Source organism: Acidovorax sp. LjRoot74 (assembly GCF_964254355.1).
Taxonomy (GTDB): Bacteria; Pseudomonadota; Gammaproteobacteria; order Burkholderiales; family Burkholderiaceae_C; genus Acidovorax.
Genome location: NZ_CAXUTI020000001.1, coordinates 3,407,189 through 3,457,801 on the forward strand (window position 1 = coordinate 3,407,189; position 50,613 = coordinate 3,457,801).

The window sequence follows — 50,613 nt, forward strand, 5'->3', positions numbered from 1 at the left end:
ATTCCTGCAGGCTGACATCGCCGCCGCCAATGGTGCCCGTCAGGCCCCGGCCCACGCCAATCACGGGGTAGAGGTAGCTGGAGCAGATGGCATAGGCGGGCGTCCACGCCTCGTTGTGCGCCTGGAGCGCCAGGCCCGCCATGCTGCTGACCATGCTCCCGCTGATCTGGTTCGTACCCCACACCGACAGCGGCGCCAGGGCGAGCGTCGCCCCCTGCGGCTGGGCCAGCTCCAGCGGTCGCAGCACCAATTGCGCGAGCCCGGAAAAACTTTGCACCTCGCCAATGGGGTGGATCATGGTGTTCATGTACGCCCCGGTGTAGGGCTCGAACGCCGGAGACAGCACGCCGTCGCCCGCAGCAAACAGCGAGGCGTCCATCCACACCTGCCCATCGCTGGGAACCTGGCTGCGGTACAGCACTGCGCCGTTGCGGTAGTACACAACGTCAGTGCCCATGCGGATGATCTCGTACACGTCGCCCACAGCATTTGTGCCCAGGTCCGTGGCCACCACGGCGCCCAGCTCCCGCACGCTGATCGCGCCCCGGTCGAACGCCAGCGAATGGCTCATGTTCGAGAAGCCATCGCCCTCGGGCACGGCGGCCAGGCCGACCACCACGCCGATGGAGCCCGCGCGCACGTTAAACCGCGCCACCAGGTTGCCAGTCAGGCTGGCCACGCTGAATGCGCTGGAGTTCCAGCCCAGGTTAAATTCGGCCTCGGTGTAGTCCTCGGGCCGCTTGAGGGGCGGAATCACCCCCTGCCCCGGGCGCGGCGGGACGTATACCGGCCACGGCGGGATATAAACCGTGCCCCAGTCAGTTGTGCTCATGGTGTGTCCTAGTCGCTGTGCAAGCTCGTGCCCGGCCAGTTGAAAGCAGGCGGCTTGCCCGGTGGGTTCACCACGAAGCCCCCGCCCCCACTGCCATCACCGGGCGCCACCCATCCGCCCGGCTCGTAGGGCTCTGCGGGGAGGGTGATGCCACCACTGCCCGTGCCGCCGCCGATGCCCAGGCCCTCGGTCTTGCGCAACTTGATCAGGTCGTTGCTCACGTCGGTATCTCCCTCGATTCGTCGTACACCCAGGGCAGCCCCGGGCACATCGCGGCCTCTCGCCCGCTGTCGTCCTCCATCACCACGGGCCCGTGCAGCTCGTGCGTGACATTGATGGAGGTGTTCGCGCGCAGGTCGCTGATGGTCGCGTTCAGCGTCTGGCGCAGCGCCGCATGAAAAGTCCCGTCCAGCTGCGCATACCGTGGCAACGCGAATTCCCCGCTGGGGTGGCGCTTCCAGGTCAGGCCCCGGTCCTTGCTGATCCAGAGCACACCCTTCATCTTCGAGCGGGCCCCGGGGTAGTTCACCCCACCTGCAGTGGTGAAACTGTTGAAGCGCGGCGCGCCCAGCACCACCACGGCTGCCAAGGTCTTCTCGTCCATGGCGAACAGGCGCACCACCGCGCGGGCGTCCACCGCAGGCAGGGCCCGGAACGACCAGGACCAGGATGCGCCGTTGAACTCGGCCACGGCCAGCACGGTGCGCGGATCGTTCACCGTGACCGCCGACCCGGAACTGAACCAGCCCATGGTGAGCCGGAAGGCCGCCCAGTGGCGGAAGGGCACCACCTCCACCATGCTGGAGCGCGGCGAAGCGGTACGCAGGGCGCCCGGGTACAGGTGCTGGTACAGGTCTTCATCCGTGACCTCGAACACCTGTTCCAGCGCCCCCGGGGTTGCGCGCAGAACCCGGTGCGTGTTGCACTGCCCATAGATGGGCGACGTGGTGGGGCTGAAACTCACCGTGCGCTGCAGCACCGCCGTCATCCAGACACCGCCCTCCCCGTCCGGCGCCACCACGTCCGTGGCTGTGAAATCCCCCAGGGCGGCGCGCACTGCGGCCATGGGCGTCTGCGCCCAGCCTGCGCCGTTGGTGACCGACCAGATCAGGCGCAGGTCATTGGCGGGCGAGCGGTACTGCAGATCGCTCGGGATCTTGACGACAGGGGTGCCACCCACAGCCACCAGCTCCCACGCCTGCCCGGGGCGCAGCTGGCGAAGGGTGCGCAGCAGCAGAAACAGGCGGGTGGGCCCGGCGCGGTGCAGGTATATCTGGGCGGCGGCAGCATAGAACTCAGGCCCCCAGCCCTCGGGGTCGGTCCAGGTGACGGCCGACAGCGCGGGGTCGCCGCTGGTGGTCCGCATGCACACCAGGCTGGCCACGCCGGAGCCATCAGGGTAGAGGGCGTCCGATGGGGTGGCGTACACCGCTGCGATGGCCAGCAGCGCGGCGCCGCCCTCCTGCACCATGGCGGGGGGCGACACGTCGTAATGCGCAGGCCGCTGGCGGTCCACCCACGACACCCCAGACCAGGGCCCAATCCGCATGAGGTTGGGGTAGTAGATTTGCGCCGGGTCGCCGTCGCGGTGCCACAGCAGCGGCCGAATGATGTACTCGTGCGTGATGGGGTCAATGGCGGGCTCCACGGGTTGGGCTTCGCGCAGGTCGTCCGCCTTGGCCGTCAGGCTGGAGAGCGCCAGGCCCAGGCCGCAGAACGGGCTGAACTCCAGCAGCGCGCGGCTTGCCATCGTCGTCGGGTCTACGCTGAGCACGCGCACCGTGTTGAGCGCGGGTGCCCACACGCGCTCCATCAGGCGCATGTTGGTGGGGAACACGATGGTGTAGCTGGTCAGCCGGTAGCCGACCAGCTTGCGCCCAGCGCTCCACTCGCCCTCTGCCACCAGCTGCAGCCGCCCCCGGGGCAGCTTGTGCAGCATCGCGCGCTTGGGGCGCAGCAGACCCAGCCAGCCGTTGAAGTCGAACACCGGGGCCCGCGCGCGCAGCTTCTTGGCTGCCGACACGTCCCACACCTGACCATCGCACGCCATGGCGTGGGTGCGCGGCAGTGGGCCGGATACGGCCGCCAGGTCATTGCCAAGCGAAAGGTCATCGCCCACCACGCCCTCCCACAGATCCTCGCCACCGGAGCCCAGCACGCGCTTGCGGTCGCCTTGCGGCTCCCAGAGCGCGAACAGCTGCAGGCCCTGGGGGCTGCGGCGCTCCAGCTCGCGGAACTCGCCCGAGATTTGCACGCGGCTGGTGCCGTCGTCGTAGGTCATGAAGTCCGAACCGACGTTCTCCATGGCGGACATGGCCTGCCGCTCGAGGCCCGAATCGGCGGGCACCTGGTCGTGGATGCGGCGGATGGTCACAGCCGCTCCTCGCAGCCCACCAGCTTCTGCCAGAACGCCGTGGGCACCACGCCCCCGCCGTCATAGTCGTAGGTGAAGGACACCATGGCCGAATCGCCCGAGTAGGCATCCTCCTGGAACGCGGCCAGGCTCAGCGCGTCATGGGTGATGGGCTGCGCACTGGGGGCGCCGGTCTTCGCCGTCACAGCGTAGGGGTAGAGCTTGCTCCAGTCGTAGTCCACCGGGGTCACGCCGTCCGCATACAGCAGGCCGGTGAAAAGTGCGGCGATGGTGGCGGCCGAAACCGTGGCCAGGTTCGCCCCGCCCTCGTCCTTGAGAAACAGGCCCGCAGCCTCGAAGCTCAGCGAGAGCGTGCCGGACAGCGTGCCCATCACCAGAGCGCCAGCGGCTGGGTTCACGAAACCATCGAAGTGCTGGATGGTCCGGTCGAAGGCGCCGATCATGATGACGGGCAACAGGGATGGCTCCGAGTAGCCGAAGGCGGCGATCAGGCATGGCGAGAACGGGCTGGGTCCCGTGCACATGGCCACCATCGCGTGCTGCGCGCCCGCCGTGAACTGCAGCCGCCAGCCAGGCGCACCGGCCACCGTGGGCGCAGGGTCGGGGCGTGCGCCATCCCCCAGCATGCCAATCGCCCAGGGTTCGTCCACGGCATTGTTGGTGCACAAGATGCCGCTGGTGGACATTTCGCGCGGCGGCGAACCGCCCGGCACCAGCGCGCCGCCCGAATAGATCAGCACCTCGGCCATGGGCTCGGCCTCAGAACGTGGGCAGGCTGGCGTTGTAGAAGTTGATCAGCTGGTCGGCCCCGGCGGTCAGGATGATGCTGGACAGGTTCAGGTCAGCGCCCGACGTGCCCACGGTGCCCTGCAGGCGCCGCTGTGTCGTGCTGGCCGTGCCGTCGTCGCCTGGGGCCACATGCCGGAAGAAGGTCGCCGTGCCGCTGTTGGCGTTCACGCCCTTCCAGGTTTCCGACGCCTTCTTGGCAATGGCACCATCCACAGCATTGACCTCGAACTCGATGCCGCCGCCCGTGGCGTTGTCGGAGATCGTGCACAGCAGGGTGGCGGCGCCCAGGGCGGCATCAGCCGTGGCCGGGATGGTTCCCGAGTAGATCTTGATGAGGCCGTCTGCGAGCGCGGCCTTGAGGCTGCCTGCGTCGAGCATGTAGTTGCGCAGGCCGGTGGAAGACTTGAGGGGCATGGTGGCTCCTTAGATGGACAGAAACTGGAAACCGGCGTGCACGCGCAGCGCCAGGTCGGCGTCCACGTTCTTGACGGTGGGGAACTTCACGGCACTGAACAGCGTTCCGGTCGTGCCGCCCTTGGTGGAGTTGGTGGACATGAAGGCGCCGTACACCTGGTCCGGGGCCGCAAACGAGAACTCGGCTTTGTTGGCCGTGTTCAGGATGGCGCCGGCCACCACGGCATCGGGCACGAACAGCACGCGCGAGGCCTGCTCGTAGTCGGTGATCTCGCCTGCCAGCCCGGGCAGCGTCGCCGCCGTCACCGTGGGCAGCGGGGTGTAGTCGGCGCCGTAGAGCCCGATATACAGATTCGCCGGTGCCGCAGCGCCAGCGAACAGGATGTTCGCCATCGCGTTCAGGCCCTCGGTGGGCACCAGGTTCTGGGCCACCTCGCGGTGCAGCACTTCACCCGTGCGCTTGTCGAAAAGCTCGACCACGTAGGTCGCGCCCATGCTGACTTGGTTCATAGGAGGGTTTCCTTTCTCACGATCTCGGCTTCCATGAATGAGCCAATCCCCGCCTTCGTCTCGCTGGGGTCGGAGAGCGTGGAAATCAGCTGTCGCAGGCCATTGCTGCGGCGGTAGACAGAGGCGCCACGGTCGGCGGTGCCCACCACCACGCGGCTCTCTTGAACATTGGCGATCTCGCCGGACTGGCTCAGCGTGATGAGTCCCATAGGGCTCATCCAGGCCGCGCCGCCGCCTGTGCCGGGCTGGTAGGTCAGCGTGCCCTCCACGGCGCCGTAGTTGAGGGCTGCCACCATCGAGACCGATGGCACGCCGCCGGGCAGCAAGTAGGTTTGATCCGCGCAGACGGCAATGCCGCCCTCCACGCAGGCCACAACCGTGATGCGGCCCGGGAACTGCATGAAGTTCTGCGCCGGGTCGTACAGGTGGGGAACAAAGGGCTCGCTGTAGAACAGCGTGTTGTGCACAGCCACCAGCGCGCGGTTGCGGTGGAAGGCCACGATGTGGCCAGCAGGCAGCGCATCAAGGCGCCGCCCCTGGATCTCCACGCCGAATTGGGGCACCCAGGCGGGCGTGGGCCCGGCAATCGGGTGGTACGAACCCACGCGCAGTCCATCCGAGAAATACACGGCCTCGTGCACCTCGGAAAAGCTCACGGCGCTGGTCATGCCGTAGCCCTGGGCGATCTGCACACGCTGCAACGCCCCGGCCACCGGCCGCAGGCAGAACACGTCGCCCGCATCGGCATACAGCCCGAAGGCGCCAGAGCGCGGGGCCCAGAGCGAATGGCAATCCAGCCCAGACTGCGAGGGCTTGTAGCCCGCACGGCGCCGGGCGCGGCCCTGGTTCGTCAGGTCCACATTGACCGCATTGCGCAGCAAGTCGCCCACGTCACGGCCGCCGCGCAGGTCATAGTCTGGGCGGCGGTTGTCCATCCCGCCTGGGAATGGGCCGATCTCTTGGGGTTTCGAAGCCATGCCCCAAGTTTTCCAAGGCGCGGCAACTTGGGCGAACCCTTTGGGGGGAGTATCGTTTTGTGGATTTCAGGGCACGGCGCTACAATCTTCCCTGTCGGCGTAATGGACGCTGAAAGTGCTCGATAGACTGTGCTGTGTCAATGGCGGTTGCAAGACCGTGAAAGTACGAGAGGTGGAGTTCGGTCCCACCCCGGTCTATTTGGCCCACAAAGCCCCCCTGGTTCACTCTTTGGGGGCTTTGTTGTTTCTGTTCGCAACTCCTCTCGGGTACACCGTCCGAGGTTCATAGGCTTGGCCGTCCGAGCGAAGCGGCATGCGTGCTTCATATCGAGCGCCAGATGCCCGATCTACCAGCCCTTGTCCCATCAATGCCGGGGACTGCCCGCTCTTGGCAACATCCAGATCGACCTGGGAACGCTTCGCCATTGCCTGCTCCGCGAAGCGGGTAACATCCTCCGGCGAAAAGCCCTGGGCCAACACCCGATTGTTGTGCACATGCTGGAAGGCGCGATCAGTCATCATCACGTCTGTGCTTGCTGTCGGTGGCATTCCAAGACGGGTCAACGCCTTCCTTTGCCCCTCTGTCACATCCCCAAGCCGGTAGGTTCCACTCCCCTTCCCGGCCTGCAGGTCCGCCAGCAGTCGGGCCTTCCCCTCCGGCGAGATCGCTCCAAGCTGATCCACCGCCGAAACGCCCGCGCCAAACCGCCCCGCCGAAGGCGCAACCGCAGGGCCCAGCTCTGCCAGGCGCGAGAGCCCGCGCGCAGCGCCGACCATGGCACCCGGCGCGGCCAGCGTGGCCATGGCCTCAGCAGCTGGGAGCCGCTCTGGCGTGACGACGCCAGCGGACTGCATGCCCTGCCCGATCCATTCAGAGCCGCCTACCGGCGCTGGGTGCTGGTAGCCCAGCGGGCGCAGCGCCAAGGCGGCCAGATCAACAGGGCCGCCGAGGATGTTGGCTGCAGTTCGGCCAGCGACATCGGACAGTCCACGGGCGACAGAGGCGCGGACCTCTGGGTTTGCTACGGCATTGCCAATAGATTGCAGGCGCTCCATAGCTGACAGCGGCGCAGGCTCTGCCTGGGGTGCTCGCGGGTAGCCGGTGGTCGGAATCTGGTCGATGAGCGCCAGGCGGGAGGAGGCTTGCTTTCTAACGTCTGCGGGCATTGAACTGGCCTGATGAGTTCAGACCATTCTCTCGGTGCACCGTAGGCTTCGCAAACGCTACAAAGGCAAGATGCTCACTGGCAGAAAGCCATGCTCCCGGTCACTGAACAACCGCGCCCATCGCTTCGCGTGAAGACTCCCCCAGAACCGGTGTAGGAGGCCCCGTACTCATCAGAGCAAATGCCGCCCGAGCATGTGAGCGTGAATTCCTTCTGTGCTGCCTGGCGCCTAAGCGATTCCTCGCGCCGTTGCGCTGCCCGCTCTGCTTCGGCCTTGGCGTCCCAGCGGCTGCCGTTATTGGCAATGCTCCCAGCCGAGGTGGCCGCGTTCTCACGATTCTTTCGAGACTGCCAGTCCTCAGCAGGCTGTTGCACTTGTGGCATCGCCTGAACCTGCCTGCTCCTGCGTTCTCGCTCTGCAAACTCACGCTCCTGCTCGGCCATTCGGCGGGCCTGCTTTCGGTTTTCCGCGTCAAAAGCCTGCTCGCGTTCCTGGAGTATTTCGGCCTGCGTGCGCTTGCGTTGAATCTGCCCGCCAGATTGGCCCACGTCGCAAGGGCGGTCCGAGAACATGAGTTTGCCGGATGCATCTTTGCAGCGATGGACCTGGGCACCCGCTGAGGCAGCACCCAACGCAATGACCAAAATGGCGGCTGTTGATTTCCACGCAGAAGTGACCCACTAACCCCCGGGATTTCCATCCAAACCTGACCCACGTACTAACCCTAACCTGCTGCTTTGTTGAGCAGCAGGAGACCAGGAGTGATAGACGTGGCAACACTGAGTGTCATCAGGCGCTGGGCCCTGCGAGAGCAGCTGTCCATCAGGGAGATCGCCCGCCGCACGGGCCTCTCGCGCAACACCATCCGCAAGTACCTGCGCGCCGGCGAGGCCGAGCCGCACTATGCCAAGCGGGTCAGTCCATCCAAGCTCGATCCCTTCGCCTTGAAGCTCGCCGGCTGGCTCAAGACGGAAGCGGGCCGGTCCCGCAAGCAGCGGCGCACCGTCAAGCAGATGTACGCCGATCTGCGGGGCCTGGGCTATACCGGCTCCTACAACCGCGTAGCGGCCTTTGCCCGCCTCTGGCACGAGCAGCGCCTTGTGGCCCAGCAGACCACCGGCCGCGGCACCTTCGTTCCCCTGGCCTTCGGTCCGGGTGAGGCTTTCCAGTTCGACTGGAGCGAGGACTGGGCTGTTCTCGCCGGCGTGCGCACCAAGCTGCAGGTGGCTCACTTCAAACTCAGTCACAGCCGGGCGTTCTACCTGCGTGCCTATCTTCTGCAGACGCACGAGATGCTGTTCGATGCCCACAACCATGCGTTCGTCGTGCTGGGCGGTGTGCCCCGCCGAGGCATCTACGACAACATGCGCACCGCCGTAGACCGCGTGCGCCGGGGCAAGGAGAGAGATGTCAACGCACGCTTTGCTGCCATGGTCAGTCACTTCCTGTTCGAGGCAGAGTTCTGCAACCCGGCTTCGGGCTGGGAGAAGGGCCAGGTAGAGAAGAACGTGCGCGACGCCCGCCATCGCCTGTGGCAGGTGGTGCCGCCATTCCCGAGCCTGCCCGATCTCAATGCCTGGCTTGAGGAGCGCTGCGTGGCGCTGTGGCACGAGATCGAGCACGGCAAGCTGCCGGGCACCGTCGCGGATGTCTGGGCCGAGGAGCGGGCAGCCTTGATGCCTGTGCCAAGGCTCTTCGATGGCTTTGTGGAGCACACCAAGCGCGTCTCGCCCACCTGCCTGGTCCACTTCGAGCGCAATCGCTACAGCGTGCCGGCACCGTATGCCAATCGGCCGGTGAGCCTGCGGGTCTACGCGGATCGCCTGGTGGTCGCCGCCGAAGGCCAGATCGTGTGCGAGCACCAGCGTCTGATCGAGCGTAACCACCATGGTGCGGGACAGACCGTGTACGACTGGCGCCACTACTTGGCGGTGCTGCAGCGCAAACCAGGAGCTTTGCGCAACGGCGCTCCGTTCCTAGAACTGCCAGCGGCCTTCAAGCGACTGCACGCCACCTTGCTCAAGCAACCCGGCGGCGACCGGGAGATGGTGGAGGTTCTGGCTCTGGTGCTGCACCACGATGAACAAGCTGTGCTCGCTGCAGTGGAGTTGGCACTGGAGTCAGGGGCTGCCAGCAAGACCCACATCCTGAACGTGCTCCACCGCCTGCTGGACGGTAAGCCCGCCCCAGCACCGGTCACCTCGCCCCAGGCCCTCAAGCTGTCTGTGGAACCCCAGGCCAACGTGCTGCGCTATGACCAATTGAGGGAGGTGCGCTATGCGTCATGACCCTGCCATCGCTTCCATCGTGATCATGCTGCGCGAGCTCAAGATGCACGGCATGGCCCAGGCGGTTGCGGAACTGGCTGAGCAAGGTGCGCCGGCCTTCGAGGCAGCACAGCCCATCCTGTCCCAACTGCTCAAGGCTGAGACCGCCGAGCGGGAGGTGCGCTCGGTTGCTTACCAATTGAAGGTGGCCAGGTTCCCCGCGTACCGGGACCTGGCAGGCTTCGACTTCGGCCACAGTGAGGTGAACGAGGCACTGGTGCACCAGTTGCACCGGTGTGAGTTCCTGGAGGATGCCAACAACGTGGTGCTGGTGGGCGGGCCGGGCACAGGCAAGACCCACATTGCCACAGCCCTCGGAGTGCAAGCCATTGAACACCATCACCGAAGGGTGCGGTTCTTCTCCACGGTAGAGTTGGTCAATGCGCTGGAAGAAGAGAAGGCCCAAGGCAAGACAGGGCAGATGGCCCACCGGCTTGCATATGTGGATCTGGTGATTCTGGACGAGTTGGGCTACCTGCCGTTCAGTGCATCAGGAGGCGCCTTGCTGTTCCACCTGCTGTCCAAACTCTACGAGCGCACCAGCGTCGTGATCACCACCAACCTGAGCTTCAGCGAATGGGCCAGTGTGTTCGGGGATGCCAAGATGACCACGGCATTGCTGGACCGGCTCACGCATCACTGCCATATTCTTGAGACCGGCAATGACAGCTACCGGTTCAAGAATAGCTCCGCACAGCAACCACCACAGACCACCAAGAAGGAGAAGGCGACCAAGAACTTATCCACAACGTGAGCGCAAAGCTCACGAACCAGGGTGGGTCAAGATTCGATGGAAATGGTGGGTCAGCTTTGCGTGGAAATCAACAGGCGGCTATCTTTCCAAGTCGCATAGATTTCCCTCCGCCGTGCACTGTATCAGCGGAGGCGGATGCGCCCGACCGTTGAGCCTCTGTTTTGGCCCATTCCGGTGGTTGGCGTAATATCTGAGGCATGGCCTACAAACCACCACGCACCCTTGCCGAGTCGGAAGAGCTGCTGAAGGGCGCCGCTGATCAGGACAGCGCGAAAGACACATGGAAGACCATGGGCTGGATCGCGCTGCTCTTGGTTGCGGTCGGCGTGGTCGTGGCGGCACTCTTTCTGGGGCTGTTCGGAGGCGGTTCAGTTGGCCCAGTCGTTCTGGTGCTGTTCCTGTTGTTCCTGCCGTTCATCCTGAACAAGAAAAAGTAGGCGCTACTGCGGCCTGGCCGCATTGCGCAAACGCGCCTCGCGCAACCGCTCCCGGTTCCTCGCTTTTTCATCTTCCGACGATTGCCGTGCGGCCGCCGCGAGCGGCGCTGGCGCCGCAGACTGGTCCAGCGCCGTTTTCCCTGCAGCGAACCGAACAGTGCTCGGGCTGGTGAGGATCTTCGCACCGATTGCTGATGCAGTAGGGATCCCAAGGGCCAGAGTGATCCCGTGCGGGCTTCCGGTCGCCAGGGCAGCCGCCAAACCACTGCCCCACGCAGTCAAATTGGTCTGCCGCGCCGTCCCCGACGGATTCGAGAACACCTGCGCCCCCTCGCGCCGGTTTGCTGCCATGCGGCCCATGGTCATCACCTTCTCTTCCAGCCCCGGGAATCCAGAGTTGGAGAACAGCGCGCGCCGCGCTGGTAGGGACATGGCGGCCAGGTTGGTCAGGAAGGTCTCGCTGCTGAAGGCGTCGCCCATCTCGTTCTGCACCGAGTTTTTGGCACGGCCCAGGCGCTGCAGCACGGCGGCGGCCACCTCCCGGCGGTTTTCATCCGGCATGGATTTCATCAACCGGGTGATCTGCGTTCCGCCGTCTGCCAGCCCGCTGGTGGCGGCCTTGAAAACCCGCTCCGGGGCCTCACGATTCACGATGCTCTCCAGCTGGTCCAGGCGCTGCATGCTGGCCTTGGTGTACTGGTTGGCACGGCTCCATGCCTGCTGCGCCTGCGGGCCCGCCTGCTCGGCTGCCGTGCCCAGGTCATCGCTCAGGGCCGCATAGAGCGCGCGCCACTTGCTGCGGGGCACGTCGGAGGTCAGCGAGTTCTCGGAAATCTCCTGGCCCACCAGCGTGCGCAGCTTCTGGATTGCCTGGTAGGGCAGCTGGCCCGCCGTCGGCGCTACACCCGTGGACGACATGCCTGGGGCAATGTTCGCCAGCGTGGCGCCCTCCACGTCTTTCAGCATGGCGCGCTCGATGCTGCCGATCTTGGCATTGCGGAAGAACTGGGACAGGTTTGGCGCGCCATCGATGCCTTCGTTCAGCGCCTTCAGGGCTTCCTGGGTGCGGCTCACGCTGACGGGCGTGTTCGACGGAATGAACTCGTCCAGCTTGCCGTAGAGCTGCTTTTGCGTCGTCTTCACGCTGTCCTTGAAGGCGCTCACGCCCTTCGTGATTGCCTCGCCCGCGCCCCAGCCGGTGGCGTCGGGGGCAAGCTCCTGCGACAAGCGCTGCACGGAATCTTCCAGGGCCTTCGCCTGAGCCTCACCCCGGCGCGCCATGATCCCAGACCCACCGATGACGTTGGAAAGGCCGGTTTCTGCAGCCTGCAGCGTGCGCGACTGCGTGGCCTGGCCCATGGTGGGCACCGTGCCAGAGGCCGCCTCAAAGGTTTTGATGTTCTCGGCCACACGCTGGCGGCCAGCCTCGCCACCTCGGAGAGCGCCGCGCACTGCAGACTGAGCAGCGAACGGGAGCACCGATGGAGCCAAAGAGCCTGCGACGTTGGCAGCGAGCTGGGCGCCCTCGCCTCCGCCGCCCTCGCGCGTGAGAGCTGCAGCGCCCTGCCCGGCCGCGCCACTGACCACCTGGGTGAGCGGGGCAGCAGCAAGAGATCGACCAACGGCCTCTGTCACAGTGCTTGGCGGTGGCGGAAGAACCCGTCCAGCTGCCTGCGCTGACTGTGCTGCTGCGCCAGCGCCGCGCGCCAGCACCCCTCCCAGACCGATACCTGAAACGGCAGAGCCGCCACCCCGGTTGATGTCCTGAACCACGCGTTCGCTCGCCGTCTCGGCAACAGGTAGCCCGGCCTTGGTCAACAGGTTTCCAGTCGCTTCACCCAGCATCTGCATCCGTGGGCCGTTGTCCTTGCCACGCACCGCGTCAAGCACCGCATTGACGGGCTTGGCCACGAGGTTGTCGGTGACGGTCGCCGGTAGGTCCACAAGACCTTGCACCAGGCCGCGCGTGCCGATCCCGAAGCCCCGCGCCGCGCTCTCTGCTGCCGTGCGCTGAGGGGCTGCAGGTGCTGGTGCGGGCGCTGGGTCCAACTGACCCGTGAATGGCGTCAGGCCGGGCGGCGCCGGAGCAGCGGCTGGAGAGGGAGACGGGGCATCCAGCTCGCCCGTGAATGGCTTCAGTTCCATGCCTCAACCTCCGATGAAACGGTTGCCCTGGCCATCTTCGTAGACCGGCCGCCCACCCGAAGTGCCCACTTGGCGCGTCATGCCGCCGGGCAATGCTTGCGCTCCAGCGGATGGTGCGGCGCCAGTGCGCGCTGCATTCTTCGCCTGGGCCGCGTCGGTCATTGCCGCGCCCTTGTCGCCCGCCCGCAGACGCGCGGTGTCGATCAGGCTCTGCAGGCGGTTTCCCTTGTCGGCCACAGTCTTGTCGTCGTCGCCAGGCTGGGCGAAGTAGGAGCGACTGAGACCCTGCAACTGCTCGCGTGTGTAGGCGGCGCCCGTGTTCAGGGTCAGTGCAGCGTCCAGGGCATCCAGCTGCGCGGACTCCACGCGCTGGCGCGCCTCGGGCCGGAGCTGATTGGCCAGGCCTTCGGGGAGTGCGTTGTTCGCGGCGGTCAGGAGGCCTGGGCGGATCGCACCGGGATTGCTCTTGCCAATCTCATCGATCAGCTTGAGCGCGTTGTCCATGCGCAGGGCGTAGCCTGCGGACTTGGCCTGGTCTTCGGTCAGCGGCTTGCCGTCGGCAGCGGGACCGCCTGGGATCGGTTCCAGCTTGCCGCCAGCCGCCCAGCGGTAGCCCGCCGGAGGCTTGTTGTCCTGCTGGGCCTTCAGGCGTGCGGCTTCCGTGGCGCCGGTAGCGGCGATCTCAGCCCGGGTGTTGTTCCCCCGCTCCGTCACCAGAGTGCGGTCCATGGCGCCCATGCGGTCAGCAGCGGCGTTGGCGCTGGATGCTGCCACCTGCAGGCCAGCACGCTGAGTGTCTCCCCGCTCGCGCATCGTGGCCACATCCACACCTGGCTGGGCCTGTTGGAGCGCTGCGTCGGTGGCCAGCGCCTGAGACAGGGCCATGCGATCCTGCGACTTCTCACCATCACCGCCCCAGCGCCGGTCGTTGGTGATGCTGGATGCGGCGGTGGCGAGGTTTTCCAAGTTCTTGCGGGCGGCCCAGTCATTGGTGGAGTTGCGAATGGTGGGTGCCTGCACTGGCGGTGGAGCGTTTGGCATCAAGGCCATGGCATCTGCAGACTGTCGGCGCTGCAGGCCTTGGGCAGCCGCTTCACTTTGCGGGATCGGGTCTGCGGCGGGCAGCGCGCTCATCGCGGCCACAGCAGGGGCCACGGGGGCCGGTGCTGGGGCCATCGATGCAGCGCGCGACAGTGCGCCAGCGGGAGCGCCAGGGGCTGCGGGAAGTGGCGCCGGGACTGCGGCAACTTGCACGGGTGCTGGAGCAGGCACCAAGGGAGCAGAAGCACCGCCGCCAGCCCAGCCAGCCGGGCCGCCAGAAGGGATCTGCGCCAGCCGCTTGGCCAGGTCGTCCTGCACCATGCCGCCGTCGGCGTAGCGGCGGGGCTGATACCCGGCACCAGGCAGAGTGCCCAGTCGCTGCGCCGCAGGTGGATACCCTGGAGCCTGGGGGGCAGGCGCTGGGGTGAGAGCAGGCGCTGGCGGCGGCGCAAGGGCGGCCTGTGCTGCACGGCGCTCGGGGCTATCCAAAATGGAACTGGCCGTCACCTCATTGCTGCGCTGCGCATTGCGCTCCGCCCAACCCATGGGGGCGGCAGGCGCTGGTGCGGGAGACGCTGCAGGCGCTGCAGGTGCCACTGTATTTGTAGCCACGATGGTTGGCGCTGGAGCAGGCGCCGGGGCCGGTGCTGGCGATGTCCAGGAAGACGTGCTGACCGTGCCACCGGGGGCCTGGCCGTTGATGGACACGCCGCCGCCGACATTGCCGCCGCTGTAGCTGTTTCCCACGCGAGTGATGTTGTTGTCCACCAGGCCGCCGTCGGCAAACATCATGGGCGGCATCTGCGCCATGCGATCGGCGGGCATGGCCTCGGCCATCTCGTGCCCAGCGCCCTCGCCCACCTCAGCATCCGTCTGCCCGCCATCCTCTCCGTTCACAGGCGTGTGGGTCGTGTCCTTGAGCAGCTTGAGCATGGCGGCGCCCAGAGCCATGACCTGCTCAGGTGGAAATTCGAACTCGCCGTTGCTCAGCTTCACCGGAACGGTGCCCAGCTTTTCCAGCGCGCCCGCGCCGATGGCCTTGGTGCTGTCGGCCGGCATGATGAATGTGCCGGGCTCGGCCTCGGTTTCGATGGAATCGCTGGTGCCGGTGCCAGGGCCGCGCACGACACCGCCCCGGGCCAGATGCTGGGGCTGCTGCTTGTAGCCCATGGCCTCAACGCGCGGGATCATTGCCTGCAGCTGTGCATTGCGCTGGTCGGCTGCCGGGGGCGGTGCCGGAGCAGTGGCCGTCTGCTGGTAGCCCATGGCGGCCATCTTGGGAATCAGGTCGCGCAGGCCACTGAGGCCACGGCCGCCGAAGCCAACGGGGCCGCCGTCGGCGAGGTGTTTGGAGGTGTTTGCCTGGTGCGCAAGAACGCGATGCACCAAAGACTGGGAGCCTTGCATGGGGAGCCTTTCGGATCAATGCAAGCAGTCTCCCGTCAAGCAGTCTCTTGGTCGAACCCTACAGGGGGCTGAAATCAGGCGATAGGGCCTGGCATCGGGCTTTGTCCGTTGCGCATCCAGACTTCGTTGCGCCCGCTGGTCTTGCGGCCAAACTCCGCTTCAAACCGTGCCAGCGCAATCGCTGCCTTGGAGTCGTTGTGCAAATCCGAGTCCTCACGGCTGTATGCCCGGTAAAGCATCCAGTCCACAAGAGCGGGGTGAAGCTCTGGGCGGATCTCCGGCTTGTCGGTGTTATCAGCCAGCTTCTTGAGGGGAAGCCTGAACACCTGCAGTTTGATCCGACCAGCCTGAGTAGGCACAGGCCACAGGTGCAGGCGGCCAGAGGACAGGCCGGCCACCAATGTGGAGGGTCGATTCGCGGCCGATGATCCTGCGTCCCAGCCTGGCACTGAGGCGTCCATCTCGTCTGCACCTACCACGCCAACCGGGTGCCCGTCAGCTTGAGCCCGCGCCACTTGAACGATGCGGGGGTCGATGGCCACGGACTCGTCACCAGCGGAATAGCCCACCAAGCACAAAGCAGAGGCCGCATCACGAAGCAACTGCCCACGGCGGCAGGCCTCGTCCTGTCCCTCGTTGGCATAGATGATCAACAGCTCATCCTCGCAAAACGGCGGTTCCGCGATGTCCATGGACTGTGCCCGGTAAAGGGCGATCATCTCCGCGAGGGTCATGGCGTTTCAGCTCAGGATGCGAGTACAGCGCGCAGCCAGGCCCCGCCGCGCGGGTTGTCGTCGCGATTCACTGTGAACGGGTATCGCAAGCTCTTGATCTGCTTCAGCACATTCATGGCCTCGCCAAGACGCTCATCCAGATCCTGGTCGTACCCGGTTTCCTTGGCGCGCGCAAGCCGCTCGACGTACTTGCGCTTGACCACGATGGGCACATCGCGGCGGAACATCTGCGTAACGCCGTTGACTGCCACCTGCACGAAGGGAGCTTCGTTGTCCTTGCCGGAAGACATCACCGTCACCATCACGGGCTCGTTCATGAAGGCCTCTAAGTCGGCATCCTTCATAGTCACCGGATTGAGGATGATCTCCGGCGAGAACTCCTGCACCACACCGAACTCCATTTTGTTCTCGGCGCCCAGGTATTCATTGGTGGAATCCACCTCGGTCTTGCTGCGGCTCATGTTCAGATTCTCCAGAAAGGGATGGGCGCCCCAGCGCATGCCGGGGCGCTTGTCGGCATCAGCCGCGAGCTTCGTAGACGCAGGTCTTGGAAGCCAGAATGGCGGCCAGCGTGGCGTTCTGCAGCACACGGAAGCCGCGATCATCTACGGTGATGCCGCCATTGCCAGCCCCCGTTTCCAGCGTGCGGGTGCCAGCTGCGATGGTCTTCAGACAGCTGTTTGCGTCCATTCCATCGAACCACTCGACTTCCACACGATCCGTCAGATTGACCCAGCGCACATATCGCGGCTTGAAGCCGATTTCAACGCGGGTAGAGTCGGTGGTAGTGATCGCCGTGGCGTCGTAGACCACTTTGCCCTGCGCGGAGCTGGGCGAGTCCTGCTTGTCGGAGTTGGTGCGGGTCTGGCCCGCTGTGTTGTCGGCCATGGTGATTCCTCGGTTGTGTTGGTTTTTGGTGGCGAGAGAAGGGCCGAAGCCCCTCTCTGCGTTGCCTTACAGCGCGGTCACGCCCGCTTCAGCGACAGCCATCCAGCCTTCGTTCAGCATGGTGCAGGCCATGTAGAACTTGGCGCCCACGTAGCCGCGTTGGCCCAGCGGGTCGCTCTTATCCTTCTGGCCGGGCGGGATGTACGTGGGGTCGAGCGAATCGCCGCCACGCAGCGCCAGCTGACCCCAGGCGTTTTCGCCAACCATGATGAACGGGTAAACGTCCACGCTCACACCGCCAGCGCTGGACAGACCAGTGGAACCAACGGCCACACCAGCCGCGAGGTACGGCGCCAGTTCTGGCGAGGTGATGAACCGGAAGTTCTCCACGGAGCCAATTTCGTAAGGGCTGACGGGCTTTCGGGTGCCGTATTCCGACACATGCTTGAACCCGGCCAAATCGCGCACATCAGCCTCGGCATCCGTGTGGACGAACACCAGGTAGGCGGCTTCCACTGGCTGGGTGGCGATGTCAACGGATGGCGCCAGGATGCTGGTGATGCGCTTGGCGTGGTTGGCCTGCAGATTGCGGCTCACCTTGCGCAGCAGCGACAGCGTGATCTTGCTGTTCACACTGGCTCGGGTGGAGCCGCCACCTGCGTAGTACACGTTGGTACAAGCCTTGAGCACGCCATAGCGGATCATCTCGCGCACCAGGGCGATGCGCTCACCGCATTGCTGCTTCATTTCTGCAGGCGCGTCGTCCTCGTAGGTGTCGGCCGTCTGGTCGGTGAGCTGATAGAGGCAGCCGAACTGCTTCAACGTCACCGTGATGTCCTGCGGAACCAGGGTGTCAGCAGTCGGCGTGACGCCTTCGGTCAGTTCATGCGCAGCAGCATCGGCCACCGGGCGGTTGATGGTGTTGAAGTTCGTGGCAGCGGCGCCGTAGGGCAGATACCGGCGGTGCACGATAGTCTTGCCCGAGTTCTTGGGCATGCCACGTTGCTGGCCGGTGATACCCAGGACTTCGCAGGGCACGGCGTGGGCGAGGATGTCGCCCTTCAGCTTGCCGATACGTGCGGCAGGGCTGTTGCTGGAAAATTGAGGCATCAGTCTCTCCTTGTGGCCGCGCTACTCAGCGTCGGCCGATGGTGGCCGCGAAAGCGGCGCGCATTGCTTCTTCTTCGGTTGGCGCGGCCTGGGGGCGCGGAGCGTTCCCAGATGGCGTCAGCGCCCGCTCCAAGCGGTTGCGACCCTGCGTTTGGCGCGTTTCGCGCGCCGCACTCTCTGCGTCAAACTTGCTGACGATGCCGCCCAATTCGTCCGCAGACATCGTGCTTTCGTACGTATTGCGGATGTCATCAGGCTGACGGGCAAGCCACAGCTTGAAGTCGGGCGTCACGACTTTTTCGCGCCAACCCTTGTGCACGCGGTCCATCACCGCCAGTTCAACCACCCAAGCGTCTTGCCCGGCCTGCGCTGAAACCTGCGCACCCGTGGCCTCGGTATGCGACTGTTCAGCCGGTGGAGCGACTTCCTGAGCTTGTTGCGGGGTGATCCCCAGTGCTTTCACGTACGCGACAAACTCAGGGTAGTCCTGCTCGAACTGTTGGAGTTCCGGGGGCAGTTGGCGGCCAGTCGTTGGCGCCGTGGTGACAACTGGCACGGCCTGCTGCAACCGGCGATTCAGATCGCCAATGCTGCCGTGGGCCTTGTCAAGCTGCTTGCGCAGTCCGTCCACATCGGCGGCGTTGCTCAGCAGGCGGCGCAGCTCGCTGCGCTTGAGCCCATCGAGCAACACCGGGTCTTCCTCCGCCGCTGGCGCGCCAGTAGAGCTTTCGCCACTCTGGTCACCAGCAGCATCGGTTGCGCCCTTGTCGGCATCACCAGCCTCTTGCGCAGCAGCATTGGCAGAGGCATCGGCATTGCCTTCTTGCGCCGCCCCGGGTTCGCCGTCTACGCCGGCCGCTGCATCAGCAGATGCAGCAGTGGGCTCCAAGACGGCTGTTCCCGTGGCACTGGCAAAGGCCCGCTCGAAAGCCGCCTGCTCTTCCGCCTGTTCCTGCTCACGTACGTTCATGCGTCATGCACTCCTGTTTGCATGCCGAGGTCAGTAGCCACCAACGTCGGCGGTTGTCGCCGGGGCCGGTTTATCCAGCGCCAGCAGTTCCTTCCAAGCCGCAATCCGCCCGCGTGTTTCAGCGGTGCGGATGGCGTCCATTGACGGGCTGTCGTTCTTCTCTCGCAGCGTGGCGATCTGCGCATTCGCGTGAGCGCTGACAGCTCGCCAGGTGGGGGAGTTGAATTCCAGGGTCATGCGAAGCAGTGTTCCCAGGCGCAGCGAAAGCAACAAACCCCATAGGGGGTCATGACGCGATTGAGCCCACAACACCGTCCGCTTCGGGTGTCTCGATCCCCTCTTGGAATCCAAGCGCCGGACTTGTTGGCGTGAGAGGGTCGGTGCTGTTGGGCACGGCCACCGGTACCGGCTGGTTGATCGCCGCTTCGGCCAACTGAGGCACGATGGTTCCGCCGTTTCTGTCTACAACCCCAACAGATATCGCAAGCTCGTCGGCCAGAGGAGCGACGCCTGGATTCGTTGCCAGCACCTGGCCCGTCTGAACCCCGCTGTAGAGCGTTTCCATGTCCACGTTGGACTTCTCGGACTCGACCTTGCTGGCCTGGGCCTCCAGGAGCTTTGCCTTGGCCACTGCAACCGGATCGGGCTGAACCTGCTGGCGCTGCGCTTTCTGCTCATCCGTGAGCTGGAACCGCTTCGGATCGAGGCGCTGCCCCTTGCACAACTCGGCAGCCAGCTTTGCTGGGTCCAGTTCAAACGCTGGGTCTTTGGCGACCTGCAGAAGCGACATCAGGAATTGCTGCTGGGCGTCACGTTCCACCAGAGCCGAAGACGCGCGCACCTCGATCTCAAAGTCGCCCTTGATGCTCTCGTCGTCGCTGTAGCTCATCATCCAGTCGAAGTACCGCTGGATGTGTGGTCGGGTCATGTAGTCGTCAAAGCGCTTGGCCAGACGGCGCAGCACACTGGTGGCGTTGTTGTTCTGCATCTGCATGCCGCCCAGCGTGTTGGGCGCATCACCACGGATGCCCTGCAGCATGGCTGGCATGCCAGTGGTGTCCTCGGCCATTTTCATGGCGAAGTTGATGATGTTCATCAGCTCGGTCTGGACACTGGGCACGACGAACGAATTGAACGCAGCGCGAACGTCCTGTATATCGGCATTGGCCTCCGCGCGCCAAACCTTCCCGGGTCGCAACACGTAGCTTCCGTCCTGCGGCGTCACGCCGTTGCCGATGATCACCTGGGGCGCGGCCGACAGCCCGCTGTTGTCCATCATGGCCCGCGTCGCGCCATTGAGCATGCGTTGAACAGTGCGGATCTGGCGCGCGATGCCAACACCCCAAGGCATACCGGGGCGCCGCTGCCAGGCCAGCACGTCATAGGGAAACTGACCATCCTCCTGGGGGCTGAGCACCGCTTTCACCAGGCGGTCGTTGATCATCACCGCCATGGTGGGCATGCGGTCTTCATCGCCTTCCTCCAGTTCCACGCCCAGCCTTGCAAGGTACTCGCGGGCCGCGTGGCCGTAGAAGATCCACATCTCGAATTCATCGTCGCTGGCGCGGTACACGGCCTCAGTACCCTCGCGGGTGCGAGCCGGCCCCTCGCGCAGAACAGCCATCAGCTCATGTTGGTCGTAGCTCTCATCTGCCAGCATCTCCTTGAGCTGGCGGCGGCCGATAAACTCACGCTCCCAGGTATAGCTGCCGTTGTGGATGTTCTCCCCGCAAGCAGGGTCTGGGAAAAAGTTCCAGCAGTCGATGCGCTTGGAACCAGGCTTGATGTCATCCATCTTGATGAACTCTGTCAAGCCGGTCACAGGATCTTTGCGGGTCATGCGAGCGGTCCGCTGCACGGGGAACGGACCTTTCAGTACGCCAGAGCCGATGCGGGCCGAGTCTTCGATAACGTGGCGCACCTCGCCGTGCCAGTTGCTCTCAACCAGGGGATCTTCGATAGCGCGTTGCAGTCGCTCAGCGGCTTCTTTCGCCTGCTCCTGCTTGGCCTCGATGGCATCCATCGCCTCGGCAGGATGCTGCATCCCCATGGCCTGGGCGAGCTTGGAAAGCTGAGCAGCGCTCAGCTCTGGGATGGGCGTGGGCTTGATTTCCCAGGCCCGGTCGTCTGTCGGCAAGAGCATGTCGGCCACCCGGGCGCTTGCTGCGTCGGTGTATGGCCGGGTGATGTTGAGGAACACCACAGACCGCGACGGACCGCTGTTGCGGGGCGCAGTGCCAGTCAGTGCAGCCTTGCGGCTGCGAAATAGCTGATTGGCGTTCTGATACGCACGGTTAGCGTCATCAATGCCTTGATAGTGCTCCTCGTCCTCGGTCCATTCCTCTTCGATGCCGGATCCGGCCCGGCCCGAGATGGCCTCGCTACGCTTGGAAAGAAGCGTCAGCACGAACATGTCGCGCAGGTCTGGAGTCTGGTCCTGGGGCTGCACCCCCCCTTGTTCGTAGGTGGCTTGCATGTCAGTACCCTATTTCTCGGTCCAAAGGATTCCAGCCGCCGCCAGCCTGGCGTGGCGGCGCGGGGCGCGTGATGGCCTTGCGCTTCATCATGATCGCGTAGCGGGTGGCGCTCATCAGGTCATCCAGCTTCTTGACCACCTTCCCGTCCTTGCGGTGGTACAGCTTGAACTCCTGGAACCAGTCGCCCAGGTGGGAGAACACCTTGAGGCGGCCGGTCTGCATGCGCTCCAGCATCTCCATCAGCCCGGCCTCGACGCCATTGGAGCCGTCCTCGAAAGTGGCCCGGTCCCTGAGCATCAGCAGCCCAGCGGCCGCATACTGCTTGGCCAGCTGCTCGCCAGATCCCTTGTCGTGTTGCTCGCCGTCGTGCGGCCAGGAGGTTGGCACCCAAGTGCCCCAGGCCTTCATGGTCGTTGCGTGCACCACTGGCAGCGTCTGGCTGCGGCGGTGGGCCTGAGTGACGTAGATACAGTCGTTGTCGCGGTCCCAAGCCAGCTGGACACCAGCCGTTGGGTGATCCCATCCGAAGTCGATCCCGTTGATGCGCGCCCAGTGCGCCGGGATGGGAAACGGCGCCACCTTGATCGCCTCCTCTTCCACAGGGAAGATGCGGCCAGAGCCCAATGTAGGAATGCCCTTCGCTCGGGCCTCGCGCTCATGCGGCGGCGAACTGTCCCACAGCTCTTTCTTGGTCTTTGCATCCAGATGGGGCACATCGTCCCATCCGGCAGTCACCAAGTAGCGCGTTGCGGTAACTGCTGGCATCAGTCCACCTCCGTGGATGCCGAGTCAGGCTCCAGGAACAAAAGCACCGTCCCGGTCGTTCCTTCGAGGGGGGTGAAGGTGATGTAGACAATGCCGTTGGTCGTGGCTGTGCGGATCAGGCATTCGCTGTAGACCTCCATGGGAGGCTCTTCATCCAGCCAGATGCCGTGGCGCTCAGTGCCCTCAAAGCTGCCGCGCCCCTGCTGGTAGGACTTCAGACCCAGCTCGGACCACTTCCCCGAAACATGCTTGACCAGCACCGTGTCGGCCAGGTCGGCCACCCCCTGCTTCCACGCGATCTTTCCGATGGCATCGCCATAGATCAGGCCCGTGCCCTCGAAATGCTTGTCGGGGCCAGCGCCGCGCACCGGCCCGAACAACTTGCGCTGCACGATGTCACGCGTGGTTTCGTTGGTCTTGCCAGCCGCCCAGAACTGCACAGGGTGGTCAAAGCGGCGACCCGGCCACCAGTCGGGGTAACGACCAGTCAGGTGAAGCGCAGTCTCATAGCCCCCCATGCCTTCGGTCTTGCCAACACGATTGGCGGCCATGGCGCACCGCTCGCGGTAGCGGGCGCCAGCCTCAAAGAACTCCATGTGCTTGGGGTAAAGCTCCCGGCGCAAGGGCCCGTCATCCGGGTACATGCCGTCGATCTTTCGGCGGGACAACTCGCGCTCGATCTCCGCCAGCATGGCGTCACGCAAGACAGGCGGCAGATCAGGAACCATTGCGCAAAGCCTCCCGCATCCGCTTCAGCTCGTCGGTGGCCATATCCGCCAGGCTGTTCGGCGTGCGCTCCGTCTTCTCATCCAGGCCAAAGGCTCGGCGCTCTGCCACCTGCAGCTTGTCGAAAGCGTCAGCCAGTTGCTTCACGCTGGCGATGCGCGTGCTGACCGACAGCGCCTTGCTGACGGCGGCCCTGGCGCGCCCCTCATCTACGGGCTCCGCCCCGGTGCCAGCGAGCACTTGCGCCAGCAGCTCCTGGTCTTCAGCCAAGAGCGCTGCGTTGGACAGCTCCGACAGCAGCGCGGCCGCCACATCACGGGTGGACTTGAGGTCACCTCGATGGGCGAGGATTACGTTTTTATTCAGTTCAGCTGCAACAAGGACAGTTTCCGTTGCATCTTTTTGAGCATCGGTTACGGAATCTCGCAACAGAGCAGCATCGGTAGCCTGGCGGATGACATCGCGCAAATCCTTGGACCACCCGTCCTGCTTGGATTTGCGGCTGATCTGGGCGTACGAAACACCGTGTTTCGCTTCCAGCTCACGCAGGGTGAAATGACCAGTGCGGAAGTCCCGCTCCACGGCCTCCCAGTCCACCTTATGGCGTCCGCGAGGCTTCTCCCCTGCCTGCTTGTTGCGCTTCGAGGGGGCTTTTTCTGGATGTTGCGCTTGTTGTTGCGCTTTTTGTTTCGCCATGCCCCGGAGTTTTCCGGGGATGGAAGATGCGGTCGAACCCTACAGGGGGTCGCCTGTTTCGCGCCCGTTGGCGCCGATGCTTCGGCTGTAGCCACAGACGGTGCACTTGAGCACGGGCACCATGCGGGCTGCGCCGCTCGGGCGCATGGTGGTCCCACGCCCTGCCCCGTCCGTCAGGTGATCAGGATGGGATGCTGGGGCCATGGTGGATTCCAGCGCGTGGCCCGGGGCCAGGGGGCTGGCGCACCTGGGGCAGGGTTCTGCCTTCATGGGGCGTTGAATGCGGCAATCGCCGCGTTGTACCGGCGGGCGAACCGCAGCACGTCGCGCGGATGCCCTGCCACCGTGAACTTCACCCGCTCCAGCACCAGCCAGTGGCGTCTGCGTTCCATCTTGCAGGTGAGGCCGTGGCGCTCAGCCTCTGCGCGCACCCAGGCGGATGCCTCCGCCCATAACAGCGACTCGAAGCAGTCGGAGATTTCGAGCTGGGTGGGCATGGTCAATCCCATTCTTCGTTGTCAGCTTGTGCCTCCGCCTGCCGCGCCAGGGCTGCGCGCTGCTCCTGGCTGTAACTCGGCCACATGGCTTGCACCTCTTCGCTGATGTAGTTGTGCCAGTTGTGAACTCTGCCGCCTTCCGCCCATTCGGGATTGAGGAAGTCCTTTGGTGTGCCCTCGCTGGCTACAGACTGCGAATCCATGAATGGCGCCAAGAAGCCGACTGATGATCTACCGATGCACTGGGCCTCGCAAGCATCTTCGGTGGTTTCTGGTCGCGCGCCCTTGTAGAGCGCCAGGGTGGCACCCTGCTCGGGCTGAGCGCGCGCGGCAATCAGGTTTGCAAGCTCCACCAACTGCCCGGCGGTAAAGCTCTGGGCGTCCTCTATGCCCATGCGTTCCAGCATGTCGCGGGCCAGTTGTTCGGCTGATAGGGTCATGGGTGCAATCCTACTGGGTCGCCCTACAGGGGCAGTGCCGCCTGAGCAGTGGCCGACTTGCGCACATCGCGCAGCGCCTGCTTCAGGCTCGCGTTCTCGTGCCGCAGATCAGCGAGGGCGCTTTCGATGGCCTTGATCTTCTCGGACATGCTGAACCTTACCGCATCGCCTGCCAGGTAGCCGCCCACCTCCGCGCCCTCCGCTGGCGTCACGGCAATGGAGAACTCGTCCCCCACCTCCAGCAACCGCCAGCCGTCGGTCATCGTGGTGAGCGATATCTTCCGCTTCGGCGGGAATGCCTCTTCCAGCTCGTAGATGCCCTTGGACCGCCCGATGGCATGGATGCGGCGGGCGTCCTTGAGCGTCTTCAGGGCATCGCCCAAGCGCTGGCGGCTGATCTCGCTCATCTCGTCGTAGATCGAGTCCACCGTGAAGGTGCGGCCGTCGCCCTGGGCGGCCACCGCCTTGCCTACGGCCAGCACGCGGTCAGCCAGGCGCTCAATGCGGTCCTGTGGCGGTGTCGTCGTCTGTTCAGCGGTCATAGAGTCCTCCCTGGTTGTTTTCATGCGGCGTGGTTGCTCCAAATCGTGTGCAGAGCTGGCCGCAGGCGGATCGCCCGGGCCACGGTGGTTTCAGCAGGCGGCTCTTCGGTGACAGGCACAGCCACAAAGTGCTGCGTCTTCCCGATCACCTCGACACGAGCGCGGCCCAGCTCCTGCAGGGAAACCAGCGAGCGGAACACCGAAGCCCGGCTGAGGCCCGTTGCGCGCGCCAGGTCGGCCATGCTTCTCGATTCGGTTTCGCTCAGCGCTTGATGCACGGCGCTCTGTCGTTTGTTCATTCAGCCGCTCCTGATTTGATAGCTGCACATCCATTTGCGACGCGCGTAAAGCCCGGATTTGGCTGTGAATTCAGAAGCCCGAGCGCCCAAAGAGCTGCAGCCCGATCGCGCGGTGCACTGCTCCCATCGAAGGCAATGGCGCGCCACTCCAGCACCTGGGCCAGATGGGCGGCCATGAATGCGGCGAACTTCTGCGCGCGCGGCGCTGGGCCCTGATCCAGCCAGGAATGGCACGCTGCGCAACCCCACACGCTGTATTGGTCGTCTGCCTTGCGCGCCCCGGCCTTGCCATGGATGCTCAGGTTGCTGTGACAGCACACTACCGTGGCGCGGTCCTGGGTGCACACACCGGGCACGCGCAGTAGGCAGGGCATTCCCCGGGCCATGTCGCGCAGGTGGGCGTTACGCTGGGCGGCCGACTTCGGGGCAGCGGCGGGCGCGGCCACCACCGGCTGCGGCGCGCGGAAGGCGCCGGGCGTGACGGTGGGCATGCTGCGCACGCGGTCTGGGTCGCGCGGCTCGCGGCGGGGCGCGCGGGGGCGGAAGCCGGTTCTTTTCATGCCCAGCCCTCCACGATCATCTCCATCAGGTGGTCGGCCATCTCGCGCGGCATCGTCGGCAAGATGACCTGCAGCACTCCGTCCAGGGCGGCGCTGTAGAAAGCCTCGAAAGCGTCCTGGTCCATGGCGTCGTAGCTGACGCTGTGCAGCACCGGCACGATTTCGCCCGTGCGCGGGTCGGGAACCGGGTCGAAGTAGCCTGCGGCCAGCTTCACCGCCACCAGCGCCTTTTCGGGCGTGTTGTAGGTTTCGCTGTTCTCGGCCACCAGCTGCAGCAGCGCGAACATCTTGCGGTGGTGGGCGCCGTTGCGCGGCCTGCTCCACTCCATGCGCAGCCAGGTGCCGGGTTTCATGGTTTCCAGGCGGCGATTGAACTTGGCCCATGCGTCCTGATCGGCGGGCGTGCTGCCGACCAGGCCCTTGGGGGACTTGATGAGCATGGCTTTCACTTTGTCCCCCGATATGGCCACGCCACCATGGCGGCGTCGCGGGTGTGCTCATTGCTGGCGCCAGTCCAGCCGGTCAGTGCGGCGAAGCGCTCGGCGTCCACCTTGGCGCCCTTCCGGGTCGGACTGATGCCGTGCGCGGGGATGTCGTGCTTCGCGCAGATCGCCACGATCAGCTTGCACCATGCATCCACCTCACCCACGTTGCGGGCCATCTTGAGGGCGGCGGCGCGGCTCTTGATCTGGCTCCAGACGTAGGATTCAAGTCGGGAGTCTTCAAACACCACGCGCGCGGGGCGGGCCAGCTCGATGCGGGCTGCAATGTCCACCGGGGCGATAGTGTCCAGGTGGGCCAGCTTGCCGCCCACGTAGGTGGCCACGCCAGTATTGACGCCGGGGTCGATTCCGAGAATCAGCATGCTGCACCTCCAGCCTTCACAATCGGCTTCACAAAGCACGCCCGGTGCAACTCGCTGTCACGCCCGCTCGCATCGCGAACCTTGACGTGATGCCCACGGAACGGGTCAACCACCTCGTACCGCTTGCCTGTGCGCAAGAGAACAAAGCGCACGCCTGCGGTCAGTTGCGCCAGCTTCATACGGCACCTCCAAACAGATCCAGGGTGCGGTTGTCCCGGCATGCCTCAGATGCCCGGCCCCGGCGCTTGGGCTCGACCAGCCCGGCCTTGCGAGCGCACACTCGGCCAAAGGGCTGGGCGCCGATGACAACGGCGGGGTGCAGGGTGACGCGGCCGCAGCGGGCGCAGTGGAGTTTCTGCGGCATGTCAGAAGTCCTCCGTGTACCGGTTCCCGCCGCCCAGCTTCTTCATGGGCTCGGCCAGAGATTCAGTGGACTCGGTCCAGCGCTGGTGCGCGCCCTCGAAGTGCAGGGCAAGCTCACCCACCTTGCCCTGGCGGTTCTTGGGTACGGCGCAGCCGATCGTGTTGGCGAACTGCCCCACCTTGTGCCGCCAGAGCATCAGCACCACATCGGCGTCTTCCTCGATCGCGCCCGACTCCTTGAGGTCGGAAAGCACCGGGCGCCCGCTGGCACGCTTCTCCACCTCTCGGTTGAGCTGGGACAGAGTGACGATGGAAATGTCCAGCTGCTTCGACAGGGCCTTGAGCCCACGGCTGATTTCCTCGATCTGGTGGTGGCGGCTGTCGCCAACCTTTCCGCTCGCGCACAGCTGCAGGTAGTCGATCGCCAACAACTTGAGGTTGTGCTTGCGCTTGAGCGCCCGGGCCTTGGCCACGATGTCGCCCAATGACATGGCGGGCTGATCGTCAAAGTAGAGCTCCAGGCCGCGCATGCGCTCGATGGCCTCACTCACGCGCCCCCACTCGTCATCGTTGAGCTTGCCGTCGCCGATTGCATCCAGGCGCACGCGGCCCATGTTGGCCACTGTGCGGTCGGTGAGTTCAGGGCACCCCATCTCCATGCTGAACATGGCAGCGGCATGCCCCTGTTCCGCGAAGTTCAAGCAGATCTGCTGGGCCAAGGACGACTTGCCGACTGATGGCCGGGCGGCAACGATGTACTGCTTGCCGCCCTTCATGCCGCCACCCAACATTCGGTCCAAGGTCGGTATCTGGGTCGGGATTCCGGGCTGCACTGTTCCGTCTGCAATCTCCTGAAGCCGGTCGATGAAGCCCGCCACAAAGCTGGCCACCGGCATGGGAACGCTTTTGGCTGCAGGCTGGGCCACTTTTTCCAACGTCGCCTGGGCGGTCGAAATGCGATCGCCCACCGCAATGGTCTCGTCGGCGGCAATGCCTTGAATTTCCCCTGCCGCCCGCTGCAGGGCGCGGGATGCGGCCTTCTCGGAAACGATCAGGGCATGTTGACGCAGCACGCGCATGCCCACGTAGGCCTGGGTGCAGCGGTTCAGCTCCAGCAGGGTGCGGGCGGCGTCTTCTTCCGAACCGCGCAGGGCCTCGTACACGCTCACAAGATCCGCGGGCTTCCCAGCCAGGACCTGCGACTCGATGATGCGGTATGCACTGGAGAACAGGCCAACGGCGAAGAAATCGGCGCCCACCAAGTCGGCCACGGCGTCATAGGCTTCAGCTCCAGCCACCAGCAGGCCGCCGATCACGCCAGCCTCTGCCTCCGGCGACCAGTGCATCAGCTCCTCGGGCAAGTCATGCATGTTCATGTGCGTTCTCCTTCTCGGCGCGACGGGCGTCGGCCACGCGTTTTTCTTGCAGGCCCTTGGTGGTCCAGTTGGCCGGGCCATCGGCGTTGCAGGCCCACAGGCCGTACCACGACGACTTCACGCAGTTCGCAAAGGTCTCGGGCCAGTCGATGTACCGCTTGGCCTTGCGAGTACCGGTCGTGTGCTCCTCGCGAAAGCGCAGCCAGGCGATAGCCGTCATTTCGTCGCTTATCCCGGCGTCGGCGCAGTAGCGGCGGATGTGGTGGTCCTCGGGGATTGGCTTCACGCCAGCGGCGCGGCACACATCGAGGTACGCGGCAAGGGTTGTCGATCGGGATTTCTGTTTTCCAGAATCGGGAGGCGTAGCGGGCTCGCCCGCGCTCTTCTCCTGCTCTTGTTCTTGTTCTTGTTCTTGTTCTTGTTCTTGGCTTCTGAGGGGCTTTGAAGGGGCTGCCAAGGGGCTTTGCTGATTGCTTCCGGAAGGCAGGTGAAACGCTACAGAATATATAGCTGCAAACGCAGACTTCAGTTGCGCTGAGCCGATGTTTGACCACTCGCGCTCAACACCCTTCACGCGGTTGTCGCCTGGCTTGAGGGCCTCAGCAACTTGGTAGGCGGCCATCCGGTGCACGAACACGGTCTCCGAAGCCTCGTCGTAGGTGCAATAGTTGGCTTCGATTAGGCTTTGAAGGGCCTTCGTAGCCCCTTCCATGCCCAGGCCTGTTTCGTGCGCCATGTACAAAACCGGGCAGTGAAAGACGCCGATCATGTTGGCGTGTGGGCAAGTCATCAGGTACAGAGCCAAGACCTGAGCAGGAGCGTTCCCGCGCAGAGCTTTGCCTGTCTCGCCAATCCAGAATTTGGGCGAAACCACCCCGTAATCACGCATGCCTAGACCCCCATCTCTTCGGCCAGCGCGCGCATGGCGGCTTCGTACTGCTCGGGCGTAGCGTCGGGATGCGCAGCAACCCAAGCGCGCTTTGCGTCAACGTAGGCTTGCCAGTTCATGCTGCTGTCCATCCTGGTGAGAGCGAGCCATTGCCCATCGAGCGCGAGAAGAGCACCTCACTGCGGCGGATATGCCCGTCGCGCGCGGCCTGGGTGAACACGGCACCCCACGCGCGCAGGTCGTCGGGCGCAATGCCCTTTTCCTGGGCTGCCAGGGTGACGTGCTCGGCGCTGAATGCCTGGCCCTTGTGCTTGCGCGCATAAGCGATCAGGAAGCCCAATGCGTCCTGGTCGAAGTTGCGCGGAGCGGGAGCCGCGCCAAAGAGGTCGTGCTGGCTGGTGCGCATCACTCGGCACCTCCACCGCTGCCCGCGCGCGCCTGCTTCGCCAGAGTGGCGGCGCTGGGTCGGCGAGTGTTGAGCGTGATACCGCCCTGGGTGCGCGGCTGGGTCGTCACCGTTGGCCGACCCAAGCGGTCCAGCGCCTTCAACGTTCCGAAGGAATTGGTTTCGGAAGACTGAGATGCCTTGCTTTTCGGTGGCTTGGCAGGGATGTCAAGGTCGGGGCCGCGTGGTCTGACCATGGTGCAAGCGTTGAGGGTGGTCATTGCGACAGCCCCTCCATCTCACGCATCATTTCGGCCATCTTGGCGCGCATAGCTGCCAGCTTCTTGCCGTTGTCGTTGCGGGCATCTGCGGCCAGGAAACGCTCAATCAGGTACATCACCGGAGCGGTATCGCCGGTCTTCTCGATGTACTTTTCGAGGCTGTCCACGCTGAAATTGCGGCTGCTGTCTTCCGAGAGCTGCACTGACAGGTTGCTGGGCGCTTGATCGAGGTCGATGGCCACGCGCTTCAGGCCGCGCTGATAGACACCAGTTGCGATGCACTCGCGCAGAGATCCGTAGCGCTCTGCAAGGCCGGGTTCAAAGTTCAGCGTGAGCTGATCCTTGGCAGCACTGATAACGGTTGATGGCATGTGTTATCTCCGGGTATCACTGGTTATCAATGGCATGCCAAACAATGGACGCCATGAACACGAAACAAATTTGCGATGTAGGTGCCCGCCCTCTTCCGGCACAAAATGGCAGCTCTCACACGACCATTGCCAGAAGGGGCAGACATGAGCGAATTCAGCATCCCTCCACCCCCGCCGCCCCAGAACCCGTTTGGGGAGATGGAGGAACTACAGTTAGAGATGGTCGAAGCGCTGCACGACTTGTTTGCAGAGCAGGCAGCGATGCGCGGCGTGTTGACGGCACTAGCGTCAACGCACCCCGAGCCGAAGCTCCTGGCCGACGCGTACCTGACGCACATGGACTCGATTGCCGAGCAAGTGAGGCCCGAGCGGATCGAGAGATACCGGACAGCAGCACAACAATGGATGGATCTATTGCTGGATTGCGTGAACCGGCAAACTCCACCCTGAGAGCGCGCACGACTTGTGACAGTCGGCTGTTGGAAGTCACTTCACCCATGGCTCACCTCCTGGGTGGTGGGCTTGGCCTTGCGGGTGGGCGTCACGATGCCTGCGCGGCCGTAAATCTGGTCCAAAGAGAGCGGGAAGCCCTTGCCGCCAGCAACCTCAATCAACTTGATTGCGTTCGGGACGGGGATCGAGGCGACGCCGGACTCGTAGGCGGACACACTTCCCTGCGACACACCGAGAGCCTTGCCAAGCTCTTCTTGGGTCATGGAAAGCAGCTCTCGAATTGCTTTGATGGTCTTCATGGGATTGCATTATCAGCGGCGCTGATTTGCATGTCAATCAGTTCCGCTGATCGTTTTCTATCAGCGGCATGGATGATCTCCGCCCATGTCTGAAAGAGAACCATCACGCAAGGCCATAGTCACCGAGGCCCATAAGGCTGAAGCTGCTGCTTTGAAAGCAATTTGGGACCGAGTGAAGCCAAGCAGCCAGAAAGAGTTCGGCGCTGAGTTCGGCATCGGTGGCCAGAGCGCGGTGGCGAACTTCCTCAGTGGTAAATCCGCCCTGAGCATCAAAGCAGCTGTTGGCTTCGCGCAGGGGCTGGGCTGTCAAGTAGGCGAATTCAGCACTCGGATCGCAGAACAGATCGCTCGCATGAGTTGGATCAGCGAAGAGGACGGCTTGCGTTCCTTCACAACGGGTGAAAGTAAGCCCGTCTTCTCAAATCGACTACCCGCACACATTTCAGCGCCCCCCCACGAGGCCCCATCCGAAGATTCTGGCTCTCCGCCAGATTTGGTAATTACCGAGTTCGACACGGGCGGTGGCATGGACACCACCGGCCGGCTGCTGCTGGACGATCAACCAGGCATCATCAAGAGCTGGCGCGTATCGCATGACTGGCTCCGCCTCAACGTGCCATCACACACTGGCATCCGCAATCTCTGCATCGTCACAGGCTTCGGGCCGTCTATGCGGCCCATGTTCAATCCTGGTGATCCGTTGTTGGTGGACACGGGCGTGAAGACGGTAACGCACGAAGGTGTGTATTTCTTCCGCGTCGGGGAAGAGGGCTACATCAAGATGATCCAGCGGGTGCCAGACCCCCACGGGGATGGCGTGATGCTCAACATCATTTCCAAAAACCCGGACTACCCCCCCTACCCGATGTCGCCAAAAAATCCGCACTTTGAGGTGCTGGGCAAGGTGCTGACCGTGTGGCGCAGTGAACAGTATTGAACACCGAATGGAGAAGCATCAATCCATGTCCACTATGAAATCAATCGCGAAATGGGCGGCCATCATCATTGGCTTCCTTATCCTCATGGCGTTCCTCCAGGATGTGCCTGGATACACGCGCGTCGGCATAGGGCTGGCGGTGTACATCGGAGTCCTGTTCCACGGCCTCAACAAGCGGCTGGATGTGATTGATTTCCAGCTGCGGCGACTGAGCGCACAAATTGAGGATCGGTCCTAAGATTCTGGCGCAGCGAGCAGTTTTGAGCGCCCAGTGCAGATAGAACAAGGAGAGAGGGATGCCTGCGACGAACCAAGAACTAACCACGCTGCTTCTTGAGAGTATCAAGATGCATGCGCAAACGCGCTTGGCAGTGAAGCAACTGAAAATACGCATTGGCATTCTGGAAGAGCAGGTCATGATGAAAGACCCTTTGCCAGCTTCCGCCGAGCCTATCTGGTCAGAGTTGAAAGCCGACGTCGATAGATCCATGAACGATCTGGACACGCGCTTCAGTGCTCTACTTTCCGCCATGGAAAGCTTCGTCAATGGCTGAATTTGCTTACGACATGGAAGCACATCGTCGCATCAAGGCCATAGAGTCCCGCCTTGAAGGTGGCGGCGGGCCACCCCATAATGAGGACATGGACGCCCGCCTAGCGAAGCTCGAAGCACTGATACCGACCCTCTCCACCAAGGAAGAGGTGGTGAAGCTGCGCGGCGAAACCCGGGAGGGTTTTGAATCTGTTCGCGGCGAGATCAAGGCGTCTGTCGAAGGCGTGAGGTCGGACATGCACAAGAACACGTCCGAAATCATTAAGTGGGTAGTTGGCACGGCCATAGCCATCTCCATGGCGGCAATCACCATCATCACCTTCGTTCTCAACAACGCTACCCCGAAGCAACTGCCTACTGCTCAGCCGCCGATCATCATCACCGTCCCCCAGGGCTACGAACGCGGGAACGGCACACCGGCCTTACCCGCCAAGCCTTGACGGCAGCCGCCCTCCTTTGTCTCGTCATCGCCATCACAGACGGTGACACCATCAAGGCCCGCTGCGGTGAGCCCGGGGCCTACCAGCAGATCACCGTCCGCATCAGCGCCATTGACGCGCCTGAGAAGCGCCAGGCCTTCGGCCAGGTATCTCGCCAGCACCTGGCGGCCCTGTGCTTCCAGCAGCGCGCGACGATCACCCCCAGGACAACCGACAAGTACGACCGCACCGTAGCGGATGTGGAGTGTCAGGGGCAGGACGTGGCCACAAGGCAGGTGCGCGCGGGCATGGCCTGGGTCTACACCAAGTACGCGGTTGGCCGTACGGATCTCAAAATGCTGGAATCTACGGCCAAAGCCGAGGGGCGAGGACTTTGGAGCCAGGAGGCTGTAGCACCTTGGGAGTGGCGGAAGGTGCACTAATGTCAGTGCACGCGTGTGCACAATGCGTCGGAGCAAGGCTGCTGGTCTGAAATTGGTTCAAAAACAGTAGCAAACTTTCTCACTTCTGCTTACATTCGTGCTCCAATAGGCATAGCACGATGACAACCAATATTCACGACCTGCTAAATCACCGACTGGCGGTAGACTCCCGCTGGTCAGTAGACTTGAGAAACACGGCACGGCCAAAGATCATCTTTGTAGACGACGTAGACTATCAAAAGATAGTGAGCACACCTGATCACATTGCGATGTTTGCAGGGTACGCTGACATCATGAATGATTGGAAACTCGCTATCTGCGTAGCCAGCTACAGCGGGAGTTACTCATTTCGGAAGTTGCAAACCAAGGGCATTGCGATGCTACTGCTGGATGCAAGAACAGGTGAAATCCTGACCCAGCTGAATCACAATGCTATAAATAGTGAAGCTACGTTCGCAGGCACTGGCGCAAAGTACGCCATGGACTACTGGCCCAATTGTCGGAACGCTATTGCCGCTGTAGAAAAAGCGAAGTTGTCCGACCCTCTTACCGGCGGCGCTGTCAGACACTTCGACTACGAAACAAAGACCGGAACTCTCGGTATCGATGGTCCATACGCAGACTATCGGCTGGAGTTCCTGAGGAAGGGGAAAGTCATGTATCTAGACGGGAAGACTGAAGCTGTGCCAGTGGATGTCGCAGCAGCCGAAGACACGTCTATCCACGAAGTTCTTAACAAGATCCAGGCGGGCCAAATATCAGCAGCTGCTCCCTTTGTAGGGATGGATGAAGACCTATCTGCAGAGGAAAAGGAAAAGCTTTTTTCCTCCCTTGAAAGTGTCTTTTCCCGCTGAAAGTCGCTTTTAAGCGAGTCGTCTCCGCAGACTCTCACCAGCCACCTCCGGGTGGCTTTTTCATGCAGGCCCAGCGTTGAACAGCTCAACCGCAGGCACCTGCAGTAGCCCCGCCGCCTCCTGCTGTGTGCCCGCCAACCAGGCGTCAACGTCCGCCAGCTCGATAGGGATCACGCTGCGCTTGTCCTGATCCTCAAGCGGCAGCGGCTCCTTGGTCTTTGCGTCGAGTTCATTCTTGTGCATGCGCCCCATCAGCGGGTGGCCATCGGCGTTGATGGTCAGCATCGTGTAGCTCTCGTGCACCTCGCCTGTCGCCTTGTCGGTCCAGGTGTTCCACAGCCCGGCTAGGCCCCAGGGGCGGCCATCAGCGCGGCGGAACCGCCACCACTCGCATTTCTTGAACTGGGCGTCGTAAGGGCCCCAGTACGGTTCATCGAACGAATCGGCCGGGATGATGCAGCGCTGCCCGCGCGCCCAGGGCATCTTGAAGCTGGCCTTGGCCGCCAGCTCTTCGCTGCGGGCGTTGTTCGTCTGGTACGCCAGCTTGGGTTCCTTGGCGAACCATGGGATCAGGCCCCAATGCCCGGCCACCAGCTCGCGGCTGTACCCGGTTTCATCGCGGGCCCGGCGGATGAACGCGCCAGTCCCTCTCGGGAACAGCACCTCATCCCACCACCGAATGGGGTTGCGGCTGCCCACCGACCACTCTCGCTCGATGGCGGCTTCGTCTGGCGAAACGTACCGATTGCACATGAGTTCAACTCTACACCCAATCGCTCAAACACTGTATATTTATCCAGTATTTATGTCGCCGCTCCAAATCTCCCACCCCGTCAAGGCCACCATCCTGCAGCTCTACTGCAAGGGTGGTCGGCGGCCGTTCGCCAGCAAGATGCATGAGTTCTCCGGCGACCTGACCGTGGTGCGCCTGGAGGGCCGTTTCGGCACCGTGCCCGCCCTGCACCTGTCCTGCTTCTCGCCGCAGCGCCTGTTTGAGCCGCGCATCGTGGACATGGTGGCCGGGGAGCTGGAGATCCATGGCCTGGAGAAGACCCCGGAAGGTAGCTGGGTTGCCCAGGCCTGGCGCCTGCGGCTCAGCGGCTGATCTTCATCCCAACACTTCGCAGTGCCCTTTGCCCGCCTCGTGCGGGCTTTTTTGCGTCTGCGTTGGACTACGTATGCCTATAAGTATCCGGCCCAAGAAGAAATATCAGCGCCACTGATTGACTTACAAATCAGCGGCGCTGATAATTCACCCATCGCAGCAAAACGCAGCGACAGGGTGAGCGGATCGGCGGTCACCACGGAGTTCCTTAAAAAGCGAGCGCATGAGCAAGGTGAACACGGATGGGCTTTCGTCGGCCCGCAGTGTGATGGTCGTGTGGCAGCCGAAACGCTGCCTGTAGGTTGAAGTGGGTGCGTGCTGGACGGCGGTTCGATTCCGCCCAGCTCCACCAAAAGCACAGATAGACGGCGGCGGGGTTGCGACTCGAAAGCCGCGCGAGACAACCGCCTGTTGTGGGTGTGCTGTGCTTTTGATGGGGCTGACATGGTTTCGACAGCGCGAGGAAATGGAAGCTGACGACCCGAGAGGCGACTGCCGCAAGCAGCGCAAAACCAAGAACTGCCAATGACAGCTCTTACTTGATGCAGGCCAACGCCTAAGTCGGACCCGCCCAGCGGTTGGCAACAGAAGCTGGGCACCTTCCTCATGCGCTTGCGCAATCGCTGGATGAAAAGGCCGCAAGGCCCTGCCCCGTGGATCTGTCGGCAGAAGCAAAAGACAGGTGGCGCGCGAACCAACACCCGCGAACCAGGCCCAGCAGGGGCTAGATCAAAAACGCTCAATTCGCCACCCGGGGCGGTCAAAGCCGGGACAACAGCAGCTGGAGCCTGAGAGATCGGGGAGATGCCAGTTGCGGAGGCCTTCAGCCGAGGGCCGAAACCTGAGCCGCGTGACAGGCGGTTGAGGTTTTCTCCAAGGCAACGCCGGGGCCTTATTCAATCCGGCATCAAAGGTAATTTCAAAATGACCACTGCAATCGAAACCACCCTGTCCGAGTACGACTTCATCGTTGTTGTTGATGCTTCGGGCTCCATGGAAACCGAAGATGTCAAAGGCCGCAGCCGTTGGGCATCGGTGCAAGAAACCGCAGAGCAATTCACCCGCGACCTTGCCAAGATCGACGCTGACGGCATCGGTCTGGTGGTGTTCTCCGGTCAAGGTGTTGACAGCTACGACGGCGTGAACGCGCAAAAGCTCGCGGATGTGTTCGCCAGCCGCCGTCCTCGCAGCTCTACGCCGCTGGCTGAAGCGCTGACCGAAGCATTGAAGCTGGCTGGAAAGTCCGACAAGAAGGACTTCATCATCGTCTTCACTGACGGCGTGCCAGACGACCAAGCAGCCGCCGCCAAGGTGATCCGCGATGCGGCCAACAAACAAGAAACAGACGATGCACTGACCATCCTGTTTGTGCAGGTGGGCAGTGACGCAGCAGCCACCCGCTACCTGCGCAGCTTGGATGACGACCTCAAGGGCGCCAAGTTCGACATCGTAGACGCGAAGACGGTTGAAGAAGCCGAAAAGTTCGCCACGACTGCCGAACTGGTTCTGGCGGCCATCAACGACTGATCGCCATGGTTGACCTGATTCTCTTGAGTTTCACGGTCGCCATGTTCGCGGGTGGGTTCTGGTGCGGGAACAAGTACCGGACCTACTCCGCAATGTGGCAAGCAGCCAAAGACTGGCTGAAGTAACCCACCGTCCCGGCCCAGCGCCGGGGCCATCAACCAACCCCACTCACTGAAAGCTCGCTACCGCAGTCCCGCGAGCTACGCGCCGCCTTGCGCAGGGCGGATGAAATTGGGATCGAGTGGGGTTGGTTGATGGTGAAGCCGATACAGCGCAGCGAGGGCATCGCGTGTCATTCGGGGTCAAGCGCACTGCGTGCGGTTGCGAGTGCCTGTGGATCTCTTCACAACGGGTCCGACACGGATTTAGCCGGTAGGCGTGCTCCCTTTCGATAACCATCAAGAGCGGGTCGGGGGTTCCTGGCCGTGTGCGCAGCGGGTGGAAGCCCCGCACCTTTTGGAGTGCTTTGATGGGCGGCGGCGTGGATGGACACGCTAGGCATGATGCAGAAACATTCGACTATGAACGGCATGGGTCACTCGTGGAAACCCTCTTAGCGAGCGGCTCGCACCGCATCACGCGAAAGAACCGAGGTCATAGCTGCGAAGGTGCCGACAGGCAAGTGGAGTGGGCTCTGTGGACGCGCAACCCAACGCAACTACTGGCAGTGTGTAGCAAGCTGGAATCAAGCCCAGCCCGCCCTTCAAAGCATTCCGCCCAACCAATACGGGCGCCCCGCGCGAAAGCGCAACCAAAGCCGGGAAACCGGTGCGCCCACCCCATCCCTCCCCTCCTGCCATGCGCAGGGGTTCGCCCCGCCAGTCGGGGCTTTTTTCTTCCCCCCAGCCCACCACTGCGTGGGCGCTTTCTTTGGAGCCTGCAATGACAAAAATCACCGGTGATGCTGTCGCGCTGGTCAGCAAATACACGCGCTTCGACCCAGCCAACCCCGAGAAAACCGCAGCCGATGAATTCACGATCGTGAGCAAAGACAACCTGACAAAGGAAGGTGCACTGCGCGCTCATTGGGCCAATGATGGCTACATCATGGTCGGCAAGGCCCGCATTGAAATCGAGTTGCTGCCGCAGAAGGAAATCACCACTAAGGCTGTTGCCACGCTGCGCCAGCAGAAGGAGCAGGTGCTAGCCACCGCACAGGCAGAAGCCACCCGCATCGAAGGCCAGATACAGAGCCTGCTGGCGATTGAGCACGTCGTAGAAGCCTGACATGGCCCGCAAGTTCCGCTGGACGCGCGCCCTCTACCGCCGCGCGCACCGCGAGGCCCGTGTCTATGGAGGTTACGGGTTCATGTACTACGGCGAGCCCGCCCTTGTTCGGCGCTGGCGCGAGCTGTGGGACCAATACCCGCAGCACGACGACCCGCTGACGCGGCCCCACTGGCAGCGATACCAGCCAGACGACGGAATCCCCTTCTGATTCACCCAGCCCGCACCAAGCGGGCTTTTTTACGCCCAGGAGGCGCAATGCAAAACGTACACACAACGCTGCGCCCATTTGTGGCGCCCTTCGCCCCGCCGCCGATCACCCCCGAAGCGCTGGAAGCCCTGCGTGTCCGGGCCGACCTGGAGCACCTGCAGCACCGCGAGGCCTCGCGCAACCACCGCGCCCTGGCCGATCAGGTGCAGCACAACGCGCACATGGGGGTGTGGTCGTGAGCAAAACCGAACTCGCCCTGGTGGAGTGGTATCGCGCCAAAGCAGCGGTTGCAGCGATGGACAAGCAGATCGGGGAAGCCCTCAGCGACAGCCTTATGGCCGCCCCTGACGGTGACAAGTGGGAGGGCAAGAACAAGTGGCTCAAGCTCGCCTACGAACAGAAGTACGCGGGGCCGTACGAGGGCTGGTACTACGTGAACCACGAAGACGACATAGAGGGCTTTCTCGCTGAGAACTGCCCGCACGCCCTGCGCGCGCACCAGCTCATCCAAGAGCGGAAGCCCATGCGCAAAGCACTGGGTGCAGCAAAGCGGCGCGTTTCGCTGATCGCCAACCGACTGGCAAAGGAGGCAGCGTGACAGACCCCATCCAAGACCATACAGCCCGCGTCATTGCCTTCGCCGCACCCAAGCAGCCCAGGCAGAAACAAAGCGCCACAACGAGGCGGCCGCCCAGCGCCAGCGCGAGGCTGCCGCCATTGGCGCGGAGCTGGATCCAGACGCACTTGAACAAGGAGACCCGCTATGAGCAGAAGCGGATACACCGACGACTACGGCGACGACGATCCCCTGGCCATGGGCCGCTGGCGCGCCGCTGTGAACAGTGCCCTCAACGGCAAGCGCGGCCAAGCAGCGCTGCGCGAGGTGCTGGCCGCGCTGGATGCCATGCCGGATAAAGCGCTGATTGGCGAGTCCCTGGTTACAGCAGATGGCGACTACTGCACGCTGGGCGTGTTGGGTGCCAAGCGCGGCCTGGACATGACCACCGTTGACCCGGAGGACTGGGGCGCCGTGGCCGCCCTTTTTGGCATTGCTCCCGCGATGGTCCGTGAAATCGTCTGGGAGAACGACGAGGGCACCAGTACCTACGAGTACGTGGACGTGGTGATCTGCGGTCCCATGCCGCCCCACCACTTCAAACCCTATGGCTACAAGTACCACGAGCGAACCGTGCGCGTGGAAATCGACCCCGCCATCGTTGCCCAGCGCCGCTGGCAGCGCATGCGCAACTGGGTTGCTTCACACATCAAGCAGCCCGCCGGAGAACCCACATGAAAGTAGTGATCGTTTGGACATTGGGCCCGCTCATCGCCTTCGGCATGGCGGCAGTGGCGGGCACCACCTACGAGGACCGCGCAGAGCCCGACGAGCGGCTGCAGCAGGCCCACCACTCCCGCGACTTCGCCGCGCGCCGTGCCTGCGAAGGCAAGCCGTTTGAGTGGCAGGGGGATGTGCTGGTTTGCTACCGGGAGCAGCCATGAAGGTCATCAAGCAAGGCCAGCTGCCAGAAGACCAGACCCACCACGAAACCTGCGGGCACTGCAAGAGCGAGCTGGAATTCAAGCACTCCGAGGTGCAGTGGTCGCATGACCCGCGCGACGGCGCTCTCTGGTTTGTGATCTGCCCGGTGTGCTCAAAGCACGTATGGGGGAGCCGCAAATGATCCAACTCGCGCTCGCCTTCTTCGGGCTGACCGCGCTCTACATGGCCACGGGCCACAACCCGCGTGCCCGGCGCTGGGCGCCAGTGGTCGGCCTGTGCGGGCAACCGTTCTGGGTGGCCTTCGCATTGCAGTCATCTGCCTGGGGCCTGCTGGCCCTGTCTCTGGCCTACAGCGCGGTCTATGTGCGTGGCGCTTGGGTGCAGTGGAGGCTGCCATGACCCCCTTCGAACTCCGCACCACAGAGATCGCCCTATGCGTGCTGATCGGCTTGAGCCTCGGGCTCTGCATCGGGATCAATCTGTGAAAGCCGCCATCGCCTTCGCCGCCTGGCTCCTGACCACATCCGCAGTCCTGGCCCTCTACATGGCCTGGGTGCATCAACCCTTCATCTGAGGTTCACATGAACGCAGCATCGAACAATGAACAGAACGCACTGACGCTCAGCGGCGCCAGCAGCACGGGCCTCGTGCTCAGCAACGACACCATGGACAAGGCTTTCCGCATGGCCGAGCTCATGGCATCGGGCCGCAGCACCGTGCCCAAGCACCTGCAGGGAAGCCCCGCCGATTGCATGGCCGTCACGCTCCAGGCGCTCCAATGGAACATGTCGCCCTTTGCGGTGGCACAGAAGACGCACCTTGTGAATGGAACGCTGGGGTACGAAGCGCAACTCGTGAATGCCGTCCTGCAGTCCACGGGCGCCATCGTGGGTGACTTTGAGTACGAATACCAGGGGTCTGGAAAGAACGACCTGAAATGCCGGGTTGGGGCCATCCCGCGCGGGAAGACGGAAATCAAATGGGGCGAGTGGCTGTCCATAACGGAAGTGGCCACCAAGAATTCGCCGCTGTGGAATACGAATCCCCGCCAGCAGATGGGCTACCTGCAGGTGAAGAACTGGGCGCGTGCGTTCAAGCCGGGCGCAATCCTGGGGGTCTACACACCGGATGAGCTGGAAGCCACCGGCGGAATCAAGGACATGGGGCCCGCTGACGTGGTGAAGCCCGAGCCCACGCCCTACCCCGCAGAGCAGTTCGCCGCAAATCTACCGAAGTGGCGCGAGGTAATCCAGGGCGCACGCAAGACAGCGGACGACCTGATCGCCTTCACGGAATCGCGCAACCCCAACACGCCGATGACCGAAGAGCAGAAGGCAACGCTGCGCGGCATCAAGCCGGTGAAGAACGCAGCCGCCACCGATGTGCTGCCAAAGGGCGAGGCGGCTGCGCCTACGGGCGACGCAGGCCCAGCCGTCACCTTCGCCCAGGTCAGCGACAAGCTGCACGCGGCCAAGGATGTGGACTCGCTCAACCTGGCTGCAGACCTGGTTTCGCAGGTGCCTGACACCCAGAAGCAGGCCGAGCTGAATGCGCTCTACGAGCAGCGCCTGGGCGAGTTCGCCCACGGCTAATTCGCTATCACAAAGATAGCTATCCGCGCTTTCCAGTTAAGCGCCTCACCCGGATTTTCAGGAGATTCCCATGCAAGTGCATCACCTCACGCAGGGCAGCCCCGAATGGCATGCCTACCGTCGCAACCACTTCAACGCCAGCGACGCCCCCGCCATGCTGGGCTGCAGCCCGTACAAGACGCGGGACCAGCTGATCGCCGAGCTGGCCACCGGCATCGTCCCCGAAGTGGATGCAGCCACGCAGCGCATCTTCGACGCCGGCCACCGCTTCGAGGCCCTGGCCCGGCCGCTGGCCGAGAAGATCATCGACGAAGAGTTGGCCCCCCTCGTTGGCAGCAACGGCAAGTACAGCGCGAGCTTCGATGGCGTGACCCTCATGGGCGACACGGGCTGGGAACACAAAAGCCTGAATGCGGATCTGCGCGCCGCCATGGTGGAGGGCTGCACCGGTGCGGACTTGCCCAAGGTCTACCGCGTACAGATGGAGCAGCAGTGCATGGTCGAGGAGAACCTGACCCGCGTGCTGTTCACTGCGTCGAAGTGGAGCGACGACGGGCTGGTAGAAGCTCGCCACTGCTGGTACACCCCAGACCCCGCGTTGCGCGCCGAGATCGTGGCCGGGTGGGCCCAGTTGGAGAAGGATGTGGCCGCCTGGGTGCCGCCCGAGGACTCCCTCGCCCCCGCAGCGAAGAAAGTCGTTGCCAGCCTGCCGGTGGTGTTCGACATGCGCGTGGAGGGCAAGCTGGTAGCCTGCAACCTGGAGCATTACAAGCCCGCCGCGCTGGCCTACATCGAAGCCATCAACACCGAACTGGCCACCGATCAAGATTTTGCTGACGCCGATGCGGATGCACGGTTCTGCCGCGACTCCGCTGACAAGCTGGAATTGGCTGTAGAGCAGGCCATGGGCCACATGGGCGACATAAACACAGCGATCAACACCGTGCGCGAGATTGCCGCCGCCTTCGACGCCAAAGGCCTGGCGCTGGAAAAGCTGGTCAAGGCGCAGAAAGACAACATCAAGCTGGCCGAGGTGCAGCGCGGGCAGAAAGAGCTGGCAGTACACATCGCCGCACTGAATGCGGCCATGCCCGCCAGCTACATGCCCACGGTTCCCGCAGACTTCGGCGCTGCGGTGAAGAACAAGCGCACGGTGGACAGCCTGCGCAGCGCCATCAATGACGAGCTGGCCCGCTCCAAGATCGCCGCCAGCGAGATTGCCAACCGCATCCATGCCAACGTCAAGGCGCTGCAGGACAGCGGGCTGGTGGTGCACGATGCGGCCGCCCTGGTGCTCAAGGCGCCTGACGACTTGGCAGCGATCATCGCCAACCGGGTGACGGCCGAGCAGCAGCGCCAGGAAGCCGAGCGCGAGCGCATCCGCAAGGAAGAAGCCGAACGCGCCGACCGTGAGGCACGCGAGAAGCTGGCCGCCGAAGAGCGCGCCGCGCAGGCGGCCATCACGCAGGCGGCGAAGGCCGAAACGCTGCACCCTGCGGTGGCTGCCGACCTGGGCACCCTGGTGCGCGAGCAGCACGCCGAGGCGGTGGCCGGACTGGACGCACAGCAGGTGATCGGGACCGCGCAGCGCGCGGCTGCGGCAGCCACCTACTGCTGCGAGAAGGGCGAGCAGCAAGGCCTCGTTGGTAAGGGGTGTGACGACTGCGCAGAGGCCAGCGCGGGCTACCAAGCCGCGATGTTCGCCCCGAAGGAGCGCACCGGCCCGCCCACCCTGCGCATCGGAACCATCAAAGAGCGCCTGGGCCACATGACCGTGACGGCCGAAGACCTGCGCGCGCTGGGCTTCGAGGCTGCCGGCCGCGAGCGTGCCGCGCCGCTGTACCACGAAGACGACTTCCCAGAAATCTGTGAAGCCATCGCCGCGCAGGCCCTGGCCGCCAAGGCTGAGTTCCTGAAATCCCGGGCCGCTGTCGCAGCCTGATCCCGCCCCCCAACCAAGGCCCGCCACGCGCGGGCCGCTTTCATTCTGGAGATCCCCGTGAACATCAAACGCATCGCCCCCGCCGCTTTCTCCGACGAGAAGTACACGCCCATCCCCATGGCGCCCGTCACCAGCAACCAGGTGGCGGCCATCGGTCACGACCCGGCCACCAACACCCTGGCCGTGACCTTCACGCGCGGACCAGGCCACGTCTACCACTAACCCAACGTGTCTGCGGAGCTGCACGCCAAGTTCGTGGGCGCCGAGTCCATCGGTACGTTCTTCGGCCAGCACATCAAGCCACTGCCGTTCAAGAAGTACCCGGCGCCGAAGGCGGAGGGCGAGGAAGCCAAGGCCGCAGCCTGAGCATGATTTCGCCCCGCGTGAGCCTTGTGGCCTGGGAGGACCGGCAGGCCGGTTTCATCTTTGTGGCCGTGCCCGACGAGCGCGGGCGATACCTGCGGACAGACCGCAGCGTGGCATTCGTGGCCTGCAGGCAGTGCCGCTCTATGGTGGGTGAGCCCTGCCGAAGTGGAAGCGGCGACGGCTATGCAGGGACAACCCATGTTGTACGCCGTGTGGACGCCAGAAAGCACTGGGGCCAACGCACGGACGACGTACTGCACCAGATTCAAATGCCGCCGCCCGTCCCGGATGAGTGGATGGAAGCGACGAATTGACCAACCCCCCAAGCCACCCGCCGAGGTGGCTTTTTCATGGAGTCCCCCATGGCATCAGCCGACTTCTTCACGCGCCTTGTGGCTTTGAATGCCGTGGGGCCAAACAACCTGCGGCCTCCATCATCCGAAGGCAATGGCGGCGTTTCAATGGTGTACGAGTGCCCAAGATGCTACGCCACGCACGACTTCGAGTCTTCCGCAGTGGAGTGCTGCCCACCTTCGCAGAAGTGGAGATGCGACAGTTGCCAGGAGGTGCACTACGACGAAGACGAGGCGGAGAACTGCTGCCCGGAACTGGTGTCGCCAGCCATCACCTACCAACCCATGCAATGCCCCATCTGCATGAGGGAGGCAGATTCATTCGAAGTCGCCGCCGACTGCTGCCTGCACACCCACCCGACCATGACCGCATTGGGCCGCTGGCGCGTGGCCGAGCTGGTGGAGTCCGGGACGCCCTGGGCAGAGGCCATCGCGCAAAACATCAATCACTGAACACCATGACCAAACCCACCAAACCCGCAGGCTTCGCCCTATCCAACCCCGTGCCCCTCACGAAATGGGAAGCCCAGCGCGCAGCCGAGCGCATCACCCTGAAAGACCACCAGACCATCCCGCACCTGACCAGCACCATGGGCGGGCGGTATGAAGGCAAGGAATTGCAGTATCGGGGGCGGCAGTGAACCGACAGCTGCGACGCCTTGCCGCGAAGGGCAAGCAACCCGAGTGGATGAAGTTCGTCACAGACTTGCCGGAGTCTCCGGTGAATGTGGCAATCCGCAACGCAACAAAGCTCACCACCCCAGAAATCGAGCACTACATCGTGCCTAGCCGCAGGGCGGTAGAGGCGTTTCGCTTTGGGAAGGGCAGCTTCAAAGACTGGCTGCGCCTGTGCACGCTGGTGAATGTAGGCATGGCCATCGAGGACGGCGGCGTAGTGAAGGGCTTTCGCAGCGACCTCAAGGCTGCGCTCCATGCGCTGGAGGAAATAGGCACACGCCAGGACAGCCCAAAGGGCTGGAAGCCCGGCGCGCTGCGCGCCTCGGAACTGGAGGCCATACGCATGTTGGTGGTTGCCCATGACTTCCAGCTTCGCCAAATTTCCTACGGGGAGCACCAGGAGGCATACCGCCTGGCCACGGCGCGCGTGAAAAGCGACGGTGGCGAAGTCATCAACCTGAAAAACATACAGACCGTCGAGCAGCTGGCTTAGAGGTCCCCACCCCACACACAGGCCCGCAATAGCGGGTCTTTCTGTTTCTGGAGCCACAAATTGATTGCAGCCCTATACGTAGAAACTGACGGCGCTTACTTTGGCCTGCCTGGCGTTGATCCGTGGGATGAAAAGCGAGACGCTAGGAAATACGCCGGACCGCATCCGGTTGTGGCGCACCCACCATGCCAACGATGGGGAAGGTTCTGGCACGGCAGCACACGCAAACCCCACCAGTTCAAGCTTGGCGACGATGGCGGGTGCTTTAAGGCGGCGCTGGATGCCGTCCTACGGTTCGGTGGCGTACTTGAGCACCCTTGCGACTCACACGCCTGGGAGGCCCATGGGATTCCCAAGCCACCGCGTTCTGGGGGGTGGATTCCAGTGGCGCAAGGGGTGTGGACATGCTGCGTTTACCAAGGGCACTACGGGCACTTGGCTGGCAAAGCCACATGGCTTCTGGCAGCAAGGGTGAAATGCCCGCCAGAACTGCGATGGGGCAAGACAAAGCAGCGAATTCACCCGCGCGCCCTGGAGTTGCACGGATACGAGAAGGCTAGGCGCATCGGAATGATGGCCATGGTCGGCGGCAAGGACAAGACACGCATTCGCAACGCCACCCCGGACGAGTTCCGCGAGGTACTGATTTCCATTGCATCCAGAGTTCGCGCAACCCATTCAGAGAGGATTACCCATGACCGATAAAACAGACAGCAAGGAGCGCGAGGCGCTGGTTGCGTATCTCAAGGACTGCGACGCACATGACATCGTTCCAGACGTAGGTGGCGCCTGGCACGCCGCATTCCAAGCTGGCCGCGCCTCTCTCGCAGCAAGTGCGGGGAGTGAGCTGGTGGAGTTTCAGCTTCCACCAACTCCGTTCAAGTCCTTCGCCCCTGGTGTAGAGATTGGCTACGACCTGTTTGGCGGTGCCGACATTCGACTCGGCGGCGAATTCGTTTATGTCCACATCAACTACGACTGGAGATACACGCACAACGCTGCGCGCATGGTGCTGGCTGAACAGATCGCGGGAATATTGTCCGGGGCTTTGGTCACCCACCCCTCTCCCCCAGAGGGAATGGTGGGAGGGTGGATCGCCCTGCCCGGCACGCTGCCAGAGCCCGGCACGCCCGTGCTGCTGGACATTGGCAAGAAGTACCCGATCCGCGCGATGTGGGCTGCGAAACACACCGTGCAAGCGGCTGACGATGACACCGACTGGGGAGAGTACGTGGAGGCGGATGACATGTACTACGCCCCCGAGGGATGGTACGAGTGGAACGAATGCGAGGACAACCACTGGCGCGTGACAGCAACGCCGCGCGCATGGGCTCCTCTCCCACCCACCACTTCCGCTGGTAGCGGAAAGGGGGAGTGATATGGGGTTGTCAGGTCATCAATCAGCCGCCATGAAGCACGACGAATGGCTGACCCCACCGGAGATCCTGCGCCCACTGGGCCCGTTCGACCTGGACCCATGCGCACCAATCATGCGCCCTTGGGACACGGCGGCGAAGCATCTGAACGTGAACGACGATGGCCTGAGCAAGCCGTGGCAGGGCCGCGTTTGGTGCAACCCTCCTTTTGGCCGCGAGGCCGTGAAGTGGCTCAACCGCATGGCGCAGCACGGCAACGGCATCGCCCTGGTCCCGGCCAGGACAGAAACCGCCATGTTCTACGCCTGTGTGTGGGGCGTTTCGGATGCTGTCCTGTTCATCAGGGGTCGTCCTCACTTTCACCACCCATCGGGCGAGCGGGCTGCATTCAACAGTGGCGCGCCCATCTGTTTGATCGCCTACGGAAAACAAAACGCTGATGTGCTGCGGGCTTCTGGGCTTGGGCATGTCGTCAATTCGAAAGACCCATCATGACAAACCCCACCCCACCCGGGCAAGTGCCCGAGGCGCTACGACTGGCTGAAATTCTGGAGGGCGATTACTGCCCAGACTGGTTTTATGAGCAGGGCGTTGATGAAGTTGCCGCCGAACTCCGCCGCCTCCACGCCGAGAACGAGCGCCTGGCCGCCCTGGTAGAGGCACAGCAGCCCGCCCCATCGGCTGCGGCAGACCCGCAACTGCTCAAGTTCTACGGCGTCACCACGGATGCCGAACTGATCGCCGCTCAGGCACGCCACATCGAGCGCCTGCAAGCAAAGCTCCCACAAAACCAATCGTTTGCACCCCAGCGAGTGCGTGAAGGTTGACCATGGCACAAATTACACAAACGGTAGCTCAGGGCATCCTTGACGGACAAGGCTACACCGATAACGAGGTGCGCCAGTTAGCGCATTTCTGGCTCTCTGCCCGTGCCCCTGCAGACAGCGTGACGGCACCAGCGAGTGGGGTGGTGGTGCAGCCTTCGTGCCCAGGCATCCCGCGCCCGGGGTGCAATTACTTGGCCCAGTGCGAGAGTGTTTGCAACAAATGCGGAAAGCTGCATTCCACTCGGTTTCTGGAGGACAGCCAGCCAGTGGCAGCGGCGCGCAGATGGAGCACGTATGAACAAGCCATTGCCGACCCCATATTCCAAACAGCGCGCTCGATCATGGGTACTGAAAACATCGGACAGGACCGCCAACTGGTCAAAGCGATCAATCATGTCATTGACTCCACCCCACCCGCCCAGGCGGCAGACAGCGTGCTGGAGGATGCGGCGCTATCCAGTGAGCAGCAACGCGCGATTTTGGAAGCCTACGAAAGCGCGGCGAGCGAAAGCTACTTCGAGGTACGCCCACAGATCGACTGCAGCGACCGTCGCAGGGTGTTCAAGGCTGGCTATGAGCGTGGCTGGGACGCAGCCCGCAAGCAAGGAGGTGCGACATGAGCGCCAAAGGAAAAACGCGATGGTTCCCGCGCCACGTTCATCCAGTGCGCAACGGCCAATACGAGTGTCTTGTGATGCTCACCAGCAGCGCGCCTAACTTCCTTTGGACGCTGGAGTGGGACGGCAAAGGCTTTCTGGTTCCGTGTCCGATGGTCGTTAAACACTGGCGCGGACTGACTAAGAGCGGCTAACAAAACGGAAGAAGATTGCGAATGCAGATGATGCAGCAAGCTAGGGAAAGCAGGGCCACATGAACGTCGATGCGGCGCTCGAAGCGGGTGCGCAGCTTGCCAAAGGCAGCGAGCCAGGCATGGGTGCGCTCGACAACCCACCGATGGCGCCCGAGCCGGTCATTGCGCTCGATGCCTTTGCGGGCGATGCGATCCTGGATGCCTCGGCGCTTGAGGTGGGCACGGCACCGAGGGTAGTCATAGCCTTTGTCCGCATGCAGCTTCTCGGGCCAGCGGCGGCGCCTGCCGCGCTTGCCGCCCACCGCTGGCAATGCGTCAACCAGCTCATCGAACACCACCGAGTCATGGCGGTTGGCTCCGGTGACGCAAAAGATCAGCGGGATGCCCTGGCGGTCCGTGATGATGTGGCGCTTGCTGCCGAGTTTGCCCCGGTCCGTGGGGTTGGGGCCCGTGTACGGGCCCCCCGGGGGCTGGGCACGCTGGCCCCATCCACGCTGGCGCGGCTGAAGTCAAGTTTGTCTGCACTGCGCAGTTCGTCCAGTAACGCCAGATGCAGACGGTGCCACACACCGGCGGCCTGCCAGTCACGCAGTCGTCTCCAGCAGGTCATGCCACTGCCAAAGCCCAGTTCCTGGGGCAGGTGCTCCCAAGGCGTGCCCGTGCGCAGCACGAACAGGATGCCATTCAAGGCCAGCTCATCACTCAGTCGCGGCCTGCCGCCCTTGGGCGAGGGTTTCGCGGTCGGCAGCAACGGCTCAAGCCTTTTGTACAGCGCCGCGCTGATTTCTTTGTTCCTGTTTTTTCCCATGCCGTATCAAACGCACATCGGGCATTGGGCGATGACAGGCTTTTGTTAGCCGCTCTAAAGCAGCAGCCCGCAAGCAAGGAGCAAACCATGACTGAGCCGACAGATGCGGAGCTGGAAGCTCTGATCGCTGCAAACCTGCTGGTTGTAGAGGGCGGCCAGTGCGCCTTTGAAAGCCGGGCAGATATTCGGCCTGAGCTGGTCAAATTCGCCCGCGCAGTGCTTGCCAAGTGGGGCACGCCGCCAGCAGTGGCGCCTTGGCGCAGTGCGGTTCTGGACCTGATTGACGACTGCCCAGGCTTGACCCTGGAACAAGACCGCTGGCTGTCCCGTCGCGTCAAAGAACTGGACTTTGCATCCACCCCGCAGCCCACCCAGGCGCAGGCCGGTGCGGTGCCGCTGACGGAGGAGCAGATAGGCGCTCTTTCCTGCCGGGACGGGCTAACTAACGTTGAGGTGCCGGTCATTCAGTGGTTGGTGCGCGAGGTGGAATTTATGCACGGCATCAAAGGAGGCCAGCATGGCCCATCCTGATCACTGCCCGGTCGGTGGCGAGCCCTGCCAGTCCATGTGCGACGAGCCGTGCAGCTGGCAGGGATCGACGCGCGGCAAGGAACGTGAGGCACTGCTGGCGGAGCATGTCCAGGCCCTGGACTTCCTGGCCGGCCTGCACCCGTGCCTGACCATCGACGGACCGCCAATGGCCGTGGCTGGACGGATCTTCGACGCGGTGCAGGAAGGGCGCGCAGCGTTGCAGGCCGAAATCAAACGGCAGGAGGAGGCGCTTGTTTTTCTCCGTACTGCGATTGCCCGCTCCCGCATCGCGCCACCGCCACCAACTGCCTGACAGGCACTCCCACCCCATCAACAGCCCCGCTCATGCGGGGTTTCTTATTTCTGGAGCCATGACCGCTTACTACAACGAGATCGACCCGTTCGCTGCCCAGTGGCTGCGCAACCTCATCAACGCCGGGCACATCGCGCCTGGCATCGTGGACGAAAGGAGCATCGAGGATGTCTACCCCAGCGACTTACGCGGATTCACTCAATGCCATTTCTTCGCAGGCATTGGCGTTTGGTCCCATGCCCTCCGGTCTGCCGGATGGAGCGACGACCGACCTGTTTGGACTGGTTCCTGTCCGTGCCAACCTTTCAGCGCGGCAGGCCAAGGAGCTGGGTTTGATGACCAGCGGCACCTCTGGCCCCATTTCCACCACCTCATCAAAGAGTGCGGACCTGCAATCGTCCTTGGAGAACAGGTTGCGAGCAAGGACGCTGACCCTTGGATCGACCTTGTATGCGATGACCTGGAAGCCTTGGGTTACGCCTTCGGGGCGGTCCCGTTCCCGTCTGCGGGCATCGGTGCGCCGCACATCAGAGACCGGCTCTACTGGGTGGCCGACGCCCAGCAGCACTATCGTGGACCACAAGCC

The 50,613-nt window shown here is 63.5% G+C and carries 75 protein-coding genes and 1 other RNA gene (2 of these 76 only partly in view); 37 read left to right on the top strand and 39 right to left on the bottom strand.

The features are described from left to right. The 9 genes from ACSQ3O_RS15885 to ACSQ3O_RS15925 form a co-directional block, all read right to left on the bottom strand. Positions 1–832: the 5' portion of a hypothetical protein gene (locus ACSQ3O_RS15885; protein ID WP_436139599.1), read on the bottom strand. It extends 791 nt beyond the left edge of the window; 832 of the gene's 1,623 nt are visible here — the first part of the coding sequence; its start codon is at positions 830–832; its stop codon lies off the left edge, out of view. A gap of 8 nt (positions 833–840) precedes the next feature. Then, complete coding sequence (locus ACSQ3O_RS15890) at positions 841–1,053, bottom strand: hypothetical protein (RefSeq protein WP_436139600.1); 213 nt, start codon at positions 1,051–1,053, stop codon at positions 841–843. After that, on the bottom strand, positions 1,050–3,206 hold the full coding sequence (locus ACSQ3O_RS15895; protein ID WP_436139601.1) for a hypothetical protein: 2,157 nt from the start codon (positions 3,204–3,206) through the stop codon (positions 1,050–1,052). The genes ACSQ3O_RS15890 and ACSQ3O_RS15895 overlap by 4 nt, the downstream gene beginning before the upstream one ends. Further along, on the bottom strand, positions 3,203–3,955 hold the full coding sequence (locus tag ACSQ3O_RS15900; protein ID WP_436139602.1) for a hypothetical protein: 753 nt from the start codon (positions 3,953–3,955) through the stop codon (positions 3,203–3,205). The genes ACSQ3O_RS15895 and ACSQ3O_RS15900 overlap by 4 nt, the downstream gene beginning before the upstream one ends. A 10-nt stretch (positions 3,956–3,965) precedes the next feature. Continuing rightward, entirely contained in the window at positions 3,966–4,409 is a 444-nt protein-coding gene (locus ACSQ3O_RS15905) for a hypothetical protein (protein WP_436139603.1), read from the bottom strand. Positions 4,410–4,418: 9 nt separating this feature from the next. Beyond that, the gene (locus ACSQ3O_RS15910; RefSeq protein ID WP_436139604.1) at positions 4,419–4,919 is read right to left on the bottom strand and encodes a hypothetical protein; all 501 of its coding nucleotides are present in this window, start codon (positions 4,917–4,919) and stop codon (positions 4,419–4,421) included. Beyond that, the gene (locus ACSQ3O_RS15915) at positions 4,916–5,896 is read right to left on the bottom strand and encodes a hypothetical protein (protein ID WP_436139605.1); all 981 of its coding nucleotides are present in this window, start codon (positions 5,894–5,896) and stop codon (positions 4,916–4,918) included. The genes ACSQ3O_RS15910 and ACSQ3O_RS15915 overlap by 4 nt, the downstream gene beginning before the upstream one ends. Before the next feature lie 222 nt (positions 5,897–6,118). Continuing rightward, positions 6,119–7,063: a hypothetical protein gene (locus ACSQ3O_RS15920; RefSeq protein ID WP_436139606.1), complete on the bottom strand. Its 945-nt coding sequence runs from the start codon at positions 7,061–7,063 to the stop codon at positions 6,119–6,121. Between the two features lie 74 nt (positions 7,064–7,137). Continuing rightward, a complete protein-coding gene (locus ACSQ3O_RS15925; RefSeq protein WP_436139607.1) occupies positions 7,138–7,707 on the bottom strand; it encodes a DUF4124 domain-containing protein in 570 nt (189 codons plus the stop codon). A 117-nt stretch (positions 7,708–7,824) separates the two neighbouring features. On the opposite strand from ACSQ3O_RS15925, the gene istA reads away from it, so the two are divergent. From istA to ACSQ3O_RS15940, 3 genes are all read left to right on the top strand, one after another. After that, positions 7,825–9,351: an IS21 family transposase gene (istA, locus tag ACSQ3O_RS15930; protein ID WP_436138811.1), complete on the top strand. Its 1,527-nt coding sequence runs from the start codon at positions 7,825–7,827 to the stop codon at positions 9,349–9,351. Next, positions 9,341–10,144 (top strand): IS21-like element ISThsp10 family helper ATPase IstB, encoded by an 804-nt coding sequence (gene istB, locus ACSQ3O_RS15935; RefSeq protein WP_436138810.1) that lies wholly within the window; start codon positions 9,341–9,343, stop codon positions 10,142–10,144. The genes istA and istB overlap by 11 nt, the downstream gene beginning before the upstream one ends. 197 nt (positions 10,145–10,341) lie before the next feature. Continuing rightward, the gene (locus tag ACSQ3O_RS15940) at positions 10,342–10,581 is read left to right on the top strand and encodes a hypothetical protein (protein ID WP_436139608.1); all 240 of its coding nucleotides are present in this window, start codon (positions 10,342–10,344) and stop codon (positions 10,579–10,581) included. Between the two features lie 3 nt (positions 10,582–10,584). Here ACSQ3O_RS15940 and ACSQ3O_RS15945 read toward each other — a convergent pair whose 3' ends face one another. The 27 genes from ACSQ3O_RS15945 to ACSQ3O_RS16075 form a co-directional block, all read right to left on the bottom strand. Beyond that, positions 10,585–12,726, bottom strand: coding sequence for a hypothetical protein (locus ACSQ3O_RS15945; protein WP_436139609.1), 2,142 nt, complete (start codon positions 12,724–12,726; stop codon positions 10,585–10,587). Between the two features lie 3 nt (positions 12,727–12,729). Then, positions 12,730–15,174, bottom strand: a complete 2,445-nt coding sequence (locus ACSQ3O_RS15950; RefSeq protein ID WP_436139610.1) for a hypothetical protein — start codon at positions 15,172–15,174, stop codon at positions 12,730–12,732. A gap of 74 nt (positions 15,175–15,248) precedes the next feature. Next, complete coding sequence (locus ACSQ3O_RS15955; RefSeq protein WP_436139611.1) at positions 15,249–15,908, bottom strand: phage adaptor protein; 660 nt, start codon at positions 15,906–15,908, stop codon at positions 15,249–15,251. Positions 15,909–15,919: 11 nt separating this feature from the next. After that, a complete protein-coding gene (locus ACSQ3O_RS15960) occupies positions 15,920–16,369 on the bottom strand; it encodes a hypothetical protein (RefSeq protein ID WP_436139612.1) in 450 nt (149 codons plus the stop codon). Between the two features lie 58 nt (positions 16,370–16,427). Beyond that, entirely contained in the window at positions 16,428–16,796 is a 369-nt protein-coding gene (locus ACSQ3O_RS15965; RefSeq protein ID WP_436139613.1) for a hypothetical protein, read from the bottom strand. A gap of 66 nt (positions 16,797–16,862) precedes the next feature. After that, a complete protein-coding gene (locus ACSQ3O_RS15970; protein ID WP_436139614.1) occupies positions 16,863–17,906 on the bottom strand; it encodes a N4-gp56 family major capsid protein in 1,044 nt (347 codons plus the stop codon). Between the two features lie 25 nt (positions 17,907–17,931). After that, positions 17,932–18,876 carry a hypothetical protein gene (locus ACSQ3O_RS15975; RefSeq protein WP_436139615.1) on the bottom strand — a complete coding sequence of 315 codons (945 nt, stop codon included), beginning with the start codon at positions 18,874–18,876 and terminating at the stop codon, positions 17,932–17,934. Positions 18,877–18,906: 30 nt separating this feature from the next. Continuing rightward, complete coding sequence (locus tag ACSQ3O_RS15980) at positions 18,907–19,113, bottom strand: hypothetical protein (protein ID WP_436139616.1); 207 nt, start codon at positions 19,111–19,113, stop codon at positions 18,907–18,909. 49 nt (positions 19,114–19,162) lie between these two features. Continuing rightward, positions 19,163–21,352 (bottom strand): portal protein, encoded by a 2,190-nt coding sequence (locus tag ACSQ3O_RS15985; RefSeq protein WP_436139617.1) that lies wholly within the window; start codon positions 21,350–21,352, stop codon positions 19,163–19,165. Position 21,353: 1 nt separating this feature from the next. Then, positions 21,354–22,118, bottom strand: a complete 765-nt coding sequence (locus ACSQ3O_RS15990) for a terminase (protein WP_436139618.1) — start codon at positions 22,116–22,118, stop codon at positions 21,354–21,356. Beyond that, positions 22,118–22,846: a terminase large subunit domain-containing protein gene (locus ACSQ3O_RS15995; RefSeq protein ID WP_436139619.1), complete on the bottom strand. Its 729-nt coding sequence runs from the start codon at positions 22,844–22,846 to the stop codon at positions 22,118–22,120. Before ACSQ3O_RS15995 ends, ACSQ3O_RS15990 begins: the two co-directional genes overlap by 1 nt. Next, complete coding sequence (locus ACSQ3O_RS16000; protein ID WP_436139620.1) at positions 22,836–23,540, bottom strand: hypothetical protein; 705 nt, start codon at positions 23,538–23,540, stop codon at positions 22,836–22,838. Before ACSQ3O_RS16000 ends, ACSQ3O_RS15995 begins: the two co-directional genes overlap by 11 nt. 39 nt (positions 23,541–23,579) lie before the next feature. After that, entirely contained in the window at positions 23,580–23,744 is a 165-nt protein-coding gene (locus tag ACSQ3O_RS16005; RefSeq protein WP_436139621.1) for a hypothetical protein, read from the bottom strand. Between the two features lie 62 nt (positions 23,745–23,806). Further along, entirely contained in the window at positions 23,807–24,037 is a 231-nt protein-coding gene (locus ACSQ3O_RS16010) for a hypothetical protein (RefSeq protein ID WP_436139622.1), read from the bottom strand. A gap of 2 nt (positions 24,038–24,039) precedes the next feature. After that, a complete protein-coding gene (locus tag ACSQ3O_RS16015) occupies positions 24,040–24,477 on the bottom strand; it encodes a hypothetical protein (protein ID WP_436139623.1) in 438 nt (145 codons plus the stop codon). 23 nt (positions 24,478–24,500) lie between these two features. Beyond that, positions 24,501–25,019 (bottom strand): hypothetical protein, encoded by a 519-nt coding sequence (locus ACSQ3O_RS16020; protein WP_436139624.1) that lies wholly within the window; start codon positions 25,017–25,019, stop codon positions 24,501–24,503. A 20-nt stretch (positions 25,020–25,039) separates the two neighbouring features. Further along, positions 25,040–25,318, bottom strand: a complete 279-nt coding sequence (locus tag ACSQ3O_RS16025; protein ID WP_436139625.1) for a helix-turn-helix domain-containing protein — start codon at positions 25,316–25,318, stop codon at positions 25,040–25,042. Further along, the gene (locus ACSQ3O_RS16030) at positions 25,315–25,878 is read right to left on the bottom strand and encodes a nuclease domain-containing protein (protein WP_436139626.1); all 564 of its coding nucleotides are present in this window, start codon (positions 25,876–25,878) and stop codon (positions 25,315–25,317) included. Before ACSQ3O_RS16030 ends, ACSQ3O_RS16025 begins: the two co-directional genes overlap by 4 nt. Then, positions 25,875–26,318 (bottom strand): DUF1367 family protein, encoded by a 444-nt coding sequence (locus tag ACSQ3O_RS16035; protein WP_436139627.1) that lies wholly within the window; start codon positions 26,316–26,318, stop codon positions 25,875–25,877. Before ACSQ3O_RS16035 ends, ACSQ3O_RS16030 begins: the two co-directional genes overlap by 4 nt. A 5-nt stretch (positions 26,319–26,323) precedes the next feature. Continuing rightward, positions 26,324–26,743, bottom strand: coding sequence for a hypothetical protein (locus ACSQ3O_RS16040; RefSeq protein ID WP_436139628.1), 420 nt, complete (start codon positions 26,741–26,743; stop codon positions 26,324–26,326). Then, a complete protein-coding gene (locus ACSQ3O_RS16045) occupies positions 26,737–26,922 on the bottom strand; it encodes a hypothetical protein (RefSeq protein WP_436139629.1) in 186 nt (61 codons plus the stop codon). Before ACSQ3O_RS16045 ends, ACSQ3O_RS16040 begins: the two co-directional genes overlap by 7 nt. After that, positions 26,919–27,107, bottom strand: coding sequence for a hypothetical protein (locus ACSQ3O_RS16050; protein ID WP_436139630.1), 189 nt, complete (start codon positions 27,105–27,107; stop codon positions 26,919–26,921). The genes ACSQ3O_RS16045 and ACSQ3O_RS16050 overlap by 4 nt, the downstream gene beginning before the upstream one ends. 1 nt (position 27,108) lies before the next feature. Next, on the bottom strand, positions 27,109–28,482 hold the full coding sequence (locus tag ACSQ3O_RS16055) for a replicative DNA helicase (protein ID WP_436139631.1): 1,374 nt from the start codon (positions 28,480–28,482) through the stop codon (positions 27,109–27,111). After that, positions 28,469–29,371: a hypothetical protein gene (locus ACSQ3O_RS16060; protein ID WP_436139632.1), complete on the bottom strand. Its 903-nt coding sequence runs from the start codon at positions 29,369–29,371 to the stop codon at positions 28,469–28,471. The genes ACSQ3O_RS16055 and ACSQ3O_RS16060 overlap by 14 nt, the downstream gene beginning before the upstream one ends. A 115-nt stretch (positions 29,372–29,486) precedes the next feature. After that, complete coding sequence (locus ACSQ3O_RS16065; protein ID WP_436139633.1) at positions 29,487–29,777, bottom strand: hypothetical protein; 291 nt, start codon at positions 29,775–29,777, stop codon at positions 29,487–29,489. Then, on the bottom strand, positions 29,777–30,037 hold the full coding sequence (locus ACSQ3O_RS16070; protein ID WP_436139634.1) for a hypothetical protein: 261 nt from the start codon (positions 30,035–30,037) through the stop codon (positions 29,777–29,779). The genes ACSQ3O_RS16065 and ACSQ3O_RS16070 overlap by 1 nt, the downstream gene beginning before the upstream one ends. Beyond that, positions 30,034–30,408 (bottom strand): hypothetical protein, encoded by a 375-nt coding sequence (locus tag ACSQ3O_RS16075; RefSeq protein ID WP_436139635.1) that lies wholly within the window; start codon positions 30,406–30,408, stop codon positions 30,034–30,036. Before ACSQ3O_RS16075 ends, ACSQ3O_RS16070 begins: the two co-directional genes overlap by 4 nt. Positions 30,409–30,552: 144 nt before the next feature. Here ACSQ3O_RS16075 and ACSQ3O_RS16080 point away from each other — a divergent pair, with 144 nt between their 5' ends. Then, positions 30,553–30,858: a hypothetical protein gene (locus tag ACSQ3O_RS16080; RefSeq protein ID WP_436139636.1), complete on the top strand. Its 306-nt coding sequence runs from the start codon at positions 30,553–30,555 to the stop codon at positions 30,856–30,858. Between the two features lie 41 nt (positions 30,859–30,899). On the opposite strand, the gene ACSQ3O_RS16085 is transcribed toward ACSQ3O_RS16080, so the two are convergent. Further along, positions 30,900–31,160, bottom strand: coding sequence for a helix-turn-helix domain-containing protein (locus tag ACSQ3O_RS16085; protein ID WP_436139637.1), 261 nt, complete (start codon positions 31,158–31,160; stop codon positions 30,900–30,902). A gap of 85 nt (positions 31,161–31,245) precedes the next feature. On the opposite strand from ACSQ3O_RS16085, the gene ACSQ3O_RS16090 reads away from it, so the two are divergent. The 6 genes from ACSQ3O_RS16090 (at position 31,246) to ACSQ3O_RS16115 (ending at position 34,366) form a co-directional block, all read left to right on the top strand. After that, a complete protein-coding gene (locus ACSQ3O_RS16090) occupies positions 31,246–32,097 on the top strand; it encodes a LexA family transcriptional regulator (protein WP_436139638.1) in 852 nt (283 codons plus the stop codon). A gap of 25 nt (positions 32,098–32,122) precedes the next feature. Continuing rightward, a complete protein-coding gene (locus ACSQ3O_RS16095; protein WP_436139639.1) occupies positions 32,123–32,335 on the top strand; it encodes a hypothetical protein in 213 nt (70 codons plus the stop codon). A 58-nt stretch (positions 32,336–32,393) separates the two neighbouring features. Continuing rightward, a complete protein-coding gene (locus tag ACSQ3O_RS16100; RefSeq protein WP_436139640.1) occupies positions 32,394–32,651 on the top strand; it encodes a hypothetical protein in 258 nt (85 codons plus the stop codon). After that, on the top strand, positions 32,644–33,090 hold the full coding sequence (locus ACSQ3O_RS16105; protein WP_436139641.1) for a hypothetical protein: 447 nt from the start codon (positions 32,644–32,646) through the stop codon (positions 33,088–33,090). The genes ACSQ3O_RS16100 and ACSQ3O_RS16105 overlap by 8 nt, the downstream gene beginning before the upstream one ends. After that, on the top strand, positions 33,087–33,512 hold the full coding sequence (locus ACSQ3O_RS16110; RefSeq protein WP_436139642.1) for a thermonuclease family protein: 426 nt from the start codon (positions 33,087–33,089) through the stop codon (positions 33,510–33,512). Before ACSQ3O_RS16105 ends, ACSQ3O_RS16110 begins: the two co-directional genes overlap by 4 nt. A 119-nt stretch (positions 33,513–33,631) precedes the next feature. Next, positions 33,632–34,366, top strand: a complete 735-nt coding sequence (locus ACSQ3O_RS16115) for a hypothetical protein (protein ID WP_436139643.1) — start codon at positions 33,632–33,634, stop codon at positions 34,364–34,366. Between the two features lie 60 nt (positions 34,367–34,426). Here the strand turns inward: ACSQ3O_RS16115 and ACSQ3O_RS16120 are convergent, their stop codons facing one another. Continuing rightward, complete coding sequence (locus tag ACSQ3O_RS16120; protein WP_436139644.1) at positions 34,427–35,119, bottom strand: SOS response-associated peptidase; 693 nt, start codon at positions 35,117–35,119, stop codon at positions 34,427–34,429. Positions 35,120–35,171: 52 nt separating this feature from the next. Between ACSQ3O_RS16120 and ACSQ3O_RS16125 the strand changes: the two genes are divergently transcribed. The 24 genes from ACSQ3O_RS16125 (at position 35,172) to ACSQ3O_RS16240 (ending at position 48,375) form a co-directional block, all read left to right on the top strand. Further along, the gene (locus tag ACSQ3O_RS16125; RefSeq protein ID WP_436139645.1) at positions 35,172–35,471 is read left to right on the top strand and encodes a hypothetical protein; all 300 of its coding nucleotides are present in this window, start codon (positions 35,172–35,174) and stop codon (positions 35,469–35,471) included. A 260-nt stretch (positions 35,472–35,731) separates the two neighbouring features. Further along, positions 35,732–36,078: a transfer-messenger RNA gene (ssrA, locus tag ACSQ3O_RS16130) on the top strand. Between the two features lie 317 nt (positions 36,079–36,395). Next, positions 36,396–36,998 carry a VWA domain-containing protein gene (locus ACSQ3O_RS16135; protein ID WP_436139646.1) on the top strand — a complete coding sequence of 201 codons (603 nt, stop codon included), beginning with the start codon at positions 36,396–36,398 and terminating at the stop codon, positions 36,996–36,998. A gap of 882 nt (positions 36,999–37,880) precedes the next feature. Further along, a complete protein-coding gene (locus ACSQ3O_RS16140; protein WP_436139647.1) occupies positions 37,881–38,225 on the top strand; it encodes a hypothetical protein in 345 nt (114 codons plus the stop codon). Position 38,226: 1 nt separating this feature from the next. Further along, a complete protein-coding gene (locus tag ACSQ3O_RS16145) occupies positions 38,227–38,436 on the top strand; it encodes a hypothetical protein (protein ID WP_436139648.1) in 210 nt (69 codons plus the stop codon). Between the two features lie 47 nt (positions 38,437–38,483). After that, positions 38,484–38,675, top strand: a complete 192-nt coding sequence (locus tag ACSQ3O_RS16150) for a hypothetical protein (protein ID WP_436139649.1) — start codon at positions 38,484–38,486, stop codon at positions 38,673–38,675. Beyond that, positions 38,672–39,034 (top strand): hypothetical protein, encoded by a 363-nt coding sequence (locus ACSQ3O_RS16155; RefSeq protein ID WP_436139650.1) that lies wholly within the window; start codon positions 38,672–38,674, stop codon positions 39,032–39,034. The genes ACSQ3O_RS16150 and ACSQ3O_RS16155 overlap by 4 nt, the downstream gene beginning before the upstream one ends. Positions 39,035–39,199: 165 nt before the next feature. Then, entirely contained in the window at positions 39,200–39,730 is a 531-nt protein-coding gene (locus tag ACSQ3O_RS16160) for a hypothetical protein (RefSeq protein ID WP_436139651.1), read from the top strand. Next, positions 39,727–39,936, top strand: coding sequence for a hypothetical protein (locus tag ACSQ3O_RS16165; protein WP_436139652.1), 210 nt, complete (start codon positions 39,727–39,729; stop codon positions 39,934–39,936). Before ACSQ3O_RS16160 ends, ACSQ3O_RS16165 begins: the two co-directional genes overlap by 4 nt. Then, positions 39,933–40,118: a hypothetical protein gene (locus ACSQ3O_RS16170; protein WP_436139653.1), complete on the top strand. Its 186-nt coding sequence runs from the start codon at positions 39,933–39,935 to the stop codon at positions 40,116–40,118. Before ACSQ3O_RS16165 ends, ACSQ3O_RS16170 begins: the two co-directional genes overlap by 4 nt. Then, positions 40,115–40,336, top strand: a complete 222-nt coding sequence (locus ACSQ3O_RS16175) for a hypothetical protein (RefSeq protein ID WP_436139654.1) — start codon at positions 40,115–40,117, stop codon at positions 40,334–40,336. Before ACSQ3O_RS16170 ends, ACSQ3O_RS16175 begins: the two co-directional genes overlap by 4 nt. 182 nt (positions 40,337–40,518) lie before the next feature. Beyond that, a complete protein-coding gene (locus ACSQ3O_RS16180; RefSeq protein WP_436139655.1) occupies positions 40,519–41,529 on the top strand; it encodes a RecT family recombinase in 1,011 nt (336 codons plus the stop codon). A 70-nt stretch (positions 41,530–41,599) separates the two neighbouring features. Then, positions 41,600–43,471, top strand: coding sequence for a YqaJ viral recombinase family protein (locus ACSQ3O_RS16185; RefSeq protein ID WP_436139656.1), 1,872 nt, complete (start codon positions 41,600–41,602; stop codon positions 43,469–43,471). 57 nt (positions 43,472–43,528) lie between these two features. Beyond that, positions 43,529–43,693 carry a hypothetical protein gene (locus ACSQ3O_RS16190; RefSeq protein ID WP_436139657.1) on the top strand — a complete coding sequence of 55 codons (165 nt, stop codon included), beginning with the start codon at positions 43,529–43,531 and terminating at the stop codon, positions 43,691–43,693. A gap of 6 nt (positions 43,694–43,699) precedes the next feature. Then, complete coding sequence (locus ACSQ3O_RS16195; protein ID WP_436139658.1) at positions 43,700–43,837, top strand: hypothetical protein; 138 nt, start codon at positions 43,700–43,702, stop codon at positions 43,835–43,837. Between the two features lie 2 nt (positions 43,838–43,839). Continuing rightward, positions 43,840–44,151, top strand: coding sequence for a zinc finger domain-containing protein (locus ACSQ3O_RS16200; protein ID WP_436139659.1), 312 nt, complete (start codon positions 43,840–43,842; stop codon positions 44,149–44,151). Between the two features lie 48 nt (positions 44,152–44,199). Then, a complete protein-coding gene (locus ACSQ3O_RS16205; RefSeq protein WP_436139660.1) occupies positions 44,200–44,643 on the top strand; it encodes a hypothetical protein in 444 nt (147 codons plus the stop codon). A 5-nt stretch (positions 44,644–44,648) separates the two neighbouring features. Continuing rightward, a complete protein-coding gene (locus tag ACSQ3O_RS16210) occupies positions 44,649–44,831 on the top strand; it encodes a hypothetical protein (protein ID WP_436139661.1) in 183 nt (60 codons plus the stop codon). After that, the gene (locus tag ACSQ3O_RS16215) at positions 44,828–45,361 is read left to right on the top strand and encodes a hypothetical protein (RefSeq protein ID WP_436139662.1); all 534 of its coding nucleotides are present in this window, start codon (positions 44,828–44,830) and stop codon (positions 45,359–45,361) included. Before ACSQ3O_RS16210 ends, ACSQ3O_RS16215 begins: the two co-directional genes overlap by 4 nt. Positions 45,362–46,055: 694 nt before the next feature. Beyond that, the gene (locus ACSQ3O_RS16220; RefSeq protein ID WP_436139663.1) at positions 46,056–46,739 is read left to right on the top strand and encodes a hypothetical protein; all 684 of its coding nucleotides are present in this window, start codon (positions 46,056–46,058) and stop codon (positions 46,737–46,739) included. A gap of 31 nt (positions 46,740–46,770) precedes the next feature. After that, positions 46,771–47,232, top strand: a complete 462-nt coding sequence (locus tag ACSQ3O_RS16225) for a phage N-6-adenine-methyltransferase (RefSeq protein ID WP_252658389.1) — start codon at positions 46,771–46,773, stop codon at positions 47,230–47,232. Then, positions 47,229–47,564 (top strand): hypothetical protein, encoded by a 336-nt coding sequence (locus ACSQ3O_RS16230; RefSeq protein WP_436139664.1) that lies wholly within the window; start codon positions 47,229–47,231, stop codon positions 47,562–47,564. Before ACSQ3O_RS16225 ends, ACSQ3O_RS16230 begins: the two co-directional genes overlap by 4 nt. 2 nt (positions 47,565–47,566) lie before the next feature. Next, positions 47,567–48,184: a hypothetical protein gene (locus ACSQ3O_RS16235; protein WP_436139665.1), complete on the top strand. Its 618-nt coding sequence runs from the start codon at positions 47,567–47,569 to the stop codon at positions 48,182–48,184. Continuing rightward, complete coding sequence (locus tag ACSQ3O_RS16240) at positions 48,181–48,375, top strand: hypothetical protein (protein ID WP_436139666.1); 195 nt, start codon at positions 48,181–48,183, stop codon at positions 48,373–48,375. Before ACSQ3O_RS16235 ends, ACSQ3O_RS16240 begins: the two co-directional genes overlap by 4 nt. Here the strand turns inward: ACSQ3O_RS16240 and ACSQ3O_RS16245 are convergent. Next, positions 48,372–49,183 (bottom strand): IS5 family transposase gene (locus tag ACSQ3O_RS16245; protein ID WP_436139520.1). Its coding sequence is split into 2 segments (ribosomal slippage): positions 48,372–48,853 and positions 48,853–49,183, totalling 813 coding nucleotides; the frame shifts between segments, so codons are not numbered across the junction. The genes ACSQ3O_RS16240 and ACSQ3O_RS16245 overlap by 4 nt on opposite strands. A gap of 87 nt (positions 49,184–49,270) precedes the next feature. Here ACSQ3O_RS16245 and ACSQ3O_RS16250 point away from each other — a divergent pair. The 3 genes in view from ACSQ3O_RS16250 to ACSQ3O_RS16260 are tightly spaced (at most 58 nt apart) and all read left to right on the top strand, a layout consistent with a single transcriptional unit that may run on beyond the window. Then, positions 49,271–49,714, top strand: coding sequence for a hypothetical protein (locus ACSQ3O_RS16250; protein ID WP_436139667.1), 444 nt, complete (start codon positions 49,271–49,273; stop codon positions 49,712–49,714). After that, on the top strand, positions 49,701–50,027 hold the full coding sequence (locus tag ACSQ3O_RS16255; RefSeq protein ID WP_436139668.1) for a hypothetical protein: 327 nt from the start codon (positions 49,701–49,703) through the stop codon (positions 50,025–50,027). The genes ACSQ3O_RS16250 and ACSQ3O_RS16255 overlap by 14 nt, the downstream gene beginning before the upstream one ends. Positions 50,028–50,085: 58 nt before the next feature. Continuing rightward, positions 50,086–50,613 carry the 5' portion of a DNA cytosine methyltransferase gene (locus ACSQ3O_RS16260; protein ID WP_436139669.1) on the top strand. 501 nt of this gene lie beyond the right edge of the window, so only the first 528 of its 1,029 coding nucleotides appear in the window; its start codon is at positions 50,086–50,088; its stop codon lies off the right edge, out of view.

Coding starts and splice junctions, on each gene's coding strand:
- ACSQ3O_RS16180 (WP_436139655.1), top strand. CDS start 40,519: ATGAACGCAGCATCGAACAATGAACAGAACGCACTGACGCTCAGCGGC.
- ACSQ3O_RS15955 (WP_436139611.1), bottom strand. CDS start 15,908: ATGACCCTCGCGGAGATGATCGCCCTTTACCGGGCACAGTCCATGGAC.
- ACSQ3O_RS16000 (WP_436139620.1), bottom strand. CDS start 23,540: ATGGCGAAACAAAAAGCGCAACAACAAGCGCAACATCCAGAAAAAGCC.
- ACSQ3O_RS15975 (WP_436139615.1), bottom strand. CDS start 18,876: ATGAACGTACGTGAGCAGGAACAGGCGGAAGAGCAGGCGGCTTTCGAG.
- ACSQ3O_RS16035 (WP_436139627.1), bottom strand. CDS start 26,318: ATGCTCATCAAGTCCCCCAAGGGCCTGGTCGGCAGCACGCCCGCCGAT.
- ACSQ3O_RS16025 (WP_436139625.1), bottom strand. CDS start 25,318: ATGAACAAACGACAGAGCGCCGTGCATCAAGCGCTGAGCGAAACCGAA.
- ACSQ3O_RS16200 (WP_436139659.1), top strand. CDS start 43,840: ATGATTTCGCCCCGCGTGAGCCTTGTGGCCTGGGAGGACCGGCAGGCC.
- ACSQ3O_RS15945 (WP_436139609.1), bottom strand. CDS start 12,726: ATGGAACTGAAGCCATTCACGGGCGAGCTGGATGCCCCGTCTCCCTCT.
- ACSQ3O_RS16220 (WP_436139663.1), top strand. CDS start 46,056: ATGACCGATAAAACAGACAGCAAGGAGCGCGAGGCGCTGGTTGCGTAT.
- ACSQ3O_RS16085 (WP_436139637.1), bottom strand. CDS start 31,160: ATGAAGACCATCAAAGCAATTCGAGAGCTGCTTTCCATGACCCAAGAA.
- ACSQ3O_RS16045 (WP_436139629.1), bottom strand. CDS start 26,922: ATGAAGCTGGCGCAACTGACCGCAGGCGTGCGCTTTGTTCTCTTGCGC.
- ACSQ3O_RS15970 (WP_436139614.1), bottom strand. CDS start 17,906: ATGCCTCAATTTTCCAGCAACAGCCCTGCCGCACGTATCGGCAAGCTG.
- ACSQ3O_RS16225 (WP_252658389.1), top strand. CDS start 46,771: ATGAAGCACGACGAATGGCTGACCCCACCGGAGATCCTGCGCCCACTG.
- ACSQ3O_RS16065 (WP_436139633.1), bottom strand. CDS start 29,777: ATGCGCACCAGCCAGCACGACCTCTTTGGCGCGGCTCCCGCTCCGCGC.
- ACSQ3O_RS16120 (WP_436139644.1), bottom strand. CDS start 35,119: ATGTGCAATCGGTACGTTTCGCCAGACGAAGCCGCCATCGAGCGAGAG.
- ACSQ3O_RS16250 (WP_436139667.1), top strand. CDS start 49,271: ATGACTGAGCCGACAGATGCGGAGCTGGAAGCTCTGATCGCTGCAAAC.
- ACSQ3O_RS16140 (WP_436139647.1), top strand. CDS start 37,881: ATGACAAAAATCACCGGTGATGCTGTCGCGCTGGTCAGCAAATACACG.
- ACSQ3O_RS16185 (WP_436139656.1), top strand. CDS start 41,600: ATGCAAGTGCATCACCTCACGCAGGGCAGCCCCGAATGGCATGCCTAC.
- ACSQ3O_RS15990 (WP_436139618.1), bottom strand. CDS start 22,118: ATGCCAGCAGTTACCGCAACGCGCTACTTGGTGACTGCCGGATGGGAC.
- ACSQ3O_RS16015 (WP_436139623.1), bottom strand. CDS start 24,477: ATGACCCTATCAGCCGAACAACTGGCCCGCGACATGCTGGAACGCATG.
- ACSQ3O_RS16240 (WP_436139666.1), top strand. CDS start 48,181: ATGAGCGCCAAAGGAAAAACGCGATGGTTCCCGCGCCACGTTCATCCA.
- ACSQ3O_RS16145 (WP_436139648.1), top strand. CDS start 38,227: ATGGCCCGCAAGTTCCGCTGGACGCGCGCCCTCTACCGCCGCGCGCAC.
- ACSQ3O_RS15920 (WP_436139606.1), bottom strand. CDS start 7,063: ATGCCCGCAGACGTTAGAAAGCAAGCCTCCTCCCGCCTGGCGCTCATC.
- ACSQ3O_RS16075 (WP_436139635.1), bottom strand. CDS start 30,408: ATGCCATCAACCGTTATCAGTGCTGCCAAGGATCAGCTCACGCTGAAC.
- ACSQ3O_RS16135 (WP_436139646.1), top strand. CDS start 36,396: ATGACCACTGCAATCGAAACCACCCTGTCCGAGTACGACTTCATCGTT.
- ACSQ3O_RS16005 (WP_436139621.1), bottom strand. CDS start 23,744: ATGGCCCCAGCATCCCATCCTGATCACCTGACGGACGGGGCAGGGCGT.
- ACSQ3O_RS16010 (WP_436139622.1), bottom strand. CDS start 24,037: ATGCCCACCCAGCTCGAAATCTCCGACTGCTTCGAGTCGCTGTTATGG.
- ACSQ3O_RS15985 (WP_436139617.1), bottom strand. CDS start 21,352: ATGCAAGCCACCTACGAACAAGGGGGGGTGCAGCCCCAGGACCAGACT.
- ACSQ3O_RS15965 (WP_436139613.1), bottom strand. CDS start 16,796: ATGGCCGACAACACAGCGGGCCAGACCCGCACCAACTCCGACAAGCAG.
- ACSQ3O_RS15950 (WP_436139610.1), bottom strand. CDS start 15,174: ATGCAAGGCTCCCAGTCTTTGGTGCATCGCGTTCTTGCGCACCAGGCA.
- ACSQ3O_RS15940 (WP_436139608.1), top strand. CDS start 10,342: ATGGCCTACAAACCACCACGCACCCTTGCCGAGTCGGAAGAGCTGCTG.
- ACSQ3O_RS16165 (WP_436139652.1), top strand. CDS start 39,727: ATGAAAGTAGTGATCGTTTGGACATTGGGCCCGCTCATCGCCTTCGGC.
- ACSQ3O_RS16105 (WP_436139641.1), top strand. CDS start 32,644: ATGGCTGAATTTGCTTACGACATGGAAGCACATCGTCGCATCAAGGCC.
- ACSQ3O_RS16090 (WP_436139638.1), top strand. CDS start 31,246: ATGTCTGAAAGAGAACCATCACGCAAGGCCATAGTCACCGAGGCCCAT.
- ACSQ3O_RS16235 (WP_436139665.1), top strand. CDS start 47,567: ATGGCACAAATTACACAAACGGTAGCTCAGGGCATCCTTGACGGACAA.
- ACSQ3O_RS16055 (WP_436139631.1), bottom strand. CDS start 28,482: ATGAACATGCATGACTTGCCCGAGGAGCTGATGCACTGGTCGCCGGAG.
- ACSQ3O_RS16170 (WP_436139653.1), top strand. CDS start 39,933: ATGAAGGTCATCAAGCAAGGCCAGCTGCCAGAAGACCAGACCCACCAC.
- ACSQ3O_RS16040 (WP_436139628.1), bottom strand. CDS start 26,743: ATGCTGATTCTCGGAATCGACCCCGGCGTCAATACTGGCGTGGCCACC.
- istB (WP_436138810.1), top strand. CDS start 9,341: ATGCGTCATGACCCTGCCATCGCTTCCATCGTGATCATGCTGCGCGAG.
- ACSQ3O_RS16210 (WP_436139661.1), top strand. CDS start 44,649: ATGACCAAACCCACCAAACCCGCAGGCTTCGCCCTATCCAACCCCGTG.
- ACSQ3O_RS16160 (WP_436139651.1), top strand. CDS start 39,200: ATGAGCAGAAGCGGATACACCGACGACTACGGCGACGACGATCCCCTG.
- ACSQ3O_RS16230 (WP_436139664.1), top strand. CDS start 47,229: ATGACAAACCCCACCCCACCCGGGCAAGTGCCCGAGGCGCTACGACTG.
- ACSQ3O_RS15995 (WP_436139619.1), bottom strand. CDS start 22,846: ATGGTTCCTGATCTGCCGCCTGTCTTGCGTGACGCCATGCTGGCGGAG.
- ACSQ3O_RS16095 (WP_436139639.1), top strand. CDS start 32,123: ATGTCCACTATGAAATCAATCGCGAAATGGGCGGCCATCATCATTGGC.
- ACSQ3O_RS15905 (WP_436139603.1), bottom strand. CDS start 4,409: ATGCCCCTCAAGTCTTCCACCGGCCTGCGCAACTACATGCTCGACGCA.
- ACSQ3O_RS16080 (WP_436139636.1), top strand. CDS start 30,553: ATGAGCGAATTCAGCATCCCTCCACCCCCGCCGCCCCAGAACCCGTTT.
- ACSQ3O_RS16125 (WP_436139645.1), top strand. CDS start 35,172: ATGTCGCCGCTCCAAATCTCCCACCCCGTCAAGGCCACCATCCTGCAG.
- ACSQ3O_RS16060 (WP_436139632.1), bottom strand. CDS start 29,371: ATGCGTGATTACGGGGTGGTTTCGCCCAAATTCTGGATTGGCGAGACA.
- ACSQ3O_RS16030 (WP_436139626.1), bottom strand. CDS start 25,878: ATGAAAAGAACCGGCTTCCGCCCCCGCGCGCCCCGCCGCGAGCCGCGC.
- ACSQ3O_RS16150 (WP_436139649.1), top strand. CDS start 38,484: ATGCAAAACGTACACACAACGCTGCGCCCATTTGTGGCGCCCTTCGCC.
- ACSQ3O_RS16205 (WP_436139660.1), top strand. CDS start 44,200: ATGGCATCAGCCGACTTCTTCACGCGCCTTGTGGCTTTGAATGCCGTG.
- ACSQ3O_RS16115 (WP_436139643.1), top strand. CDS start 33,632: ATGACAACCAATATTCACGACCTGCTAAATCACCGACTGGCGGTAGAC.
- ACSQ3O_RS15960 (WP_436139612.1), bottom strand. CDS start 16,369: ATGAGCCGCAGCAAGACCGAGGTGGATTCCACCAATGAATACCTGGGC.
- ACSQ3O_RS15900 (WP_436139602.1), bottom strand. CDS start 3,955: ATGGCCGAGGTGCTGATCTATTCGGGCGGCGCGCTGGTGCCGGGCGGT.
- ACSQ3O_RS15910 (WP_436139604.1), bottom strand. CDS start 4,919: ATGAACCAAGTCAGCATGGGCGCGACCTACGTGGTCGAGCTTTTCGAC.
- ACSQ3O_RS16020 (WP_436139624.1), bottom strand. CDS start 25,019: ATGACCGCTGAACAGACGACGACACCGCCACAGGACCGCATTGAGCGC.
- ACSQ3O_RS16100 (WP_436139640.1), top strand. CDS start 32,394: ATGCCTGCGACGAACCAAGAACTAACCACGCTGCTTCTTGAGAGTATC.
- ACSQ3O_RS16070 (WP_436139634.1), bottom strand. CDS start 30,037: ATGACCACCCTCAACGCTTGCACCATGGTCAGACCACGCGGCCCCGAC.
- ACSQ3O_RS16175 (WP_436139654.1), top strand. CDS start 40,115: ATGATCCAACTCGCGCTCGCCTTCTTCGGGCTGACCGCGCTCTACATG.
- ACSQ3O_RS16050 (WP_436139630.1), bottom strand. CDS start 27,107: ATGCCGCAGAAACTCCACTGCGCCCGCTGCGGCCGCGTCACCCTGCAC.
- ACSQ3O_RS16255 (WP_436139668.1), top strand. CDS start 49,701: ATGGCCCATCCTGATCACTGCCCGGTCGGTGGCGAGCCCTGCCAGTCC.
- ACSQ3O_RS15980 (WP_436139616.1), bottom strand. CDS start 19,113: ATGACCCTGGAATTCAACTCCCCCACCTGGCGAGCTGTCAGCGCTCAC.
- ACSQ3O_RS15915 (WP_436139605.1), bottom strand. CDS start 5,896: ATGGCTTCGAAACCCCAAGAGATCGGCCCATTCCCAGGCGGGATGGAC.